The organism is Streptomyces sp. x-80 (genome assembly GCF_046549095.1).
Taxonomy (GTDB): domain Bacteria; phylum Actinomycetota; class Actinomycetes; order Streptomycetales; family Streptomycetaceae; genus Streptomyces; species Streptomyces celluloflavus.
In genome coordinates this window covers 280,510-338,180 of the sequence record NZ_JAJPWM010000009.1, presented here as the reverse complement: position 1 = coordinate 338,180, position 57,671 = coordinate 280,510, and the positions used below count along the sequence as shown (strand labels likewise).

The window sequence follows — 57,671 nt, the reverse complement described above, 5'->3', positions numbered from 1 at the left end:
GTGAAGGTACGACCGCCCCTCAACCAGAGGCGCCCATTCTGCTGCGGATGTCCGCGGGAAGAGGGTACTGCTGTTCCGTGGGAATTAGGCCGTCGGCTCTGTCCCACATGTCTGCTTGGACATGGTCGTGGATGGCATGGACGAGAGGCGTAATGTCGCGGATTTCGGTGATCCACTCATGTACGTAGAGATCGACGGCGTCGCCGGACAGGCCTACCTGAATTGCACGATCGGCCAGAGCTGAGAGGTCGGTAGCGCGCTCGGGGTCCCATTGCACTCGAACAGGGCTGGTCGACTTCAGCGCCCGCCACGCGGACTCCGTTTCGTGGACTCCTGGCTCGAAATGGCTCAGACAGGCATGCCGCAGGGCCCACTCGAAGCCGGTCCGGGTGATGCGGATGGCCAGCACTCGTTCCTGGCCGGGTTTCGTCGCCCAGCCGGAGCGGTACATCATCCACCGGAACGACGGCTTGATCCAGGTCATGCGGTCGCGTTTGAACGGGGCAACGAACGTTCCGGCGGCGACGGCCGGCTCCGCGATCTGCGGAGGGTACGCCTGGTACACGGTGATCGTCTCATCGGTGTACTGAGCGCGCACCAAGCGGCGGGCGACGGTTTCCTCAGGCTGTTCGGCCGATTCCACTCTCACAGCCCTGCGATTTCCAGAACCCACTCCGACGCATCCGCCAGCGATGGACCGGAAACTTTCTCTGCACCGGCCGTGTGGAGCAGCCAGCGCAGTTCGTTACAGGCGAAGAACGACTCCCCCCAACTGTCGGTCCAGACGCGAATTTTCCGGTCGCCCACCTTCGTGATGTCCCACCACGCCCAACCCCTGAATTCATTCTCCGGATCGAACTCGAACAGCCACCACTGCAGATCCCAGGACTTTTCCCCGAATGCCTCGTGATAGCACTCCTTGCCACGGCGAGCAAAGTCCGCAATGTTCGCCCCGTCAGCGCCACTCACGCCCGAGAACCACTGCGGAATTCCCTCGATGGGGAGATCCTCGTCATCGAACGACGCCGTGATGGCGACGTCAAGCGCAGCGGACATGACGTCCCGGACACGGCGAATGTACTCCTGGGGGTCGACCGACAACACGGCATCGAACACAGCAAGAACGGGCGGAACCCCGTCGGCCGACGGTCGGACATCCACCCGCTGCCGCTCTTGGCGCAGGTCGTCAATTTCGTGAAGCATTCAGCACTCCCGCTACATTTTCTTGATCATTCTACCAGAGCCCGGTTTAATGTTGGACTGGAATTCATCGAGCAATTTGGCAGGGATGCCATAAAGATCAGGCCCCTTGGTGGGGTCAGATATCTCCGGTTTATCGCTCTTGTACTTCTTCCAATCCTGCTTGGTTCCTTCCCAATCATCCGGAGCACCTTGGTCAACGGCAGTGGCACGCACTTTCTCAAGATAGGACTTGGGCATATCGAACGCGACAATCTCATCCGGCCTGGACTGTCCGCCTCGATACTCCAAAGTGTGCCGAATATCGTTGCTCATGTTCACGTACAGAGACTGCTTACCGGTGAGGCTCACCTCGCCGTTCGGCCCGATCTTGATCCGCTGGCTCCCTGGGTGATCGGTCTGCTTTCGGTAGACGGTGATGTAGTCCGGCGAGAGGCCGAGAGGGTCTGTCCAGGTATGCGGATTGTGGACGTAGGTGGCGGGGTTGGGCGCCGGCGCGAGGCCGAGGGGGTCCGGCGAGGTGTAGCGCGCCGTCTCCGGGTCGTAGTAGCGGTGCAGGTTGTAGTGCAGTTGAGTCTCTGCATCGAAGTACTGGCCGGGGAAGCGCAACGGGGTGTACGCCGTGTCCTCGTTGCGCCATGTCGTAGCTCCCCAGAGGGTTGACCGAGCGCGCCAGGCGATATCACCGGTCTCCTCGATGAGTTCACGCGGCGCGCCCACCAGATCGGTGACGATGGCGTAGAACCGCCGATCGATTTCGCTTTGGTGTGCGGTGTCCGCCAGGGCCTTCCGCTCGCGCTGCGCCATCGGGCGCTGCCCGTCGTAATCCCAGGTGAGGATGGTGCTCTCAGGCCGACCGGGTGCCTGTCGTGTCTCCTCCACCAGCGTGGAACCGTCCCAGGCGAAATCCGTTCGCTCAAGGACGGTGCAGCCGTCAACGCCCAGCCGTTCCTTGGCGATTCGGCGCCCGAGCGGGTCGTAGTGATAGCGCCATCGAGTCCCGTCAGGAGTGACCACCGCGACGAGCCGGTCCTGGCTGTCCCACTCATATGCCCAGACGTCGGGCTTGCGGGACAGTCGGCTCTTGACGCGGGTGGTGATGCGCCCTTGGGGGTCGTAGGAATAGCGCACGCGCCCGGCTGCGGTCAGCCGGTTGCGGTCGTAGGTTCGTTCGCCCTGCGCTTCTCTGCCCGGGTGCTTGTCCGGCCACTGTGCGTCGGTCTGGTTGCCTGCTTCGTCGTAGGCGTAACGCTCCGACCACACCTGAGCCCGTACGGACACCACTCGACCACCGGCGTCCAGTCCGTATGCCCGGTCTCCGTTCAACTGGTCGGTGACCGCAGTGAGGTGGTCATCAGGCCGGTAGGTGTAGGCACGGCGCTGGAACTGCTGACCACGTCCCGTAAGCGTCTGGGAGGTGAGTCTGCCTCGTGGGTCCCAGACCTGGGCGAGGGTGACCGCGTCCCCGAAGTGCCGCGCGGTCTCTTGACCGGCAGCGTCGAAGTCGAAGGTGAAGGAGTGGCCGGAGGCGGACATCGCGGTGCGGTTGCCACCCGCGTCGTACGCCCAGGAACTGACCGCGCCGGACGGTGTCCTCCGCTGGATCCGGCGGCCCAGGACGTCGTACGCCGACGAAACCGTGCGACCGTCGCAGTCCTCCGACACGACACGGCCCAGCGGGTCGCGCCTGTACGTCACCGTCGAATCCTGGCCTGCCGCACTCAGCAGTCGGCCGGCCGGGTCGTACAGGAACTGGACGGTGTCGTCCTCCGCGTGCTTCTGGGTGATCCTGCCGAGGGCGTCACGCGTGTAGCGCACTGTCTGGCCCAGACCGTTGGTGCGCGAGACCAGCCTTCCCGCGGCGTCATGGGCGTAGCGCAGGGTACGTCCGTCGAAATCGGTCTCCGCTACGGTCCGCCCGGCCGGGTCGTACTCGTACGTCCAGCGCAGTCCGCGCGGGTCGGTGACTTCCGTCAGACGCAGGTGCGCGTCGTGGGTGTATGCGTAGCGTGCTCCGTCGGGAGTGATGCGGGCGGCCAACAGGTCGAAGTGGGTCCACTCGTACCGGGTGGTGTGGCCTGCCTGATCGGTGTAGCTGGTGCAGTTTCCCTCACCGTCATAGGTCCAGGTCTCCTCGGCCGCGTCCGGGTGGACCCGTGCCGCAAGCCTGCCGTCCACCGTCCATGTCATGCGTGTGGTGGCCCCGAGGGGATCGGTCATGGCTATGACGCGACCGAACGGGTCGCGCTGGTAGCTCGTCTGAGCTCCCGTCGGATCGGTGACGTTAAGGACGCGGCCTGCTTCATCACAGGACACCCGGGTGACGTGACCCAACGCATCGGTGACCGAGACGAGGTGGCCGCGGCCGTCATAGGCGTAGTGCGTGATGGCACCGGTGGGGTCGACGACAGCGGTGAGGTTGCCCCACCCGTCGCACTCCTGCCGCCACACCGCACCATCCGGGGCACACACCTCTACAGGGAGGTGGAGATCGGAGTAGGTGACCCTGGTCCGGGTGCCGTCCGGCCGGTGGATGGCCGTCGTGCGGCCATGCTCATCATGGTCAAAAGAGGTCCGGTAGCCGAGGGCGTCGGTGACCGCGACGATCCGGTCGTGCGCGTCGTGCTCGGTGCGGATGGTGTTGCCGAGCGGATCCGTCTCAGCGACGATCTGGAGCCGGTCGTTGACCGCGTAGCTCGTGGTGTTTCCGTCAGCGTCGGTGGCAGTGGTGATGCTCAGCCTGGTGTCGTGGTCGACGGCACCATAGGTGAAGCGGAGGCTGACGTGACCGTCCTCACCGCCTTCGGCGATGCATCGGTCCTGGTCGTCGTACTGGTAGTGGTAGCGGCGCTGGTTGCTGTCCGTCCACGAGGTGACACGCCCCCGGGTGTCGTAGGCGAAGGTCAGCGGCTGTCCGTCCGCATCGGTGACGGCGGTGAGTTGACCATCGGTGTACTGGTAGCGCCGTATCAGCTGGTCGCCGCCGTCGGGGGCTGCCCCGGAGAGATGGAGAGCGGTGATCCGGTCTTCCTCTGTGGTGAGGATGAGGTGATGGCCTGCCCCATGACGTAGGGCGAGGGGAGCTCCGGTCCGATCGTCGTAGTCGAAGGTGATCCGGTTTCCGTTCCGGTCGCTGATCTCGTCGAGCAGCGCAAGCCGGGTGTCGTGGAGGGCCGGAGTGAAGTACCGCGTATGCCCCGTGTCGGGCCTGTGCAGCGCCCAGTCGCCTTGCTCGGTGCGGCTCAGGGGCCACTGCGGCCCTCGGGTGGGCAGCACCGGCTCGCCCGCTTGCGGGTGGGGGTAGGACAGGACAAGCCCGTCCTCGGCGACGAAGACGATTCCCCGCTCGTCGATTTCCAGACGCTGGTCGACCGTCGACGACCAGGACGGGCCGAACCAGCGTCCCGCCTGGTACCCCGACTCGACGCGACGAGTGAAGTCCAGGGGAAGGCCGCCCTCCAGGGCGACATCGCGTTGCGGCAGGAACATTCTGCCGGTCGCCATGTCCACCGGGTCGCTGCCACCGGAGTTGACCGTGTCGGGCGGACGTGTGTGGCTGTTGGGGTGGCTGCTGTCCAGTTGGTCACGCCCACGCCCCTTGCCTCCCTTACCTCCCAGGGAATTCAGAGACGTGCCGGGGCTGCTGTTGGGTGCCTTCGGGTCCTTCTTGTCGCCCTTGCCGATGCCGCCGAAGTGGTCGGATAGCGCACGGTCGTTTTCGTGGTGGTTCTTGGCCATCTGCTTGATGCCGCGGGTCATGTTGTCGTCGAGGTGTTTGGCGGTCTTCTTTACGCCGTCCTCGATGCCGTCGATGACCTTGTCGAGCATGGTGTTGGCGGCATCCGCGATGGCGTCCTTGCCACGGGTACGGCCGTGGTGACTCTTGGCCCGGCCAATCTTGCCGCCGGCCTTGTTGCGGAAGGTGCCGCCCGCGCTCTGCAGACCGGTCACCGCCCGGTCGTGCTCGTCGGGGTCGAAGCTGAACCCCCCGCTGGCACCAGCGCCGCCCCCACCGCCGCCACCGGCGCTAAGGAGTTCCATCGGGCTGCTGGCGGCGGACTTCGCAGCGTCTTTGGCATCCTTGACGCCCTGATTGAAGCCTTCCTTGCCAGCCTTGGCGGCATGGCTCAGGTCGATGCCGTCTTGCACGCCGAGGGCATTGGCGCCGAGCTGGACTACCAGATCTCCCACCATCGCCCCCAACGCCTCCTCGACAGGGGTGAGAGCGATGCTGATGACCTGCTCGGCAACCTGCTGACAGACCTCCTTGAAGATCCGGCGCACCGCGAGGCGGGTGACCTGGGTCCCGGCCAGCGCGCCGATCTCGGACAGCCCGAACGTGAAGGGCGCCGCAGCCTGGGCAGCAATCACCTCAGCGGCCAGGATGCCGAGCTGGACGATGGCCCCTATCTTGGCGCCCTCGATAAGTACGGCGACGCCGTCCATGGCGGTCGCCGCCATGCGGCCACACTCGGCCAGATTCTTCAGGTGAGTGCCGTTGATCTTTCCCCAGTGGGCGTTGAGCGCCTCCACCGCCAGCGAGCCGCCCGCCGACCCCACCAACCCCTGGATGGCCTGATGGGCTTCATTCGCGCCGCCATCGATGTCGTCGGCGAACTCCCGCATGGCGTCGGCCATGTCCCGGTAGTCGTCCTCGTCGACGTTGGGCCATGACACACCGATGATGTCGAGAATCTCGTCCGCCCACCCAGGCAGCACTACACCCACGAGAAAAACCCCCGTTGATCAACACACGTCAGAGGGGATGCTTTCAGCGGGCAAACGGTTCCTCAAGGCACGGATGAGCCGTCTTGATGGCCGACGCCCTCTGAACGGTTCGCCAGCAGTGGCCTACTCGTATGCCCAAGCCTGGCCGGTCTGCCGGTACTGCTCCACCGGGATCGGTTCGATACCGGTCCACATACGGGCGGTGTACAGCAGCCCGTATAGGTGGTCGATCTCGTGGTGGATGAGGCGGGCGAGGCCGCGTTCGTACTCGGTGGTCACGGTCTCGCCGGTCAGGGCCGTGGTTCCGATCGTGATCTTCAAGGGGCGGGGCACGAGGCCACAAACGTCGAAAAAGCTGAGGCAGCCCTCGTACTGATCGTCCGTCTCGTCGAAGCTGGTGGTGATCCGTGGGTTGAGTAGGACGATGGCGGGGGCGTCGCCGGGCGGCTGGACGACGGCGGCGGATCGTGCAATGCCGATCTGCGCAGCCGCGAGTCCCATGCCCTTGGCGAAGGGGTGGACTTGGCCGATCCGCTCCATCGCGGCGAACAACTCGTCTGTGACGCGCTCGGCCACGGCACGCTCGGCGGGCAGATCGAAGGCGCGGGCCGGTTCGGCGAGGATGCCGGCGCCGCGCTGGACGACCCCGAGGTCTCGCATCTGCTGGCTGGGCCGCACATCAATCACCTGAACTCCCCTTGGTCTGTGTCGGGTTCGGGCCGTGCCCGGAACCGCCATTCGAAACGGTACCGAGCGTGCAGGGCGGGTGTGGTCGTGATCCACGTGAATTGCCGTAGGCCACCGTCGTCCCTCCGGTCGGGAGGGGTGCGTAGAGAGGTGGCTTCGGCGGTCATGGAGGTCTCGGTGCCCCAGACCACGGGGTCGAGATCGACGGGGAAGGCGAGCTGGACTTCGAGTTGCTCGGTGGGGAGGCGGACGGCCCGCTGGAACCAGCTGCCCCACTTGTCGTCGCCGACGGTGTAGGCGTACTCGATCCACACGGATTCGCCGGGGTAGAGCGGGAAGCGGCCGTGTTCGTTGTCGAAGAGCAGCCAGACTTCCTTGAAGGCGTCGCGGTCGTGCTTGGCCTGCCAGCGCATCGTCTCGCCCCGGCACATGGCTGTCAGGTCGAGTTCGTCCCAAGTCAGCGGGTGGGCCCGGTAGTGGGCGTTGGACCGCTCGGGGTCGCCGGGGTAGCGGTCGACGGAGATGCGGATCAGGTAGCGGGTCACCGGCTCCTCGCCGGTGTTTCGCAGCAGCCGCCGCATGGTGAGCCGGTAGGAGCAGCCGTCCTAATTAACGACCTGGTGCGTGATTGCAGTGTCGGTGTGACTGCCTGATCGCCCGCCCTCGGTCAGACGGCGGTGGTGCGGTCGGAGACGAGGCCGGCGACGGCGAGATAGGTGGCAGGAAGAGCGTCGCGGCGGTGGGTCCAGCGCGCCAGCCCCTTCCAGCGTTTGTGGTCGGCGAAGGCGTGTTCGACGGGGATGCGCTGGGACGAGTGCTCGTGGCGGGCCTGGTCCCGCGCTTCCTGGACTTCCGGTGCGGCGATCTTGTTCGGTTTCCTGGGTGGCGTGACAGCCTTGCCGGGGTGGTCGCTCCGCAGTCCCAAGTAGCCGTCGTCGAGGAGCACTTGCACTTCGGGAAACTGCCAGAAGAGGTCGCTGATGCCCTCACCCCGTATCGCGGTGGTGTCGTGCATTCGTCCCGGGCGGAGGTTGCCAGCCCACAGAGTGCGGCCCCTCGCATCGGCCACGACGGTGGCTTTCATCGTGTTCTGCTTCTTCTTACCGGACACGAAGGCCCGCCGTCCGCCCCGGTGGGAGGCTGGGCGGCGGACCTGGACCTCGGTGGCGTCCAGTCTCAGCACGACGCCCTCGGCCTGGGCGTAGGCGAAGACGTCCGCCTAGTCCGCAACCGGATCCCGGGACGGTCGGGAACTGCGAAGCCGCGGGCGGCGAGGAGGTCCCTGACCTCGGCAATCGCTCGGCTGACGGTCGACCGGTCAACTCCGAAGAGCAGGGCCAGGACAGCATGCGGCAGGTCGTGTCGCAGGTGGATGAGGGTGGCGGCCACCCGGTCGACGAACACGAGGCGGTGCCTGGCTCCTGCTCCGGCCGCCAGTTGCCGCGCTCCACCGCGGGCAGCGTCACGCCGGCCCTCGACCACGGCCTGCCACGGAGCGGTCAGCTCGACGACCAGATCCGCCAGATGCCGCCGCGAGATACCGGTCAGCATCCGATGGCTGAGGACCGCACGGTTCACCTTGATCGCCACACCGTCAGATCATCCCGTCCACAACACTGCTGGTCACATCGACACTGCAATCACGCACCAGGTCGTACGACCGCAAGGTCGACGCCGAGGCGGCTGCCGCAGCCGTCAACAACGACCTACGCCAGGGCAAGTACGTCGACCCGACGGCGGCGAAGAAGACGCTCAAGACGTACGCCCGCGAGTGGCTCGACGACGCGACGGCCGGCATCGGCACGGTGGACGCGTACGAGGACATCGTCCGCAATCACATCGAGCCGCACCTGGGTCACTTGGAGATACGAGCCCTCAACCGCCCTTCCCTCACCCAGGGTTGGGTGAAGAAACTCCAGGGGGCGAGCCTTGAGGCGTCCACCATCAGCTTGGTCAACTCCGTGCTCTCCGCCATTCTGGACGCCGCCGTCGAGGACGGGCTGCTGCCCAAGAACCCGTGCAAGTCCAGCTCGGTCAAGCTACCCAGCAAGCCGAAGCGGAAGATCATCCCGTGGAGCCTGGCGCGCGTGCACGCGGTCACCTCCGCGCTGCCCCACCGCGTCCAGTGCGGCGGCAAGCTGGCGTTCGGCTGCGGACTGCGCCAGGGCGAGGTTTTCGGCTTCAGCGAGGACCAACTCGACTTCGAGCGCGGCGTGGTCCACATCAACCAGCAGATCAAGCTGGTCCGTTCAACCATGGTGTTCGCCCCGCCCAAGGGCAACCGGCTCCGCACTGTGCCGATGGCCGACCAGCTCGCTGCTGCGTTCAAGGCCCATATGAAGGAGTACCCACCGGTCCTCGTGACGCTGCCCTGGATCGAACCCGACGGTGAGCCGCGCACCTACCGGCTGCTCTTCACCGACGAGCAGGGGCGCGCGTACCACCGCAGCGTCTTCAACCAATACGTCTGGAAGGGCGCCCTCGCAGACGCCGGAGTCATCCCGCCCCGCGAGAAGGGCTCGCCGCGCTACGCGGCCGCCCCCGACGACGGCATGCACGCTTACCGCCACGCCTATGCGTCTGTCCTCCTCGACGCCGGAGAGAGCATCAAGGCGCTGTCCGAGTACCTCGGCCACTCGGACGCCGGCTTCACGCTGCGCACTTACACGCACCTGATGCCCAACAGCGAGTCCCGTACGCGGCGGGCGATGGATGCGGCGTTCGCCCAAGCGGGCGCAGGCGCCCCGACCGCAGCGCCCACGAACTCCGAGGGCACGTCAGCGGAGGCTGTCCCTTCCGGCATGTGCCCTGTGTGTGCCCTGGCTGCCTGAGCGCAGGTGTCGGGAGACGCCGCTGGTGCCCCGAAAATCTCGCCGGGCGGGTCATTTCAGCAGGTCAGGGCCCATGCCTTGGCTTGCTCCCCTTACGAGGCCATGGGGAGGGCGGCACCTTCCCGCCACTTGAGGATCTTGTCGAAGCTGACCACCGCGCCGCGGCGGCCCGTGCGGTTGCGGTAGTGGACGTGGTCGGTGAGGGCCTCGATAAGGAAGAGGCCCCGGCCGTCCTCTGCGTAGGCGGGGGCCTGTGTGGGGGTGGGTACGGGGGCGGGGGTGCGGTCCACCGGGGAGCGGCGTGGGGCGGGGCCGGGGCGGAAGCCGGGGCCCGAGTCGGTCACTTCGATGCGGCAGGTGTCGCCGTCGATGAAGGCCGTGACGCGGTAGTCCTCGGTGGTGGCGTCGCCGCCGTGCTCGACGGCGTTCGCGCATGCCTCGGAGAGGGCGACCGAGAGGTCGTAGCAGATGTCGGGGTCGACGCCCGCCGTCTCCATCGTGCCCAGCAGGAGCCGGCGGGCGAGTGGCACGCTCGCGGGCTCGCGGCGCAGATGGAGGGACCACCAGATGCTCATCGCTCCAGCCTCCTGGCCACGGCTCGACATACCGATACCTATTGCCGCCGTGCAAGGTCCGTAAGCATGTCCGGGACGTGACTCCGCTCATTCGGCGGATGCGGGGACCGCGCGCACCGGTGTAGGCGGAACGACCCGCATGCGCCCCCACGCGCCGTCCCGGACCCCGGTGCGGCCCCGGAACGCGGCACTGAGCGGCGCCCTGCCGTAGGCAGTGGTGGAGGGCAGTGGGATGATGGCGCGGCCATGAATGCCCCGCCCGCCCCCACCGTGCGCGCCGCAGCAGATCTGCGGCTGCTGAGGGCCGCGGTTTTCACCGCGGTCTGTGTCGCGCTGTCCGCGGCCGGGCACATGGCGGCCTCGTTCGCCACCGTTCCGCTGTGGACGCTGGGCGTCGCCTGCGCCGCGGTCTTCGCGGTCGCGGCCCCGCTCGCCGGGCGGGAACGCTCGCTCCCGGGGATCGCGGCGGGGCTGGCCGTGGGCCAGCTCGCCCTGCACTCGCTCTTCGCCATCGGCCAGCAGCCGATGCCCGCCGGGGTGTCGGCAACGGCACCGTCCGGGGGCGTCGGCGGCCTCTCCGACCAGGTGGCGATCGCCATCGCGCGGCACCTCACCTGCGGGCTCGGGGCCGGCGGTCTGGACGGTGCCGAGGCGCGCCGGATCCTCGGCTCGGGCGGGTTCGACCCGTCCCTGGCGTCCGGCGCGGCCGGCCGCCCGGCGGTCGTCGGCGCCGCCGACCCGGTGATGGCGCACGGTCTGGTGCCGTCGCTGCCCATGCTGCTGGGCCATCTGCTCGCGGCGCTCGCCGCCGGATGGCTGCTGCGGCGTGGCGAGGCGGCGCTGTGGCGGCTGGTACGGCTGTCCGCTCCGGCGGCACGGGAGGCCGCGGCGCAGGCCCTCGTCGGCGCGCTGCGCCGGGCGCTCGCGCTGGTCCGCGCCCTGCTCGCGGGGCTCGTCCCGGCGTACGAGGACGGACCGCGCGCCGCCGTTCCGGCCGGGGACGGCGTTCCCGGTCCACAGGAGTCGTCGCTCCAGCACAGTGTCGTCAGGCGCGGTCCGCCCGCCCTCGCCCTCGCGGCCTGACAGCGAAGCACGCCCCGCGGGACGGGTGCGGGCTCTCGCGCCGTCGCCGCACGCGCGCCAGACCCTCACTCACTTCTCTCCTGCCTTGGAGTGCTTTCGCCATGACGAAGGTGACGGATATGACAGCTATGACGAATACGCCGGATATGACGGATGCGCCGGGTGGTGCCGGCTGGGGCCGGTGGCTCGCCCGTCGGCTGCCGGTCGTCGGCGGACTCGCCGCGGGCGGTGTGCTGCTGCTCGGCGTCCCCGCGTTCGCGCACGTCAGCGTGCAGCCGGGGACGGCGCCGAAGGGCGGTTACGCGACCGTCAACTTCAAGGTCCCCAACGAGCGGGACAACGCCTCGACCGTGAAGCTCGAAGTGTCCCTGCCGACCGACCACCCGCTGGCGTCCGTGATGCCGCAGCCGGTGCCCGGCTGGCAGATCGAGGTCACCAAGGCCAAGCTCGCCAAGCCCGTCGAGATGCACGGCGAGAAGATCAACGAGGCGCCCTCGAAGATCACTTGGACCGCCGACGGCAAGGGTGTCGAGCCCGGCCAGTTCCAGCAGTTCCCGGTCTCCGTCGGCCAGCTTCCGGACAACGCCGACCAGCTCGTCTTCAAGGCCCTCCAGACGTACGACAACAAGGAGGTCGTGCGCTGGATCGAGCCGGCGAAGCCGGGCGGCCCGGAGCCGGAGAACCCGGCGCCGGTGCTCACCCTCACCGCGGCGGACGGTGCCGGTGCGCCCGCCAAGAGCGGTACCCAGGATGCCCAGGACACCAAGGACGCCAAGGACACCGCCGCGGACGCCGGTGCGGTGTCCGGCAGTGACACCACGGCGCGTGTCCTGGCCGTCATCGGCATCGCCGTCGGCATCGCCGGAGTCGCCTTCGGCGTGCTCGCCGGCCGGCGCCGCAGCGCCTGATCACCGACCGGGCCGCGCCCGTCCGGCGACGGCCCGGCACCCCGATTTCCTGGACCCACGGGACATATCTGCAATGCGTAGAAGGACCATGTTCGCGGCCGCCCTCGCGGCGACCGCGGCCCTCACCCTGACCGCCTGCGGCAGCGACGGCGACAAACCCGCCGCCGAGGTCTCCGGCACCACCTCCAAGCCGATCGTCACGCTCGACAGTCCGATGGAGAAGCCGGACCTCGTGCTGACCGACTCCGACGGCAAGAAGTACGACCTGCTGGAGAAGACCAAGGGCCATCCGACCCTGATCTACTTCGGCTACACCCACTGCCCGGACGTCTGCCCGCTGACGATGGCCAACATCGCGGTCGCCGTGAAGCAGCTGCCGAAGGCCGAACAGGACGACCTGCGCGTGCTGTTCGTCACCTCCGACCCGGAGCGGGACACCGCACCCGTGCTCAAGAAGTGGCTCGGCGGCATCAACAAGGAGTTCACCGGCCTGACCGGCGACTTCAACACCATCCAGGCCGGTGCCCGCAGCGTGAACATCGGCATCGAGAAGCCCGTCAAGAAGGAGAACGGCGACGTCGTCTCGACGCACGGCGCCCAGGTCCTGCTGACGTCCGCCAAGGACGACCGCGTCCACTGGATCGGTATGCAGGACGCGACCTCCGACAACTACACCTCCGCACTTCCGAAGATCATCAAGGGACAGAACCCGTGAACCGCCGCACCGCCATCGCCGCCGCCCTCGCCCTGACCTCCGCGCTCGCCCTCGCCGGCTGCGGCGGGGACAGCGCCCCCAAGCTCTCGGTCGCCGACCCGTACATGCCGCAGCCGGTCACCCAGGACATGGCCGGGGCGTTCCTCGTCATCAAGAACAGCGGCTCCACCGCGGACCAGCTCACCTCGGTCACCAGCGACCTGACCAAGGACGTCTCGATCCACAAGACGGTCGGCAACAAGATGGAGGAGGTCCCCTCGCTGGACGTACCGGCCAACGGCGAGCTCACGCTCGCCCGCGGCGGCAACCACCTGATGTTCATGGGGCTGAAGAAGAAGCCGGCCGAGGGTGACAAGGTCGCCATCGAGCTGCACTTCAAGACCGCCGGCACGGTCAAGGTGGACGTCCCGGTCAAGTCCGCCAGCTTCGCCCCGAAGAAGTAGTCCGCACCGGAGAAGTGAGGGGAATCCCGCCATGGCCACCACCGTCCCCGGCCGTCGACGGTCCGCCGCGCTGCGCCTGCTGGCCGTCGCGGCGGCGCTGTTCGGCGCGCTGCTCGGCGGCGCCGTCCCGGCCGCCGCGCACGCCGCGCTGACCGGCAGCACCCCCGCGCAGGGGTCGGTGGTGGACCGGGCCCCCGAGCAGGTGTCCCTCACCTTCTCCGAGGGCGTCGCCATGGGGGACGACTCCATCCGCGTCCTCGATCCGAAGGGCCGGCGGGTGGACCGCGGCAAGCTGCGCGACCTGTGCAGCGGCGACACCGTCAAATACGCCGCGGGGCTGCCCCCCGGGCTCGCCGACGGCACCTACACCGTCGCCTGGCAGGCCGTCTCCGCCGACAGCCACCCCGTCTCCGGCGCCTTCACCTTCTCCGTCGGCGCGCCCTCCGAGACCACCGCCGCGGTACCCCGGCAGGAGGCCGGCGGCGGGCTGGTCGGCGCCCTCTACGGCATCGCCCGCTATCTCGCCTACGCCGGTTTCGTGCTGCTGGCCGGCGGCGCCGTCTTCGTCCTGGTCTGCCGGCCGGCCGCCGCCGGCGTGCGGTCCGTCCAGCGGCTGATCGTCCAGGGCTGGGCGGTGCTGACGGGCAGCACCGTCGCGATGCTGCTGCTGCGCACCCCGTACACCGGGTCGGGCGAGCTCGCCGACGTCTTCGATCTCGGCGGCCTCCGGCAGGTCCTGGAGACCAAACCGGGCGTGGCGCTGGTGTCCCGGCTGCTGCTGCTCGCCGCCGCGGCGCTGTTCGTGGCGGTACTCTTCGGGGCGTATGCGCGGGCGCAGGCGGCGGGGCCCGGCGCGCCGGACGGTCCGCCCTCCGGCGGTGCCACGGACGCCGGCTCCACCGCCGCCGAGGACGGCAGGCGGCGCGCGGACCTCACCCTCGGGCTGGCCATCGGCGGGGTGATCGTCGCCGTCGGCCTCGCCGCGACCTGGGCGATGGCCGAGCACGCCTCGACCGGTCTGCAACCCAGTATCGCGATGCCCGTCGACGTGCTGCATCTGCTCGCGGTCGCCGTCTGGCTCGGCGGGCTGGCGGCGCTGGTGGTCTCCCTGTACTGGGGGCCGGCCGTGGAGCGGACCGCCGTACGCCGCTTCTCGCGGCTCGCGTTCTGCTCCGTGCTGGTGCTGGTCGCCACCGGGATCTACCAGTCCTGGCGGCAGGTCGGCACCTGGCGGGCGCTGACCGACACCACCTACGGGCAGCTGCTGCTGCTCAAGACGGGCCTGGTCGTCCTGCTCGTCGGCATCGCCTGGACCTCGCGGCGGTGGACGGCCCGGCTCACCGAGCTCCGGACCCCGGGCGGGACGGCGGAGGCGCCGTCGTCCGGGACCACGGCGGCGGAGGCACCGGTCCCCGCGACCGCGCCGGCGGAGGCACCGGCACCCGAGGCCACCGCAGCGGACGACGGCGGGGGCGGCGCCGACCGGGCCGCTCAGCTCGCCCGGCAGCGGGCCGCGCTGAGCACCGCCCGTACCAAGCGCATCCGGGACGCCGACCCCGAGCGGCTGGGGCTGCGCCGGTCCGTGCTGGCCGAGGCGGCGGTCGCCGTCGTGCTGCTCGTGGTGGCCACCGTGCTGACCGCCACCGAACCGGCTCGTACGGAAGAGGCGGTCAAGAGCACGGCCGGGCAGTCCGCCGCCGCCAACCAGCCGCAGGTGCTGACCATCCCGTTCGACACCGGCGGCCCGCGCGGCAAGGGCACCGCCCGGCTCGACCTCGACCCCGGACGCAGCGGCAGCGCCAACGAGCTGCATCTGCGGATCTCCGACCCGTCGGGCAGGACCATGGACGTCACCGAGGTGAAGGTCTCCTTCACCCAGCGGGCCCAGCGGCTCGGACCGCTGCCGGTCGTCCCCGGCCACGTCAGCGAGGGCCACTGGAGCGCGGCCGGTGTCCAGCTGCCGGTCCCCGGGCAGTGGCAGCTGTCGCTGCTCGTACGGACCTCCGATATCGACCAGGTGACCGAGACCAGGAACGTGAAGATCGGCTGATGAGCAACCAGACCTCCGACAGGAAAGCCCCCGAATCCCGTACGGCGGGCACCGGTCCGGGCGGCGCGGCAGGCGCCGCGGCCCCCGCCGCCGCGGACGCCCCGGCCCTGACGCTCTCCCGGCGCCGGCTGCTCGGCACCGTCGGCGCGGCGGGTGCGGCCGGACTCGTCGTCGGCGGGGCCGGCGGCGCGATAGCCGACGCCGCCGTACGGGGGGACGCCCCGACCGCCCTGACCAGCGTCGGCGCGACCGAGATCCCGTTCCGTGCGGAGCGCGTCAAGCACCAGGCGGGCATCACCACCCCGTTGCAGGCCAGCGGCCATATCGTCGCCTTCGACCTGGCCCCGGACGCGGACCGCAAGGCCGCCGCCGCCCTGCTGCGCCGCTGGTCGCGGACGGCCGAGGAGCTGATGGCCGGGCGGACCCCGGACGCCGACACCGCGGTCGCGCTCGACGCGGGGCCGTCCTCGCTCTCCGTCACCTTCGGCCTCGGCCACAGCTTCTTCGACCGTACGGGCCTCCAGAAGCGGCGCCCCGTACAGCTCGATCCGCTGCCCGACTTCTCCGCCGACGCACTGGACCTCCAGCGCAGCAACGGCGATCTGTGGATCCAGATCGGGGCCGACGACGCGCTGGTCGCCTTCCACGCGCTGCGCGCGCTCCAGAAGGACGCGGCGGGCGGCGCGCGGCTGCGCTGGCAGATGAGCGGCTTCAACCGCACCCCGGGCGCCACCGCGCGCCCGATGACCGCCCGCAACCTGATGGGCCAGATCGACGGGACCAACAACCCCCGGCCCGCGGACAAGGACTTCGACGAGCGGATCTTCGTGGGGCGGGACGCCGACCAGGAGTGGATGCGCGGCGGGTCGTACGCCGTGGTGCGCCGGATCCGGATGCTGCTGGACGACTGGGAGAAGCGCCCGGTGCACCAGCAGGAGAAGATCATCGGCCGCCGCAAGGACAACGGGGCGCCACTGACCGGCGGTTCGGAGACCACCCCGATGGATCTGGACAGGAACGCCCCCGACGGGCTGCCGGTCATCCCCGCCGACGCGCACGCCAGGATCGCGGCGCCGGAGTCCAACCAGGGCGCCGCGCTGCTGCGCCGCCCGTTCTCCTACCACGACGGGTTCGGCGACGACGGCGCCCCGGACGCGGGCCTGCTCTTCATCTGCTGGCAGGCCGATCCGCTGCGTGCCTTCACCCAGCTCCAGCGGAAGCTGGACCGCGGCGACGCGCTGTCGCCGTTCCTGCGGCACGAGGCGAGCGGGCTGTTCGCGGTGCCGCCCGCGGCGACGTCCGGCGGCTATGTCGGCCAGCCGCTGCTGGAGGGCTGAACCGGGCGGGCCCGGCCCGCGGAGGCCGCGCCCGGTGCGCCGCCCGCGGCCGGGTCCGGTCCGCCGGTGAGCGGCCCGGTCCGCCGCCGCGCGGGGCCTGGGTATCGTGACCGGACAGGGAGATCGGCGGGGCGCCCCCGCAGAAACGCGAGGGAGTCACCCGCATGTCGGCCAGCAGTTACACCTATCTCGGGCCCGCGGGCACCTTCACGGAGGCCGCACTGCGCACGCTGCCCGAATCGGCCACCCGCGAGCTGGTGCCGATGGTGTCCGTGCCGGCCGCGCTGGACGCGGTGCGCTGCGGTGACGCCGCGGCCGCGCTGGTGCCGATCGAGAACTCCGTCGAGGGCGGTGTGACGACCACCCTGGACGAACTGGCCTCCGGCGAACCGCTGATGATCTACCGCGAGGTGCTGCTGCCGATCGCCTTCGCGCTGCTCGTACGGCCCGGTACGAAGCTGTCCGAGGTGCGGACGGTGACCGGGCATCCGGTCGCCCAGCCACAGGTGCGCAAGTGGCTCGCCGCCCAACTCCCGGACGCCGTATGGGAGTCGTCGGCCTCCAACGCGGACGGTGCGCGACTGGTCCAGGAGGGCCGCTACGACGGCGCGTTCGCGGGCGAGTTCGCGGCGGCGACCTACGGCCTGGAGCCGCTGGTCACCGAGATCCACGACGCGCAGAACGCGACCACCCGCTTCGTCCTGGTGGGCCGCCCGGCCCGGCCCGCGGCGCCCACCGGCGCGGACAAGACCTCGGTCGTGCTGTGGCTGAGCGCGGATCACCCCGGCGCCCTCCAGGAGCTGCTCCAGGAGTACGCGGTCCGTGGCGTCAACATGATGCGCATCGAGTCCCGGCCGACCGGTGAGGGCATCGGCCGCTACTGCTTCTCGGTCGACGCCGAGGGGCACATCACCGACCGCCGGGTCGGCGAGGTGCTGATGGGGCTCAAGCGGGTCTGCCGCGAGGTGCGGTTCCTCGGCTCGTACCCGCGGGCGGACCGGGTGACCGCGACGGTGCGGCCGGAGACGACGGACGCGGCCTTCACCGAGGCGTCGGACTGGCTGGCGCGCTGCCTGGACGGGCGGGCCTGAAACCGGGCCCGGCCGGCCGCGGCCTGCGGCTTCGCGGGGCCCCGAGTTGTCCCCGGGAGTTGTCCACAAAGTTATCCACAGGCTGGGATCTCGACCTGTGGGTAAGTCGACATGGAGGACGGACAGAGTCGACAAATCCCCCTACCGACCTCGCGCCGCCCTCTCGCACTCCACACCGCTCCACACCCCGCCGCCTCGGGTCGCGTCAGCGCAATCCGGGCGGCCCATCCTTTAGGGAGCCGCAATCCCACACGAAAGAGCGGGTACGCCGGGTTTGGCGAGAGAATCCACGGCCCGGCTTTCCTGGGTCGGAATGGTTGATTCCGACTTCCACAGATTTCACACACAGCCTGTGGATAAGAAGTGCCGAACCCCCCAGCCCTGTGGACAACCCGGGGGACAACTCAAGGCTCGGGCCTGGAGATCCACTCCCTCACACCATCTCCCCAACTCCCTCCCCCCACGCCGCGAATCGGTCAGCACGGACGACGCGAATGCCCCATACCGGGGAATGCGCATGAATTCCCTTGACGGTTTTCCGCGGCTCCCGAGCGGCCTTCCCGGGCATTACCGACTTCGGAATAATTGACCCCATAACGGACAAATCGACACGCACGGGAATATCACGTCGAGGGCCGGGGCGGCGCCCGGTAGCCTGGTGGGGTGATTGACCTTCGCCTGCTTCGTGAGGACCCCGACCGTGTGCGCGCGTCCCAGCGCGCCCGTGGAGAGGACGTCGAGCTCGTCGACGCGCTGCTCTCCGCCGACGAGCGGAGCAGGTCGTCCAGCATCCGCTTCGACGAGCTGCGCGCCGAACAGAAGGCGCTCGGCAAGCTCATCCCCAAGGCCGCGGGCGACGAGAAGGCCGTGCTGCTGACGCGGGCCGGTGAGCTGTCCGCCGCCGTCAAGGCCGCAGACACCGAGCAGGACGCGGCCCGCGCCGAGGCCCAGGCGCTGCTGCTCAAGCTCGGCAACATCGTCCATCCGGACGTACCGGTCGGCGGCGAGGAGGACTTCACCGTCCTCGAAACCCTCGGCACCCCGCGCGACTTCGCGGCCGAGGGCTTCGCGCCCAGGGACCACCTGGAGATCGGCGAGCTGCTCGGCGCGATCGACGTCGAGCGCGGCGCCAAGGTCTCCGGCTCGCGCTTCTACTACCTCACCGGCATCGGCGCACTGCTGGAGCTCGCGCTGGTCAACGCCGCCATCGCGCAGGCCACCGCGGCCGGTCTCACGCCGATGCTGACCCCGGCGCTGGTCCGCCCGCGCGCCATGGAGGGCACCGGCTTCCTCGGCCAGGCGGCCGAGAACGTCTACCACCTGGAGAAGGACGACTACTACCTGGTCGGCACCTCCGAGGTCCCGCTCGCCGCGTACCACATGGACGAGATCCTCGACGCGTCCCGGCTGCCGCTGCGCTACGCCGGTTTCTCGCCGTGCTTCCGCCGCGAGGCCGGTACGTACGGCAAGGACACCCGCGGCATCTTCCGGGTGCACCAGTTCGACAAGGTGGAGATGTTCTCCTACGTCGCACCGGCGGACGCCGAGGCCGAGCACCAGCGCCTGCTGGACTGGGAGAAGCAGTGGCTGACCAGCCTTGAGCTGCCCTTCCAGGTGATCGACGTCGCCACCGGCGACCTCGGCTCCTCGGCCTCGCGCAAGTTCGACTGCGAGGCGTGGATCCCCACCCAGGGCAAGTACCGCGAGCTGACCTCGGCCTCGAACTGCGACACGTTCCAGGCCCGCCGGCTCTCGGTCCGGATGCGGGACGGCAAGAAGGTCACGCCGCTGGCGACGCTGAACGGCACGCTCTGCGCCGTACCGCGCACCATCGTGGCGCTCTTCGAGAACCACCAGCAGGCGGACGGCTCGGTGCGCGTCCCCGAGGTGCTCCGCCCCTACCTGGGCGGCCGTGAGGTCCTGGAGCCGGCCGCCAAGTGACCGCCTCCGGTTCAGCACTGCCGCTGCCCTACAAGCTCATCGCGACGGATCTCGACGGGACGCTGCTGCGGCGCGACGAGACCATCTCCGAGCGCACCCGTGCGGCGCTCGCCGCGGCCACCGCGGCGGGCGCGGCGCACCTCGTCGTCACCGGCCGGTCGGTGCCCTGGACCCGGCACATACTCGACTCCCTGGACTACCAGGGCCTCGCGGTGTGCGGACAGGGCGCGCAGGTCTACCACGCCGGGGAGCACCGCCTGCTGACCTCGGTGACGCTGGACCGGCAGCTGGCGGGACTGGCGCTGGCCAAGATCGAGGCGGAGACCGGCCCGCTGTTCCTGGCGGCGAGCCGGGACGGCCTGGCGGGCGAGGTGCTGGTCACCCCCGGCTACCGCATCCAGGAGGGCCCGCTGCCGCACATCGAGGTCGACGACCCCGCCGAGCTGTGGGCGGCCCCGCTCAACAAGGTCTACCTCCAGCACCCGGACCTCGGCGACGACGCGCTGGCGCGGGCCGCGCGCGGGGTGGCCGGGGATCTGGTGGGGGTGACGATGGCCGGCGAGGGCATCGTCGAGCTGCTGCCGCTGGGCCTGTCGAAGGCCACCGGCCTGTCACTGGCCGCCCGCCGGCTGGGCGTCACGGCCAGGGAGACCGTCGCCTTCGGCGATATGCCCAACGACATCCCGATGTTCGCCTGGGCCGCGCACGGCGTGGCGATGGCCAACGCCCACGCCGAGCTGAAGGCCGTCGCCGACGAGGTCACCGCCTCCCACGAGGACGACGGCATAGCGCGCGTCCTGGAGCGCCTCTACGCGTCCTGAGCGGCGTCCCCCCGCTCCCGGGGCCCGTCCCCCGCACCATCCGGATGCCCCGGTTCGTCCGGTGGCCCGTTCCGGGCCTCCGGGGTCAGCGGCCACGCGGCGAAGCCGAGGGCCAGCGCGATGGCGTGCCCGAAGTCGGTGAAGGTCGCGCCGGTCAGCAGCGGAACGCCGAAGAAGAGCAGTACGCCGACGCCGTAGACGTAGGACCAGGGCCTCCGCAGCCGGTACGTCAGCACCCCGGCGGCGGCCGCCAGCCCGTACGAGACGCCGATGTCCACGACATGAGCCATCGAGCGCGGCATCCGGTGGCCCTCGATGGCGAGCAGGACCAGCTCCTGGCTGATGAGGGTGGCGGCGATATGGGCGCAGCCGACGGTGAGCAGCCAGCGCCAGGTCCCCAGCCAGCGTTCGACGTTGGCGTGCACCAGCTCGAACATCACCACGTAGAGCAGGAAGGACTGGGGCTGCTCGATCCAGAAGCCGCTGATCAGCAGCGACGGGAGGGGATGCTCGTTCAGCTCGTGGATGTTGCTGCTGTTGCGGTGGAGGAGGAAGTGCTCGAACCCCGCGGAGGCGGAGGCGACGACGAGACTGGTGATGCCGATGATCAGCAGCCAGATGTGGGTGCCGGGCGTGGACCGGACCCAGGCGGACACCCGGTGCAGGGGATGGCGCGGCGGTAACGGCGTGACCGGCGGCACCGGTTTCATCAGCGTCATCGCCCGGACCACCTTGATGATCTTCATGGTCTGCACCGCCTTCACCGGCTTCCGTACCTTGACCACCTTGACCGCCTGGACGCCCTGACCGCCTCCGCCGGTTTCGTTCCCCCGGCCGGCCTCATCGGCGGCGCCCCGTGGTGGCCGGTGCGGTGGCGACGAGCGGGCCCGCGCCCTTGATGTGGCGGATCCGCGGCGCGGTCTCCATCGCCCGCACGCCCGGCAGCGCCGCGATCTTGGTGGTCAGGTAGGTGTAGAGCGCCCGGACGTCCTCGCACACGACGGACGCGAAGAGGTTGTTCGGCCCGGTGGTGGCGCAGGCGAAGGCGACCTCCGGGTGGGCGGCCAGTGCCTCGCCGGTGGCAGCGAGTTCGGCGGGCGCGACGGACAGCCAGAGGGCGACCATCACCCCGTGGCCGAAGAGCCGCAGATCGTAGTTGACGTCGTAATAGAGGACGCCGTCCGTGCGCAGTTCGGCGAGCCGGCGGCGGACGGTGGTGGGCGACCAGCCGGTGACGGTGGCCAGTTCGGCCAGCGGGGTGCGGCCGTCGCGGGCGAGGGTGTCGAGCAGCCGGCGGTCGCCGTCGGTGAGGGTGACCGGGGCGGTGGCCGGATCCGGCGGCGGCGGCCGCAGCCGGGCGGCCTCCTCGTCGCTCAGCGCGCCGGACTTGTTGACCAGTCCCTGCGGGCCGCCGAAGAACATGTGCAGCCGGCAGTGCGCGGTGACACCGACCACGCTCGGGGTGCGCGGCAGTTTCTGGAGCAGCAGCGCATCGGTGTGCTCGCTGCCCGACGCCCGGCAGACCGCGGTGATCTCGGTGCCGCCGGACATCAGGCCCACCCAGGCGGTGTCCGGGCGGCGGGCCAGCGCCTCGGCGACGGGGAGCGCGGCGTCCGGCGCGCACTGGACCCGTACCAGCCATTCCGTCTCGCCCAGGGCCGAGGGGGCGGTCAGCCCCAGCACCTTGACCGCGCCGGTCGTCCGGTGCCGGGTGTAGCGCCGGGCGACGGTCTGGTCGGAGACGCCGAGTACCGCCGCGATCCGGCTGAAGGGCGCCCGGCCGTCGAGCTGGAGGGCATGGATGAGCCGCCGGTCGAGGGCGTCGAAGCCTGCGGCTTTCCCGTCGGTTTTCACCATTCGAGGCTAACCGGTGTCGGATTGCGCCGCCGTATGCGGCGTGGCTGGGAGATCGGGGGCCGTGGAACGGACGGTGGGGCCGCACGACAGCGGCGCCGGTACCGGCCTGCACGACCTGTGAGACAACGGAGGATTTTCATGCGCAGCGGACCGGAGAGGGGGACCGCGGTGGGCGGCGCGCCGGGCGCCCGCGGCAAGTGGTGGCCCCTGGTCGCCATCACCCTCGGCAACTTCATGCTGCTGGTCGATGTGACGATCGTGAACACCGCGCTGCCGCGGATATCCGACGGCCTCGGCGCCTCCTTCACCTCTCTCCAGTGGGTGATGGACATCTACGCGCTGGCGCTGGCCGCGCTGCTGATGGTGGCCGGTTCGGCGGCGGACCTCTTCGGACGCCGCCGGATCTACGTGGCCGGTCTCGCGCTCTTCGCGCTCTCCTCGCTGGCCTGCGGGCTGGCCCCCGACGCGGGCACCCTGATCGCGGCCCGCGCCGTGCAGGGCGTGGGCGCGGCGGCGATGTTCGCCACCAACACCCCGCTGCTGATGGCGGCCTACCGCGGCCGGGACCGCGGCGTGGCGTTCGGCATCTGGGGCGGGACCAGCGGCGCGGCGGCCGCGGTGGGACCGGTGCTGGGCGGTCTGCTCACCGAGTACGTCGACTGGCGGGCGATCTTCCTGGTCAATCTGCCGCTGACCGCCTTCGCGGTGTGGATCACGCTGGCCCGGGTCCAGGAGTCGCACGGCGACCGCACCGCCCGGATCGACTGGCCGGGTGCCGCGTCCTTCACGGTGTGCGCGGGCGCGCTGACGTACGGGCTGATGCGCGGCGGCGAGCAGGGCTGGACGGAGGCCGGGACGCTCGGCTCGCTGGCGGTCGCGGTGCTGGCGCTGATCGCGTTCATCGCGGTGGAGCGGCGGGTGCGCCGGCCGCTGCTGGATCTGCGGCTGCTGCGCCGGCCGTCGTTCGCGACGCTGATGGCGGCGGCGCTGCTGTTGCAGGTGGCGGCCTTCCCGTACCTGACCTTCGTGGGGCTGTGGACGCAGAACGTGCTCGGGCTCAGCCCGGTGCAGGCGGGTCTCGCGGTGACGCCGATGGCGCTGATGTCCCTGCTGGTCGGCGCGGTGGGCGGCCGGCATCTGCAACGCCTCGCACCGCAGCTCCCGATCGGGATCGGCCTGCTGCTGACCGGTGCGGGCGGGCTGCTGCACGCCCTGCTGCTCGGCGACGGCGCCGGCTGGGCCGTCCTGGTCCCCGGGCTCGCGGTCAGCGGGGTCGGCATCGGCATGGCGATGCCGGTACTGGTGTCGGCGGCGCTCGGCGCGGCGCCCCCGCAGCGGGCGGGCATGGCGAGCGGCGCGGTGAACACCTTCCGCCAGCTGGGCTTCGCGTTCGGCATCGCGGTGCTGGGCACGGTCTTCGCCACCGCGCTGCGCGACGCGGCCCCCGGCGCCGGGCACACCGCCCTCGGCGCCGCGTACATCACCGGGCTGACCCGCGTCACGCTGATCTCCGGTCTGGTGGCGCTGGCGGCCGGGCTGCTGGTCCTGGCGGTCGTACGGCGTTCGGAACACGGCGAGGAGCCGGGGGCCGGGGGCGCCGACGCACCCGGGGCCGACGCACCGGGGGCCGAGGCGGCGCCGGACGGCGAGCGGACGGCCGGGGCGGGCGGGCCCGCCGGGGGTGCCGGTCCGGTGCGGACGGGCGCGCCGGCCGGGAAGTAGCGGCGCGGGCGGACGGGGCCGGGGCGGCGGGCGTGAGCGTCCGCCGCCCCGGCCCCCGCCGTTCCGCCGGCCCGCCGCCTCAGGCGGGGATCACCGGCTCCTGGATCTCGGTGATCCACTCCGCCCGGTCCGCCGGGCACTCCAGATACAGCTCGCGGGCGTACCCGGCGGAGCGGTAGCCGTTGTCGTCGATCCAGCGCGCGAGCTGCTGCACGGTGGGCAGGATCCGGCTCATCGGGCCGCGGTGCACGACGGTCGCGGCACGGTCGAGGGCGGGCACGGTCACGACGTCGAAGCCGAGGGCGGCGCGCTCCCCCTGGCCCGTACCGGCACCGGCCTTGGCCAGCGCCTCCGGTGTGATCACGACGGCCGCGTGCACGATCACGGGATCGCCCTGGCCGGTCCCCGTGCCTGCCGGGGCTGCCGGGGCTGCCGGGGCTGCCGGGGTTTCCGCGCGCGCCGGGTCTGCCGGGACTGCCGCGCGCTCCGTGCCCTGTTCGTCCGGGGCGTCCTCGTAGTAGGCCAGTCCCGGTCCCGTCGGGGTCAGGCCCGCGGCCCGCAGCCGGCGCCACAGCTCGTCGTAGAGCGGCTGGATGACCGGGCCGATGTCCTCGGGCTCGTAACTGGCGGCGACCCCGCTCAACTCCGCGACCAGTACCGTTTCGGTGCGCTTGAGCACCACGTCGTCGGCAGGCATATGTCCCTCACTCTCGATGGTCCGGAGCCTCGTCTCGACCTGGGCCGGCCGCGCGCCGGCCGCGGCCAGTGCCGCCGCCAGCTCGGCCTGCCGCAGCCGCAGCATCCCGCGCAGCTCCGCCACGCTCACCTGCTCGTCCAGGATCGCCGCCACCTGCTGGAGGCTGAATCCCAGCTCCTTGAGGGCGATGATGCGGTTGAGCCGGGTGAGCTGGCCGCCCGCGTAGTAGCGGTAGCCGCTGGCCGGGTCGGTGCGGGCCGGGCGCAGCAGCCCGATCGCGTCGTAATGGCGCAGCATGCGGGCCGACACACGTCCGTACCGGGCGAAGTCTCCGATGGTGAACATGACGCCTTCCAGTGGAGGGCTTGTCACGGTGTCAAGGTCAAGCCCGGTCGAGGTGCGGCTACCGCCAAGGTCAAAAGCGCTGGTCGGCGAGGTGGCACGGCAGCATCGCGTCAAGTACCGGCCACAAGCCGTCAATGATGCGTCAGGACGGCGGGGGGCTGCCCCCGCGAGCGGGCATAGCGTCAGTGCCGAGCCCCGGCGCACGCATCTTCGACCGGTCCGGGGCCGCCGTCCTCTGCGAGGAGCAACGCCGTGTCCCACACCCTCTACGCGGAAGATCCTGAGCCTGCCGAACGTGTCCCGGCCGGGCCCCTCTTCGTCCCCGTCCGGCCGGGGCCCGCGGGCTGTACGGCCCGCCTGTTCCGCACTCCGTTCGGCGGCCGTACCGCTGTCGGCTTCACCTCGCCGCAACGCCTCGCCGCGGCGCTCGGCGGCGGCCAGCCCTGGATCAGGCTCTCGGAGCACGCGCTGCGCGCACTGGCCGAGCCGGTCGGGGCGACCGGCCTCACCGTCGATCCACGGCTCACGCCCGCCGTCCCGCGGATGAACCGCCGGGACGCCCCGCCGGACCGCCGCGACGCTCCGCGTACGCACCATCTGCTGGCTGTCTGAGGAGGGGCACCACCATGACGCACAGCACCCTGCCCGACGCCCCCGCGGCCACCGCCCCGCATACGGTCCCGGTCCCGGCCGCCGCGGCGCCGCCGGACGGAACCGGCCCGCTCGCCATCTGGCCCCGTTCCACGACGCCGCTGGCCCACGACGACCTCGCCGTCGGCGGCGTCCCGCTCACCGAACTGGCCGACCGCTTCGGCACCCCCGCGTACGTCCTGGACGAGGGCGAGGTGCGCCACCGCTGCCGTACCTATCTGCGGGCCTTCCCCGAGGCCGATGTCCTCTACGCGGCCAAGGCGTTCCTCTGCCGCGCGATGGTGCACTGGGTCCAGGAGGAGGGTCTCGGCCTGGACGTCTGCTCCGCGGGTGAGCTGGAGCTGGCCGTCACCACCGGCTTCGCGCCGGAGCGGATCGTGCTGCACGGCAACGCCAAGAGCCCGGACGACCTGCGGACCGCGCTGCGGCTGGGCGTCGGCCGGATCGTCATCGACAGCACCTCCGAGATCGCCCGGCTGGCCGCCGCGGTCCCGGCGGGCGCCCGGCAGAAGGTGCTGATCCGGGTCGTCCCGGGGATCGCCGCCGGCGGCCATGCCAAGATCCGTACCGGCACCGACGACCAGAAGTTCGGGCTGTCGATCGCGGACGGTTCCGCGCTGCACGCCATCACCCGGGTGCTGGGCCAGCCACGGCTCGAACTGGTCGGCCTGCACTGCCACCTGGGCTCGCAGATCACCACCGTCAAGCCGTATCTGTCGGCCGTCCGGCGGCTGGTCGGACTGCTGGCCCGGATCCATGAGCAGCACGGCGTCACGCTGCCGGAACTCGATCTCGGGGGCGGCCACGGCGTCGGCTACCGCCCCGGTGAACCCGCCCTGGACATCGCCGGCCTGGGCACCAGGATCCGCGCCGAACTGGCCGGCAGCTGCGCGGCGGCCGGTCTGCCGGTGCCCCGGCTCGCCGTCGAACCCGGCCGGGCCATCGCGGGCCCGGCCGGTGTCGCCCTCTACCGGGTGCTGTCCGTCAAGCAGACCGGCTCGCACACGTTCGTGGCGGTGGACGGCGGTATGAGCGACAACCCGCGGCCCGCGCTGTACGGGGTGCGCTACGCGCCCCGGCTGATCGGCCGCCGCTCGGCCGCCGCGCCGGAACCGGTCACCGTCGTCGGGCGGCACTGCGAGGCGGGCGATGTGCTGGCCGCCGACGTCCAGCTCCCGGGCGACATCCGCCCCGGCGACCTGATCGGCGTCCCGGTGGCCGGGGCCTATCACCTCTCGATGGCCTCCGGCTACAACCTCGTCGGCCGTCCCCCGGTCGTCGCGGTCACCGACGGCCAGGCCCGCCTCCTGGTCCGCCGCGAATCCCTGGCCGACATCCAGGAACGGGACATCGGGCTGTAGGACCTCCGTACGTCGACGGTTCCGTCGACGCAGGCGTGGCCGGCGGCGGGGTGTGCGGGCGTTCGTCCCGTCTCCCGCCTCCGGCCCGACCGTGCGCCCCCGTCCCACGCGGTCCGTCCGCCGGTCCCCCCGGCATATCCCTGTACGATGCAGGCATCGGCCAGTTGTAGGATGACTGGGCAACCGGGCAGCGGACGACGACACATCGGCAGACGGACGGACGGGCGGACAGGACATGGCGTTGCAGGCAGCGGGGCGGCAGTCCCTGGTGGACACCGTCGTCGAGGCCCTGCGGTCCCAGCTGGCCGCCGGGGAGTGGCAGATCGGGACCCGTATCCCCACCGAGCACGCGCTCGCCGAACAGCTCCAGGTCGGCCGCAACACCGTCCGCGAGGCGGTCCGGGTCCTCGTCCACGCCGGGATGCTGCGCTCGCGACAGGGCGAGGGCACCTTCGTGGTGTCCACCGCCGACCCGGGCGACATCATGCGCGGCGTCCAGCGGGCCGGTATCCGCGACGTCCTGGAACTGCGGATCGCACTGGAGGCGGAGGCCGCCCGACTGGCCGCGGAGCGGCACCGGCCCGCCGACCTGGAGCGGATGCGGGCGGCGCTGGACGCCCAGGCCGCGCTGGAGGACGCGGCGGGCCAACCCGCCTCCGGCAGCCTGGAGCTGTACGCCAATCACGACATCGCCTTCCACAAGGCCGTCGTCGAGGCCGCGTACAACACCGCGCTGACGGCGACATACGGCTGGTTCAGCAACTCGGTGCGCGAGGCGCTGGTCACCGCGCTCGACGACCACGCGATGCCGAAGATCGTGCACGGCGATCACCGCGCCGTCCTGGACGCCATCGCCGCGGGCGATCCGGAAGCCGCCGAGCGGGCCATCCGCGATCTCCTGGAGAAACCGAAGCGCGCCGTGGAGGCGCTGCTGGCGTCCCGCTGACCCGTTCTCTCCGGCGCGTCCGTTTCCCCTTTTCTCTCTTCCTCCCCTCTCCTCCCCTCCCCTCTCCTCCTTCCGCCGCTTTTCACCGGCCCGTGCCCTCATGGCCCGCGCCTTCGTGGCCCGCACAGCCATCTCCCCGTAACAGCACACGATTGACGAGGTACGCCGCCATGCCAGGGACCAGGTCCGAAGCACCCTTGATCGATGCCGAGGAGGATCTGGCCGCGGCACCGCCGGTCGCCGCGGCCCGCCGTCGGCTGCGGGCGCATCCGGCGCTCCTCCTGACCGGGATCGTCCTCGCCTCGCTCAACATGCGGGCGGCGCTGGCCGGGGTCTCGCCGCTGCTCGGCGAGATCGGCGGGCACTTCCATCTGGCCGCCACCGCCAGCAGCCTGGTGACGACCATTCCGCTGATCTTCATGGGCCTCGGCTCGATCGTCGCGCCGAAGCTGGCCCGCCGATGGGGGACCGAGGCGGTGCTGTGCGGCGCGCTGCTGCTGCTCTGCGGCGGCATCGTGCTGCGGATCGCGCCGCCGGTGGTCGCGCTGTTCGCCGGGTGTGCGGTGGTCGGCACCTCCATCGCCCTGCTGAACGTGCTGATGCCCGGCCTGATCAAGCGGGACTTCCCCGAGAAGGCCGCCGGTATGACGGCGCTGTACTCCACGGCGATGATCATGGGTGCCACCGTCTCGGCCGCCACCGCCGTCCCGCTGGAGAACGCGCTCGGCAGCTGGCAGGGCTCGCTGGTCTCCTGGGCGCTGCTGGCCGCCGTCGCCGCCGCCGTCTGGATCCCGCAGGCGGTGATCGCGCGGCGCGGTACGCACCACGGTGCGGCCGCCGCGACGGTCGTGCACACCGTCGAGACCGGCCCGAAGCTGAGCCGCTCCCCGCTGGCCTGGCAGGTCACGCTCTTCATGGGGTCGCAGTCGCTGGTCGCGTACGTGGCCATCGCCTGGATGCCGACGATCTTCACCGACCACGGCATGGGCAAGGGCGAGGCGGGGCTGGTCTTCGCCTTCAGCACGCTGGTGCAGATGGCCGGTTCGTTCGTGGTGCCGGTGCTCGCCGGACGGATGCGCAGTCAGCGGCTGCTGGGCGTGGGCGTCGCCGCGCTGATGGCCTGCGGTGTCGCCGGGCTGCTGGTGGCGCCGGTGGCCGGTGCCTGGCTGTGGGCCGTACTCCTCGGCATCGGGCAGGGCGGTGCGCTGGGTCTGGCCCTGACGATGATGGTGCTGCGCTCCGGCGACGCCCACACCGCGGCCCGCCTCTCCGGTATGTCCCAGACCGGCGGCTACCTCCTGGCCGCGGTCGGCCCGCTGGCCCTCGGCGCGGTCCACCAGCTGACCGACGGCTGGACCGTCCCGATCGTCCTCCTGCTCGCCGTCTGCGCCGGTCTGGCCCTGCTGGGACTGGGCGCGGGCCGCGACCGACGGATCGGGGACGCGGTGTAGGACGCGGGGGCGGATGACACGGGGGTGTAGGGGCACGGGGGTGCGGGGGCATGGGCGTACGGGGCGTACGGATGTGGCGGTGGGGGGCGGAGGTAAGGGGGCCGGGACGCCATCGGCGGTGTCCCGGGCGAGGTCACCCCGCGGCCGCGGGGACTGGCCTACCGTGCCCTCATGAGCGATGTTCGGCGCACCGTTCGCCGGCCGGGGCCGCGGCTCACCCGCACCGGCCGGCTCATCCTCGTCGTCTGCCTCTGTGTCCTGGTCTTCCTCGCCGTACTGATCGTGCCGCGGCTCTTCCGCGGCGGGCCGGAGCGCGCGGCGAAGCTCACCATCCCGGAGGGCCGGCGCGCCACCCAGGTCTACGCCGCCACCGACAAGGCCCTGCGCCTCGCGGACGGCACCACCGCGAAGGCCGCCAGGACCACCCGGCTCAGCCTGCCGGACGAGGCGAAGGGCAACCCGGAGGGGTACCTCTTCCCCGCGACGTATCCGATCGACCGGGACACCACCCCGGCGTCCCTGCTCACCACCATGGTCGAGACCGCCAACCTGCGGCTCGCCGACTACGGCATCGCCTCCTACCGGACCGTCGTGATCGCCAGCATCGCGCAGGCCGAGGCGGACCGGCCGGGGGACATGGGCAAGGTCGCCCGGGTCATCGACAACCGGCTGGCCAAGGGCATGCCGCTGCAAATGGACTCGACGCTCAACTACGCGCTGGACCGCAGCACTCTGCACACCAGCCACGCCGACACCAAGACCGACAGCCCGTACAACACCTACGAGCACCGGGGCCTGCCGCCCACCCCGATCGACAACCCCGGGGCGGACGCGCTGAACGCGGCCGCCGCACCTCCTCCGGGCGACTGGCTGTACTTCGTCACCGTCGGACCGGGCGACACCCGCTTCACCGCCGACTACCAGGTGCATCTGAAGAACGTCCGGGAGTTCAACGCCGGGCAGCAGAGCCCGACCGCGCGGCGAAGCCCCGTCACGTAGCGGAGCCCGGGGGCGCGGCGGTGGGGCCGGGGCGGCGGCCGTCGCCGCCCCGGCCCCTCCCGCTACTCCTCGCCCGCCAGGGTCAGCGACTTCAGACGGTGTCCGGCATACCAGGTCGCGACGACCGTGACGGCCACCAACAGCCCTATCGCCAGGGGCAGTTGGACACTGGAGGAGAGTGCGCCCTCCGCGCCGACCCGCTGCCCGACCGCGAGCGCCCACTGCTGGATGCTGAGGGTGCGTGCCCCGGGGACCAGGCTTCCGACGAACGATTCCCAGACCAGGGCGTAGACCAGGCCGAAGACGACGGCGTGCCGGGAGATGGTGCCGAAGAAGAGGAAGAGCGCGCTGTAGGCGAGGGAGGCGACGGCCGCCGCGACGGCGTACGCCACCGCGATCTGCTGGCTGTTGCCGTTCAGGACGAACCCGGCTATCAGGACCGGGACGGCCGAGAAGACCACCGTCACGCCGATCGCGACGAGCAGCTTGGTGAAGATGATCGTCTGTCGCGATACGGGCTTGGACAGCAGATAGACCACCGAGCCGTCGTCTATCTCCGGGCCTATCGCGCCCGTACCGGCGATGACGCCGATCAGCGGCACCATCGTGGCCAGTGCGAAGCCGCCCAGGATGCCACTGGCGGTGGCGTCGTCGGCGCCGGACAGGGCCCGGACGGCGGCGGCGATGATCACCAGGAGGGCGGGCAGCGCGAAGAGGATCAGGGCGCGGCGCCGGCCGAGCAGGGCGCGGTAGGTGAGCCGGGCGACCGTCGGGTGGAAGAACGTGGCTCTCGGCGGGGTCGTGGCCGCCGGCGGGGCCGTCGGAGTGGTCGTGGACATGCGTCAGGGCTCCTTTCCGGCCTCAGGCCGCTACGAGGTAGGAGAAGACGGATTCCAGCGACTCGTCGGAGGGCGAGACCGTCAGCAGGCGGATGCCGTGGTCGCGGGCGATCCGCGGCAGGAGTGCGGTGAAGCGGCCGAAGTCGACGGCCTGGACGCGCAGCGCGCCCTCGGCGAGGTCCACCTCGATACCGGCCGTCGAGGGGTCGGCGATCAGCGCCCCGGCCAGCGCCCGGTCGTTGTCGGACCGGACGAGATAGCGGTGCGGGCGGTCGGTCATCAGCCGGCGGATCTTGCGGAAGTCGCCGGACGCGGCGTGCCGGCCGGCCACCACCACCTCGATGTGCGAGGCCAGTTGCTCGACCTCTTCGAGGATGTGCGAGGAGAACAGCACCGTGCGGCCCTGGTCGCCCATCCGCCGCAGCAGCTCCATCAGCTGCATCCGCTGGCGCGGGTCCATGCCGTTGAACGGCTCGTCGAGCAGCAGCACCGACGGGTCGTGGACCAGCGCGGACGCCATCTTCACGCGCTGCCGCATGCCCTTGCTGTACGTCGAGATCTTGCGGTCCTGGGCGTACTCCATCTCGACGGTGGCCAGCGCCCTGGCCGCCTCGGTCCGGCCGAGTCCGTGCAATTCGGCGTTGGCGAGGACGAATTCGCGGCCGGTGAGGAAGTCGTACATCGCCTCGCGCTCCGGGACGATGCCGATGTGGCGGTAGATGCTCTCGTTGCGCCAGATCGTGGCGCCGTCGAGGGTGACGGTGCCGTTGGAGGGGGCGAGGAAGCCGCCCATCATGTTGATGAGGGTGGACTTTCCGGCGCCGTTGGGGCCGAGCAGGCCGGTGACACCGGGGGCGATGGTCATCGTGATGTCGTTGACGGCGACGACATTGCCGAACCAGCGCGAGACGTGGTCGATGGTCAGTGTGGTCATGGGCGCGGCCCATTCCTTCGGAGAGTGGTGGCGGGCCGGGGGCACCGCGCGGCGGAAGCCGGGATCGGGCGGGCGGTCACAGCCCGGCCTTCCGGTAGCGGAGCGACAGCAGGGCATAGCAGCCGGCGATGACGCCCAGGGTGACGAGGAGGTAGACGAATCCGGCGGCGGTCGACGGCGCCAGGCCGTTGGGGAAGGAGCTGGTGCCGCCGAGGAACGCCGACTGCACGCCGTCGATGAGCGTGACGGGGGAGAACAGGCCGAGCCAGCCGACGGCCGCCTCCTTGCCCTGGACGAAGGCGATGCCCTGGATGGCGCTCACGGCGCCGTAGGGGACGGTCAGTACGGCGATCACGGCGGCGACGCCGAAGCCGCGGCGCGGGGTGAGCGCCGAGACCACCAGGCCGATCCCGCCGAACAGCAGCGAGAGCAGCGCCACGCAGACGAGCCCCTGGGCCAGGCCCTTGGTCTGGTCGAGGAAGTCCAGCTTCGCCAGCAGCGCCCCGGCGTAGAGGATCAGCAGGGGCACCGAGGTGAGGATGAACAGGGCGCCCGCCATCGCCGCGAACTTCGCCGCGACGTAGTCGCCCCGCTCGATGGGGCGGGAGAAGTAGAGCGGCACGGTCTTGAAGCGCAGATCGCGGGAGACGGACTGCGGCGCCTGGGCGGCGAGGTAGAGGGCGATGACGGCCTGGAGGTAGATCGCGAACCGGGTGTACTCGACCGGGAGGCTCTTGGCCTGGGTGAACATCGTCACCGCGACCAGGATGCCGGCGGTCAGGCACATCACCCCGAAGAGCAGCATCGGCAGCACCTTGGACTTGGCGGAACGGCCGAGTCCGTAGGAGCCGCGCACGCTCTGCGAGAAGAGCGACCGGCGGGCGTAGGCACGGCCCAGGCGGGGGCCGTCGTAGTGGCGGTAGCCGATGTTGTGAATGACGTTCGGCGCCGCGGCGGATGAGGTCGTGGTCTCAGGCGGCATCGTGGGCGCCTCCGTCCTGGGTGGCGTAGGGGGCGCCCGGGGCGCCTGCGGTGGCGGTCGCGGGGGTGCCGGCCGCCGCGTCCGCCGTGCTGAACACCTCGGCTATGCGGTGCCGGCGCTGTTCCATCCGGATCAGGCCGAGACCGAGGCCGGCGACGGTGTCCCGCACCAGGTCGTAGGTCTCCTCGCCGGGGGCCTCGACGTAGAGAAGGTGACCGGAGGAGACGACGCTCGCCGCGCCGGCGGCGTCGGTGCTCACCGCGGCGCCGGCCGAGACCAGCGCCGCGCGCAGCGCCTCGGTGCCGTCCGGGTGCGTGTCGGTGTCGGTGACCTCGACCGCCAGCGAGGTGGTGACCTGCGTGAACTCGTCCGTGGCGGAGGAGCGCAGCAGCTTGCCGCCGTCGATGACGACGACATGGTCGCAGGTGCGCTCCAGCTCGCCGAGGAGGTGGGAGGTCACCAGGACGGAGATCCCGAAGTCGGTGTGGACGCGCCGGATCAGGCCGAGCATCTCGTCCCGGCCGACCGGGTCCAGGCCGTTGGTCGGCTCGTCCAGGAAGACCAACTGCGGGTCGTGGACGAGCGCTTGGGCCAGCTTCACGCGCTGCTTCATGCCCGTCGAGTAGCCGCCGATGGGTCGGTAGCGCTCCTCGTACAGGCCGACGTGGCGCAGCGTGTCCGCGGTGCGCTCGCGGGCGGCGGTCGGCGGCAGGCCGGACATCCGGGCCATGTGCACGACGAACTCGGTGGCGGAGACGTCCGGCGGCAGGCAGTCGTGCTCGGGCATATAGCCGACCCGCTCACGGATGGCGCTGCCGTCCTTGGTCACGTCCAGCCCGAGGACGTGCGCGGTCCCCTCGGTGGCCGGGGCCAGCCCGAGAAGGATCTTGATCAGGGTGGACTTGCCGGCGCCGTTGGCACCCACCAGGCCGGTAACGCCGGGGGCGATGTCAACGGAGAGCCGGTCCAGAGCGGTCACCCGCGGGTACCGCTTGCTCAGGCTTTCGGTCACGATCACAGTCACGGCAACGACGGTATCGGCGCTCCGCGCACCGGTCGTCAGCCCAGGCGGCTGGATGTCCCTACCTCTCCGGGAGTAGAAGCCCGTAGGGGACCGCCCCCTCCCGGCGCACCGGGACTCGGGGTCGCACCCCCCTTGACGCAGCCGTCAGTCATTGTCACATTCATCAGTGTCAAGTTACGGGCACGTACCGCGATGGACCGCTTACGGACGGACGGTTGACGATGGCCTCAGTCACCTCAGCGACCTCAGCAGGAACCAGAGACCTCGCCGCAGGGCTACGGGGGTTCAAGGAGGTCCAGCGGCTCGCCTACGCCTGCGCGGAGGCGGTGGCCGGGCAGCTCCGGCCCGGGATCACCGAGCGCGCGGCGGCCCGGATGCAGCGTGAGTGGCTGCGCGAGCGCGGGGTGCGGGACTGGTTCCATCTCCCGTTCGCCTGGTTCGGCGACCGCACCGCCTTCGTCAACTTCCGTGTCCCGTTGCAGTTCTTCCCCACCAACCGCGCGCTGGAGCCGGGGATGCCCTTCATCCTCGACATGGCGCCGGTCCACAAGGGCTACACGGCCGATATCGGTTACTCCGGCTGCCTCGGGCTCAACCCGGTGCACGACCGGCTGCTCGCCGATCTCGAAGCGCATCGTGAGCTGATCCTGCGCGAGGTCCGCGAACGGCGCTCACTGCGGGAGATCTACGAAGACGTCGAGCGCCTCATGGTGCGTCAGGGGTATGCCAACCGCCACCGCGCCTACCCCTTCGGCGTCATCGCGCACAAGATCGACCGGGTCAGGGAGCGCCGCTGGTCCCCCACCCTCTTCGGATTCGGCACCCAGTCGCTCAAGGGCCTGGCCTCCGACGCGCTGCACGGCCACCGCGACGGCTGGTCCCCGCTGTGGAGCCCGTACACCTTCTCCGACCACCCGCCGCAGCCGGGGCTGTGGGCGGTCGAACCGCACCTCGGGTTCCGGGGCACGGGCGCGAAGTTCGAGGAGATTCTGGTGGTCACGGACTCCAAGGACCCGCAGGAGAGCGCCTTTTGGCTGGACGACGATCTGCCGCATGTGCGGCGCTGGCAGGAGGAGAAGGCCGCGTGAACACGGGACGTGAACAGGGACCTCGGCGGGGACGCGGAGGGGGACGCTTCCGGGCAGCCGGACGGGGCAAGGGCCGGGGGCCGGGGCCGTTCCCGGGGGCCGGGCCGGGTGCGCGGTCGGTCCCGGGGGCAGGCTCGGGGGCAGGGAGCGGGCCGGAAACGGGGAGCGGGCCGGGGCTCGCGGGTGCGCGTGAACGCCGGGTGCGGACCGGCGGGGTCGAGCTGTGCGTCGCCGAGCTGGGCGACCCAGCGCTGCCGACGGTGATGCTGGTGCACGGCTATCCGGACAGCAAGGAGGTGTGGTCCGAGGTCGCCCGTGGGCTGGCCGCCCGGTTCCATGTGGTGCTCTACGACGTCCGGGGCTGCGGCCGGTCCACCGCCCCACGGCCGCTGCGCGGCGGGTTCACCCTGGAGAAGCTGACGGACGACTTCCTGGCCGTCGCGGACGCCGTCAGCCCGGACCGCCCGGTCCACCTCGTGGGCCACGACTGGGGCTCGGTGCAGTCCTGGGAGTTCGCCACCGTCCGGCGCACGGAGGGCCGGATCGCCTCCTTCACCTCCATGTCGGGACCGTCCCTGGACCACTTCGGCCACTGGATCAAGAAGCGGATGACGCGCCCCACTCCCCGGCGCACCGCCCAGCTCCTCAGCCAGGGCGCCAAGTCCTGGTACGTCTACCTGCTGCACACCCCCGTGCTCCCCGAACTGGCGTGGCGGGGCCCGCTCGGCAAAAGCTGGCCGGGAATCCTGCGGCGGATGGAGAAGGTATCCGACGGCGGCTATCCGACCGCGTCACTGCCGGGCGACGCCGCCCACGGCGCCTGGCTCTACCGCGACAACATCCGTGCCCGGCTGCGCCGCCCGCGCGCCGACGCCTACGCGCACTGCCCGGTCCAGCTCATCACCCCGACCGGCGACGCGTTCCTCTCCCAGCGGCTCTACGACGACCTGGAGCAGTGGGCGCCCCAGCTGGTGCGCCGCACCCTCCCGGCCAAACACTGGGTGCCGCGTACCCGCCCGGATCAACTGGTCTCCTGGATCACCGAGTTCGTCAACGCCAAGGAGGAGGGCGACCCGGCGAAGCAGGTCATGGCCGCCGGCCCCCATGCCGACCGTTTCGGCGGGCAGCTGGTGCTGGTGACCGGCGCGGCCAGCGGCATCGGCCGGGCGACCGCGTTCGCCTTCGCGGAGGCCGGCGCCCGGATCATCGCGGTCGACCGGGATGCCGAGGGGGCGGCGCGGACCGCCGATATGGCACGGCTGATCGGCGCGCCACAGGCATGGGGCGAGGTCGTCGACGTCGCGGACGAGGCGGCGATGGAGAAGCTCGCCGACAAGGTGGACGCCGCCTACGGCACCGTCGACGTACTGGTGAACAACGCCGGTATCGGCCTGTCCGGGTCGTTCATGCAGACCAGCTCCGAGGACTGGCAGAAGGTCCTGGACGTCAATCTGTGGGGCGTCATCCACGGCTGCCGGATCTTCGGCAGGCGGATGGCGGAGCGCGGGCAGGGCGGCCATATCGTCAACACCGCCTCGGCCGCCGCCTTCCAGCCGTCCAGGGTGCTGCCCGCGTACAGCACGTCCAAGGCGGCCGTGCTGATGCTCAGCGAGTGCCTGCGCGCCGAGCTGGCGGGCCAGGGCATCGGCGTCTCGGCCATCTGTCCGGGGCTGGTCAACACCAACATCACCGCCACCTCACGCTTCACCGGCGTCCCGGCGGACGAGGAGAAGCGCCGCCAGGCCAAGGCCGCCCGGATGTACGGCATGCGCAACTACCCACCGGAGAAGGTCGCCGACGCCGTCCTGCGCGCGGTGGTCCGCAATCAGGCGGTGGTCCCCGTCACCCCCGAGGCCCGCGGCGCCCGCCTGATGTCCCGGTTCGCCCCGCGCGCCCTGCGCGCCCTCGCGCGCATCGAACCGCCGCTGTAGACCGCCCGCAGACCCTGCGCGCGGCGCTCCCCCGGGCCGGCGAAACGTCCGGCCGGGGAGCGCACCCGGGTAACCCCCGTCATCGCCTCCGGAGAACTGCGCACATCAGGAGCCGCGCATGAGTACGCCACGCCCTCAGGAGCACCCCCCGATCGCACCTCGCCGCGTCTCGTTCGACTGGCGTGAGACGCCGCTGCACTGGATACCGGACGAGCCCACCGCCACCCACGTCATCAACGTGCTGCATCTGCTGCTGCCGGCCGGTGAGCGGTGGTTCGTCAAGGTCTTCAAGGAGGCCCTGCCCCTGGTCCGGGACGAGGAACTCCTCAAGGACGTCAAGGGCTTCATGGGCCAGGAGGCCACCCACAGCGTCCAGCACGCCTATGTACTGGACCACTTGGCGCACCAGGGCCTGGACACCGGCCCCTACACCCGGCATGTCGACTTCCTCTTCGAGTACCTCCTCGGCGAGCGGCCACCGCTCGGCGTCCCGGTCCCGGAGCGGGAGTGGCTGCGCTTCCGGCTCTCCCTCATCGCCGCCATCGAACAGTTCACCGCGGTGCTCGGCGACTGGGTGCTGGACGCCGAGGCCCTGGACCACGCCGACCCCGACCCGGTCATGCTCGACCTGCTGCGCTGGCACGGCGCGGAGGAGGTCGAGCACCGCGCGGTCGCCTTCGACATGTACGAGCACACCGGAGGCGCGGAGCTCTCCCGCTACCTCCGCCGCATCCTGGGCATGTCCGTGACGGCCCCCGTCCTCTGGTACCTCTGGGGCTGGGGCGCCGCCTATCTCCTCCGGCACGATCCGCAGCTGGCCACCCGCTCCCGCTATTCGCTGCGCGAGCACAACCGCGCCGTCCGCAAGGGGCTGCTGCCCACCTGGCGTGCGCTGGGGGCGGCGATACCGCGGTACCTACGGCGGTCGTACCATCCCTCGCAGGAAGGGTCGCTGCACACGGCCGTCGCCTACCTGGCGTCCTCCCCGGCCGCACGGGCCGCGGCGGGCGCGGTGGGCCGCGCGGCCCTCTCGTAGCGCGCGGCCATCTCTTGAGGAGCACCACAGTGACCGAGCAGCCGCCGGCGGCCGAATACCGCATCGAGGACCTGGCCCACCACAGCGGCACCACGGTCCGCACGATCCGCGGCTACCAGGACCGCGGGCTGCTCCCCCGCCCGGAGCGCCGCGGCCGGGCCAATGTGTACGGAGCCGCTCATCTGGCCCGGCTGGGCCAGATCGCCGGTCTGCTCGACCGCGGCTACACCCTCGCCAGCATCAAGGAACTGCTGGAGGCGTGGGACGCCGGGCGTGATCTCGGCGGCGTCCTCGGGCTGGTCGCCGAGATCGACGGGCCGTGGACCGACGAGGAGGCGTCCCGGATCAGCCGCGCCGACCTGGACGCCGCCTTCGGCGGCCTCTCCGACGACGCGGCGGTGGCCGAGGCCGTCGAGCTGGGCGTCCTGGAGCGTGTCCCGGGCCGGGACGACGAGTTCCGCGTACCCAGCCCGCAGGAGCTCGCCGTCGCCGCCGAACTGCACTCCGCGGGCGTGCCGCTGCCGGCCATCTCCCGGCATCTTCGTGAGGTGCGCGGCCAGGTGGAGCACATCGCCTCCCGTTTCCTGGACTTCACCGCCGAGCATGTCTTTCACTCCTTTCTGGACCATCCGCCCAGCGAAGCCGATGCCGTGGAAGCCGCCGGTCTGGTGCGTCGGCTGCGCCCGCTCGCCCAGCAGACCGTGGACGCCGAACTGGCCCGTGCCATGCGCACCCTGGCCACCCGGTTCCTCCGCCACCACCTGACCGAAGCCCTCCCGGCCGGTGCGCGGGCGACAACCGCGTCCGGCGGGACGGCGGAGGAGCGCGGGACGGACAGCGGGGAGGACGGGGTGGGGCCGGGGAGCGCGGAGGGGCGAGCCGCGGCGGAGCCGGCGGGTGAGGCGACGGCCACCACCCCAGCCGTGACCGCCGTCCCCGTCCCCGGGCGTCCCTCCGCGCCCGAGCCCGTCGCAGCCCTCCGTCCCGCGACCGGTTCGGAGCCGGTGCCGCTCCCCGCCGAAACCGTGCTGGCCGTGCGGACCCTGGTGGGCCCGGAGAACACGGCCGCCTTCATCGCCGCCGCCGCACACCGCGAGGTCCAGGCACGCACGATGGACGCCCTGGTCGTCCCGGCGGCCCGCGTCGCTCCGACCGACCGCTGTACCCCGGCCGATGACGTCGCCCCGGCCGACGGTGCCACCCCGGCCCGCGGTGCGGCTTCGCCCGGCGCCGAGGCGCGGCACGGCGCGCACCCCTCCCCCCGTCGCTGACCCGGCCGCCCCGCCAGAAACCCGGCACGGCAGCACCGCCCGGTGCTCTCGCGTGCCGCCCCCCGCCGGCCTGCTCCCTCATACAGCGGCCTTGCGCGGCGCCTCGCACTCTCTTCAGTTGTCAAGGATCAGGTTGCGCACTGCTCACTCGGGCACGTCCGACCTTCACTCGGGCATGCCCGGCCTGAGGTCAACTGACCGGGTCCGGAATCCAGTTGCCGTGGAAGCCGTAGGGCACGCGCTGCGGAAGCGGGACCGTGGCCACGGGGCCGGCGGATATGTCCTCCGCGTCCAGCACGACGAGATCGCTGGTGTCGGTGGTCGCGTCGTAGACGTAGGTGATCAGCCAGCCGGGTCCACCCGGGCGGTCGTCCGCCGGTGCGAAGGCCGCCTCTCCCGGGGTACGCCCAGGGCCGAAGTCGTGTCGGGCGACCGCCCCGGTGTGCAGGTCGTAACGGAGCAGGGCGCCGGGGATCCCGTCCGCACCGAGGGACAGGCCACGGGCGGCATAACCGAAGCGGGCGTCCTGGCCGGCCAGCCGGTCGTCCACCCGGGGGAACTCGGCGAACTGGTCGTCGAGTTGGTCCTCGGTCACCGTGCCCGAGGCGAGATCGAGCGTCCAGCGCCAGAGGAAGGCGGGCGTGTTGTCGCCGAATTCGGCGTAGCGGGAGACGTAGAGGACGATCCGCTGGTCGCCCTCGTCGTGGGCGTTGAGGGCGTGGAAGACATAGCAGGGATCGATGGGCAGCCAGCGGACCTCGCCGTACGGATCGTCGCGGCGCAGCACGCCGAGCCGGGCACCGTACTCCGGCTCCCAGCCGTACGGCATACCGGGGCGGTCGCGGTCGAAGACCACCGGGAGGTCCATGAAGACGACATGGCGGGCGGTCAGATGGAAGTCGTGCATCATCGTGTGCCCGGGGACGTCGATGGGGCGGCTGATCACCAACTCCCCTGCCGCGTCAGCCCGGTGATAGGTGAGATAGGGCGGGGTGACGCCGCCGTACCCGAAGAAGTGCAGTTCACCGGTGGTCGGGCAGGTCTTCGGGTGGGCGGTCATGGCGGTGGTGAGCCGGCCCCCGAAGTCGTGGACACCGAGGGTCTCCAGCTCATGGCCGGGGCGGCAGTCGATTTCGTACGGAAACGACGACTCGACCAGCGCCAGGGTGCGGCCGGCGTGCCGGACGACGTGGGTGTTGGCGGCGCCCGCCGTCAGATCGCGCTGCCCGTCCTCGCCCCGGACGCGCACGCCGTCGGTGAAGGTGGAGGTGCGGACCCAGCGGTTGCGATAGGAGACGGCACGGCCACCCTCCAGTCGCACGCCGTGGACCATACCGTCGCCGAAGAACCAGTGCGGCGAGTCGGCGTCCTTCGGGTTGGGGCCGTTGCGCAGATACCAGCCGCTGAGCTCGGGCGGGATCGCGCCGGTGACCGGAAGGTCGTAGGCGGTCAGCTCGTCCGTCACCGGGGCGAAATTGCCCGCCAGGTGCGGCACCGGGCCGCCCCGGCCCCCGGACACCCGACCGGCTGCCGTGGACGCAGGCACGGTGGATTCGGACGCGGTGGAGCCGGGTGTGGTGGGTTCGAGCGGGCTGGTTTCGACGGCGGTTGGTTCGGGCGTGGATGCCGCGGTCATGAGATCAGGGCTCCCTGGCTCTCGGGCCGCACACCGGACTCTCGGAAAAGGCGGGCACGGGCCCGCTCCGGATAGGCGGCGGTGAAACGGACGGGAAGGATGAAGCTGGCGGCCTGGACGAGGATCGAGAAGATCACTCTCAGGTCATGGGCGGAGACGATCGCCTGAGCGATCGCGGTGAGTGTGAAGGACAGCGCCCAGACCGCCGTGAGCACGGTGTTGATCCGCCGGAACAACGGGGTCTCCCAGACCTCCGGCGGTGCCATCCGGCGGGCGATGGCCATCGTGAAGGGGCGCCGGACGGCCACCGACAGCCAGGCGATGAGTGCCAGCCAGCCCATCGAGAGCGCGCTGCCGTACGCCTGGAGGCCGCTGTCGGGACGGACGAACGCAAACGCCATGAGGGCCGCGAAGAACACGATCGTGCCGTACTCCAGCACGCGGGCCTCCAGCGCGAGGCCGGCGGCGCGGTCCGCGGCGAGCAGCGCCACGGCGAGCACCAGACCGGCGAGCGCGCCCCACTGCCAGCCGACCGATGACACCCCCGCATAGACAAGCCATGGGATGAAGCTCCGCAGGTAGTTCATGATCCCCCTCGCCCCCGGCAAGCACATTCCAACTTCGACATGTCGAAGATAGAGAGTGCGGCTTTGACATGTCAAGACTGGAAGGTAATGTTGGGTCATGAGTCTGAAACACGCCGTGCTGGGCCTGCTGGCGGAAGCTCCCGCGAGCGGCTACGACCTGATGAAGCTGTTCGACGCCTCGCTCACGAACGTCTGGCCCGCCACCCAGAGCCAGGTCTACGGCGAGCTGGGCAAGCTCACGACCGCGGGGCTGGCCGAGGTCGCCGCCCACGGCCCCCGCGGCCGCAAGGAATACGCGATCACCAACGACGGCCTCGCCGAGCTGCGCCACTGGCTCACCGAGGTCGAGCCCAGCAGCCGCACGCGCGACGACGCCCTGCTGCGGGTCTTCTTTCTCGGCGTCCTCACCCCGCTCGAAGCAGGTACCTATCTGTTGCAGCTGGGGGAGGCCGCGGGCCGCGACCGTGCCGAGTACGCGCTCATCGACAAGACCACCGAGTGGGACGACGAGATGATCTCGGTCTATGGGCGGATCGCGCTGGAATACGGCCTGCGGATGTCCGCGATGGAGCAGGAATGGGCCCGGTGGGCCGCCGAAGAGATCTCCAGCGCGCGGGCCAGGAAGGCGAACGCTCTCGTCAAGGAGCACCGGCCACGGGCTGAGTGAGGCAGGAATTCAGGTGCCGCCGGGCGCATCCGGCGGCCCCGGGAACGGTGGTGCGGTCGCGCGCTGCCAGGTCAGAGCCCCGGCGCGCCCCATACCGGGAACCACCGGTTCAGTTCCTTCTCGACCGTCAGATCGTCGCCGAGCATCGCCCGCACCTGGAGTTCGAGCGGGCTGTCACGCTTCTCGCCGCCGTCCACCCGCGGTGCGAAGGGGTAGAAGGTGCCGCGCTTGTAGAGATAGACCAGCGCGAGCGGCCGGTCCTGCGCATCGCGGAAACCGATCAGCGAGCACAGCAGCTGCGGGCCGAAACCCGCTTCCTCCAAGGACGTGTTGACCGCGTGCAGGTCGTTGACCAGGCCCGCCGTGTCCTCCGGCGCATGGCGGGCGAGCAGCCAGGTATAGCCGTACTCGTCCTGGCTGAAGTCCACCGGGCCGCCCAGCAGGGCCCGTACGTCCGACTGGATCCGTGAGAACGCCCCGCCCTCGACGCTCGCGAAGCACACCGAGCCCAGTCCGGTGGGCACGAACCCGGCCGCGGCCTGCAAGGTGATGGCGGCCGAGGGCAGTGCAAAGAGCTGGTCGAGATCGGGCCGGACCGGCTTGCTGCGGCCGAGGATGGCGTCCAGAAATCCCATGCGCGACGTACTCCTTGATCGCTTGACCGCTTGCTTTGACCAGTTGCTTTGACCAGTTGCCTTGATCAGTTGCCTTGATCTATCGCTTCGGTCGTTGCCTTGAATCGGTTGCTTTGGTTCTCCGAGACAGCGGCGCCGGTGGCACCGGCCGTCACGGCCGTCCCAGCTGCGCCGAGATCCGGCCCAGCTGGTCCAGCCGCTGTTCCAGTGTCGGGTGCGAGGACAGCAGCTGGTTGAAGGTCTCCTTGTTGAACGCCGGGGCGAAGAAGAAGGCGTTGAACGGCTGGGACTTGCGCAGATCGTCGGTCGGGATCTGCGCGATCTGCCCGGTGACCTTCGTCAGCGCGGAGGCCAGCGCCGACGGACGGCCGGTGAGTATCGCGGCGGCGCGGTCGGCGGACAGCTCCCGGTAGCGCGACAGCAGCCGCGTCAGCAGGAAACTGATGGCGTAGACGACCGCGCTGACGGCGGTGACGATCAGTACGGCGATGGCGGCGTTCTGGTCCCGGTTGTTGCGCCCGACACCGCTCCACAGCGCGGCCCTGGTGATGATCCCGGCCAGTACGCCGAGGAAGGACGCGATGGTCATCACCGCGACATCGCGGTGCGCGACATGCGAGAGCTCATGGGCCAGCACGCCCTCCAGTTCCTCCGGCTCCAGCCGTCGCAGCAGGCCCGTCGTGGCGCACACCATCGAGTTCTTCTGATTACGGCCGGTGGCGAACGCGTTCGGCACGTCCGAGTCGGCGATCGCGACCCGCGGCTTGGGCATATCGGCCAGCGCGCACAGCCGGTCGACGGCGCCGTGCAGTTCGGGTGCCTGCTCCGGAGTGACCTCGCGCGCGCCCATGCTGAACGCCGCGATCCGGTCACTGAACCAGAACTGCGCGATGAACAGAGCCCCCGCGATGACCAGTACCACCGCCCAGGCGCCCTTGAGCAGCACCACCAGCGCGCCGACGACCACGACGTACAGCAGTCCGATGAAGAACATCGTCACGACCATGCGCGAGGTCAGTCCGCGGTCGGGGGCGAATCGGGTCTGTGCCATGGCTCCTCCACAACGCGCGCGCTTCACTTCGCGCAGAGCGCCGGACCCGCGGGTGGTGCGTTCGTTTCGGCACCACGCCGGGTCCTGCACACTGCGCCGCTGTCTTGATTCTCCCTCTTGCGCGCTACATACGGGGTAAAGCCCAGACCAGCGATCCGCTCGGCCGGGGCACGGGCCCGCTCTGCCGGTCCCGTGCCCGTATCTGCCGGCTACCTGGTGCCGGCCAGCTGCGCCAACCCCTCCGTCGCGATCCGCTCGAAGACCGCGGCATCGGCGGCGAAGACCGAATCGGCGATCGGCCAGTGGATGACGATCTCGTCGACGCCCAGTTCGGCATGGGCCCCCGCGAAGTCCACGAAGGCGTCCAGCGAGTCCAGCGGCCGGTCCGGCGTGAAGCCGGTCAGCACGATCTTGCGCAGCTCCCCGCAGTCCCGGCCGACGTCGGCGCACGCCTTCTCCAGCCGCTCGACCTGCCCGCGGACCACCTCCCGCGACTCGACCGGCGTGCCCGTCGCGTCCTTGAGATCGCCCGTCGTCACCCATGCCTGGCCGTAGCGGGCCGCCAGCTTCAGCCCGCGCGGCCCGGTGGCCGCCACCGCGAACGGCAGCCGGGGCCGCTGCACGCAGCCGGGAATGTTGCGGACCTCGTGCGCGGCGTAGCGCTCGCCCTGGTGGGAGACGACGTCCTGGGTCAGCAGCTTGTCCAGCAGCGGCAGGAACTCGCCGAAGTGGTCGGCCCGCTCCCGCGGCGACCACGGCTCCCGGCCGAGCGCGGTGGCGTCGAAGCCGCTGCCCCCGGCGCCGATGCCCAGGGTGACGCGGCCGTCACTGATGTCGTCGAGCGAGATCAGCTCCTTGGCGAGGGTCACCGGATGCCGGAAGTTCGGCGAGGTGACCAGGGTGCCGAGCCGCATCCGGGAGGTCGCGGTGGCGGCCGCCGTCAGCGTCGGGATCGCGCCGAACCATGCCTGGTCGCGAAAGCTTCGCCAGGAGAGGTGGTCGTAGGTGTACGCGGTGTGGAAGCCCAGTTCCTCGGCGCGCTGCCACACCTCCTTGCCACCCTCGGACCAGCGGCGGACGGGAAGTATCACGGTGCTCAGTCGCATGCCCCCGAGCCTACGGCGGCCCGCGCGAACCGAAGGCTCCGGCCGCGCACCACGGTGGGCGGCCGGCCCCGCCTCCCCGCCCGGCTCATACGCGCGACCCACCGCACCCCTGTGCGCGGCGGTACGCGAAGATGGTCACCGTGACCGATGCCCCCGCCACGCCGTCCCCGGCGTCCGAGTCGGCCGTAGCGCCCCGGCTGATCGCCACCGACCTCGACGGCACCTTGCTGCACGACGACAAAACGGTCTCCGACCGGACGATCGCCGCACTCGCCGCCGCGGAGCGGGCCGGTATCGAGGTCTTCTTCGTCACCGGCCGCCCGGCCCGCTGGATGGACGTGGTCAGCGACCATGTGCACGGCCACGGCCTGGCGATCTGCGCGAACGGCGCGGCCGTCGTCGATCTGCACCGCGGCCGCCGGATCGTCGAGGTCAGCCCCCTGGACCGCACGGTCGCACTGGACGTCGTGAACGTGCTGCGCGGTGTCGCGCCCGGCACCACGTTCGCGGTCGAGCGCACCGGCGGCAGCCACTACGAGCCGCAGTACCCGCCCTTCCACCGCGACCAGGCCGCGGTCGTCGCCCCGGTGGAGAAGCTCCTCGCCGAGGACTTCGGGCCGCTACCGGGCCCCGATACGGACCCGGGCATGGCTGCCGACACCGTCACCGTGGCTCCCCGGGGCGCGCCCGGCGCCTTCGACGCCACCGGCCCCGGCCAGCCCGTACTCAAGCTGCTCGCGCACCACGCCGAGCTGGACCCGGACGACTTCCTCGCGCTGGCCCGTACGGCGGCGGGCGCCCTCGCATCCGTCACCCGGTCCAGCCCGACCGCCCTCCTGGAGATCAGCGGCCTCGGCGTCAGCAAGGCGGACACCCTCGCCCGCTGCTGCGCGGAGCGCGGGATCACGCCCCAGGAGGTCGTCGCCTTCGGGGACATGCCCAACGACATAGAGATGCTCACCTGGGCCGGCACCTCGTACGCCATGGCCAACGCCCACCCGGACGTCCTGGCCGTCACCACGGGCCGCACGGACTCCAACAACGACGACGGCGTCGCGGCCGTGATCGAGCGGATGCTCCGGCCGGGTCCGGCGGGCGGCTGACGCCGTCCCGGCGGGCGCCTCCGCCGGGGCCCGCCCTCACAGCGGCGCCTCCCACGTCACCATCGTGCCCGTACCGTCCTCGCCCAGCCCCGGGCCGTAGGTGCTCGACCCGCCCAGCGACTCCGCGCGCTTGCTGAGGTTCTTCAGGCCGCTGCGCCGGCCGCCCTCGGGGATGCCGACGCCGTCGTCCGCGACGGTCAGCCGTACACCGTCGGTGCCGTCCGGCAAGGTGATGGTCGCGTCGACGACGACCTCGATCCGGGAGGCACGGGCGTGCCGGAAGGCGTTCGACAGCGCCTCGCGCAGCGCGGCGATCAGGTTCTTGCCGGTCAGCTCGCCGACCCGGGAGTCCACCGCGCCGATGAAGTTCGCGGACGGCTGGAAGCCGAGCGGTACGGCGGCGGTGCCGATCTCGCGCAGCACCCGGGTGCGCAGCCCGGACGGTGCCTCGGCCGGCCCCTGCTGGAGCGCGAAGATCGCGGTGCGGATCTCCTGGATGGTGACGTCCAGTTCGTCCACGGCCTTGCCGACGCCCCGGATCACCTCCGGCGCCTCGGACCTGCGGTGCGCGCTCTCCAGCATCATCCCGGTCGCGAACAGCCGCTGGATGACCAGGTCGTGCAGGTCACGGGCGATCCGGTCGCGGTCCTCGAAGACGGCCAGCCGCTCGCGGTCGCGCTGTGCGTCGGCCAGCACCAGCGCCAGCGCGGCCTGCGCCGCGAACTGCGTGGCCAGGGTGCGTTCGGCCTGCGTGAACGGGCGGGCGCCCCGGGCCCGCGGTGTCGCGAGGGTGCCGAGCACCCGGCCACCGCTCTTGAGCGGCAGCATCATGCTGGGCCCGAAGCGCTGCGATATATGGGTGACCATCCGCGGATCGGTGGCCGAATCGTCCACGAACACCGGTTCCCCGGCCAGGAGTTGCGCGGCCACCGGGCTGTTGGGGGGCACCTGGGTCCCCATGATCCCGGCGGGCTCGTCGGCGGACACCGCGACGATCTCCATGCCGCCGCGCTCGTCGGGCAGCAGCACGATGCCGGCCGCCGAGTCCGCCAGCTTCCTGGCCTGCTCGGCGACGACCGCGAGCGCATCGTCCACATCGCTGCCCGCGAGCAGTTCGGTGGTCACCGCCACCGAGCCGTCGATCCACCGCTCGCGCTGCCGGGTCGCCGCGTACAGCCGGGCGTTGCCGATCGCGATACCGGCCTCGGTGGCGAGCACCCGCACCATGTGCAGGTCCTCCTCGCTGAACTCCGCGCCACCGCGCTTCTCCGTCAGATAGAGGTTGCCGAAGATCTCGCCCTGGACCCGGATCGGCACCCCCAGGAACGTCCGCATCGGCGGGTGGCCCGGCGGGAATCCGGCCGAGCGGGGGTCCTTCGTGAGGTCGGCGAGGCGCAGCGCCTTCGGGTCGTGGATGAGCGCGCCGAGCAGGCCCTTGTGTCCGTCGGGCAGCGCGCCGATCCGCTCGTGCTCCTGCGCGGTCACGCCGTACGTGACGAAGTCCGACAGCCCCTCGCGGGCGTCGTCGATGATCCCTATGGCCGCGTAGCGGGCGTCGGCCAGCTCGGCGGCGGTCTCCACGATCCGGTCGAGGGTGATGTGCAGGTCCAGCCCCGCGCCCACGGTGCGCATCGCCTCCAGCAGCTGGGGCACCCGCGCGGTCAGCTCGGAGGACAGTCCTTGCAGACTGCGGGTGGCCTCGGTGGCGGCGTCCATGGGATCGGGCACCGGACCGGCCCGCCCGGTGTCCATGGGATCTGAGGGTCCTGCCGTGACTGCCATGCCATGAGCCTAATAAGGGCCCTTTTCCGACGAAAGTCCAGATATACGGAAAAGCTCGCGCGCGGCCCGCCGGCTACCCGCGGAACGCCGGTGTACGGCCCGGTGCGCGGCGCGGTGCGGAGATCGCCACCGGCCGGTCCCCGTACGCCGCGTCCACCGCCCGCTCGCGCTCCAGCATCCGCCGGAACGGGCCGTCGGCCGCGGCCAGCTCCGCGTATCCGCCGCGCTGCACGGCCCGGCCACGGTCCAGCACCAGCACCTCGTCCACCGCGTCGAGACCGGTGAGCCGGTGGGTGATCAGCACCGTCGTACGGCCCTCGGTCGCGGCCAGCAGATCGGCGGTCAGCGCATCGGCGGTCGCCAGGTCGAGGTGCTCGGCGGGCTCGTCCAGGACGAGGACCGGGAAGTCCGCGAGCAGCGCACGGGCCAGTGCCAGGCGCTGACGCTGACCGCCGGACAGCCGGGCGCCGTGCTCGCCGACCATGGTGTCCAGCCCGTCGGGCAGCCCGCGCACCCAGTCCGCCAGCCGCGCCCGGCCGAGCGCGTCCCACAGGTCCTGGTCGGCGGCGTCCGCGGCGGCGTCCGGCGCGGCCGCGTCATCGGGGAGGCCACGGCGGGCCAGTCTGAGGTTCTCCCGCAGTGAGCTGTCGAAGAGGTGCGCGTCCTGTGCGCACAGCCCCACCAGCCGCCGGACGTCGTCGCCGTCCACCGTCTGGGCATCCGTCCCGCCCAGCGTGTACGTCCCCGCCTCCCGGTCCAGGAAGCGCAGCAGCACCTGCGCGAGCGTGGTCTTGCCGGAGCCGGACGGGCCGACGACGGCGAGCCGCCGCCCGGCCGTGAGGGTGAACCCGAGGCCGTCCAGCGCCGGCTCGTGCTGCCCCGGGTGGCGTGCGGTGAGGCCCTGCACGGCCAGCGGGAACGGCGTGTCCGGAGCGGCGGCGGGCGTGGCCGGTTCGCGCACCGGCGCCGGAGCGTCCAGCACCTCGAAGACCCGCTCGGCGGCGCGCCGGGTGCGCTGGCGGTACTGCACGGCGAGCGGCAGCCCCGTCACCGCCTCGAACGCGGCGAGCGGGGTGAGCACGACGACGGCCAGCGCCACCCCGTCCAGCCGCCCCGCGTGCACCGCCTGGACACCGGCCACCGCCGCCGCGGCGACGGTCAGCCCGCACACCAGCGCCGAGAGTCCGGCGCCCACCCCGGCCGCGGCCGCCGAGCGGGAGGCCAGGCGGGTCAGCTCCCGGTCCGCGCGCCGTGCCGCGTCCGTACGGGCCCCGATGGCGCCGGCGACCGTCAACTCGGCCGTACCGGTGAGCAGATCGACGACGCGGGTGGCGAGCACCCCGCGGGCCGGGGCCAGCTGACGCTCGGCCCGCCGGGCCAGCGCGCCCGAGAGCACCGGCACGCCCGCGCCCGCGAGCAGCAGTCCGACGGCGAGGATCGCGCCCGCCTCCGGCAGCAGCCAGCCGGTGAAGCCGACGGTGGCGGCGCCGACCAGCACCGCGGCGCCCGCCGGCAGCAGCCAGCGCAGGAAGTAGTCCTGTACCGCGTCGACATCGGCCACCAGCCGCGAGAGGAGGTCGCCGCGGCGGCGCTCCTTGAGCCCGGCCGGCGCGAGCCGCTCCAGCCGCCGGAAGACGGCCACGCGTACGTCGGCGAGCATCCGGAACACCGCGTCGTGCGCGACGAGCCGCTCGGCGTAGCGGAAGGCGGCCCGCCCGATGCCGAAGGCGCGGGTGGCGGTGACCGCCACCATCAAATAGAGCACCGGTGGATGCTGCGCCGCGCGCGAGATCAGCCAGCCGGACGTCGCCATCAGGCCCACCGCGCAGCCCAGCGCGAGGCTGCCGAGCAGCAGCGCGAGCGCGAACCGCGCCCGCCGGGCACGCGCGATCCGCCGCAGCCGGGTCAGCGCCGAACCACGCGCGGGAGCGGTGTACGGGTCCGGGCCCGGGTTCCGGTCCTGCTGCCGGGGCCCGTCGGCCGAAGTGGTCCCGGCGGTATCAGCGGGCGCGGCGTCCCGGCCCGTACCCTCCGGCCCACCGCGGGAGGTACCGGCCGCCGCGGCGGTCCGGTCGGCCGGGTCAGCCGGAGCGGGCAGCCGCACCGTGCGGTCGGCCACCGCCAGCAGGGCCGGCCGGTGCACGATCAGCAGGACGGTACGGCCGACCGCGAGCCGGCCGACGGCCGCCACGATCGCCTCCTCGCTCTCGCCGTCCAGGTTCGCGGTCGGCTCGTCCAGCAGCAGGATCGGCCGGTCGGCGAGGAAGGCACGGGCGAGCGCGATGCGCTGCCGCTGGCCCGCGGAGAGCCCGGCACCGGATTCACCGAGCCGGGTCGCCAGGCCGTCGGGGAGCGCGTCGACGAAGTCCAGCGCCCCGGCATCGTCCAGAGCGGTACGCACCGCCGCGTCCTCGGCGTCCGGGCGTGCCAGCCGTACGTTCTCGGCGATGGTGCCCGCGAAGAGGTGCGGGTGCTGCGGCACCCAGGCGATCCGCTGCCGCCAGCTCTCGGGTGAGAGGGCGGCGATGTCCTGGCCGTCGACGAGGACGCGGCCCTCGGACGGTTCGGTGAAGCCGAGCACCACGCTGAGCAAGGTGGACTTGCCGGCGCCGGAGGGGCCGACCAGCGCGACGGTCTCGCCGGGCCGGACCTCGAACGACGTCGCGGGGAGCGAGTCGGCGGTCCGCCCCGGGTGGCGGACGACGAGCCCCTCGACCGCCAGCGCGGTGCCCGCGGGCGCGGGCGCGGTGCCGGCCGTCCGCAGCGGGGTCTCCAGCACCGCGAAGATCTCCTCCGCGGCCGAGAGCCCCTCGGCGGCGGCGTGGTACTGCGCACCCACCTGTCGCAGCGGCAGATACGCCTCGGGCGCCAGGACCAGCACCATCAGCCCGGTGTAGAGATCGAGTTCGCCGTTCACCAGGCGCATGCCGATGCCGACCGCGACCAGGGCGACCGAGATGGTGGCGAGGAGTTCGAGCGCGAAGGAGGAGAGAAAGGCGATCCGCAGCGTGCGCAGGGTCGCCCGGCGGTACTCGCTGGTGATCGCGCGGATGGAAGCCGCCTGGGCCTTGGCCCGTCCGAAGACCTTGAGGGTGGGCAGCCCCTCGACGACATCCAGGAAATGCCCGGACAGCCGCGAGAGCAGCCGCCACTGGCGGTCCATCCGCGACTGGGTGGCCCAGCCGATGAGGATCATGAAGAGCGGGATCAGCGGGAGGGTGATGACGATCGTCAGGGCCGAGATCCAGTCACCGGTAACGATCCGGGCCAGCACCGCGACGGGGACCACGACCGCCAGCCCCAGCTGTGGCAGATAGCGGGAGAAGTAGTCGTCCAGAGCGTCGATACCGCGCGTGGCGAGGGTGGTGAGTTCGCCGGTCCGCATCTCCAGCGTGCCTGCGTCGGCCGCAGACCGGCCGTCGTCCGGGCCGGTGGCCTTCGGGTCGCTGTCCGGCCGGCGGATCGCCGTGCCCGGACCGAGCCGCGCCGCCCGCTCGACCAATCGCATCCGAAGCTCGGACTTGACCGCCGCACTGGCGCGGTGTGCGGCCAGTTCGGTGAGCCAGGAGACCAGCCCGCGGCCGACGGAGACCGCGGCGAGCAGCATCACCGGTGTGGTCAGGCCGCCGAGATCGAGGTCGTGCTGGAAGGCACCGACCACGATCTCGGCGATGAGCATGGCCTGGCCGACGACCAGGCCCGCCCCGGCAAGCCCGAGCACCACCACCGCGATGAGGAAGACGCGGGTGGCGCGGGCGTATCGGAGCAGACGCGGGTCGACCGGTTTCACGTGAAACTTTCCGTCCTGATGAGGCCGCCCCCGAAGGGGCGGGACTCAGCTAGTGGGCGTCGGCGATGTGCTGGGTGCCGATTCGCTTACGGAACACCCAGTACGTCCACCCTTGATAGAGAATCACAACCGGGGTGGCGATACCGGCGCACCAGGTCATGATCTTCAGGGTGTAGGGGCTGGACGAGGCGTTGGTGACCGTGAGGTTCCAGCTCTCGTTCAGCGAGGACGGCATGACGTTCGGGAAGAGCGTCAGGAAGAGCATCGCGACCGCGGCCGCGACGGTGATCCCGGAGAACGCGAACGCCCATCCCTCACGCCCGATCTGATTGGCGCCGAGCGCCGCGACCAGCGCGACCACCGCCACGATCATGGCGACCAGGCTCGTGCCGTTGCCGCGGTCGATCTGGGTCCAGATCAGGAAGCCGAGCGCGAGCACGGCGGTGATCAGTCCGACGACGGTCGCCAGCTTGCGGGCCCGCTCCCGGATGTCGCCGAGCGTCTTGAGCGCGGCGAACACCGCGCCGTGGAAGGTGAACAGTGTCAGCGTCACCAGCCCGCCGAGGATCGCGTACGGGTTCAGCAGGTCGAAGAAGTTCCCGACGTACTCCTTGTGCGCGTCGATCTTCACGCCGCGCACGATGTTGCCGAACGCCACACCCCACAGGAGTGCGGGGATCAGCGAGGTCCAGAAGATCGCGTGTTCCCAGTTCCGCTGCCAGTGCTCCTCGGCCCGCTTCGCGCGGTACTCGAAGGCGACCCCGCGCACGATCAGACAGATGAGGATGACCAGCAGCGGCAGGTAGAAACCGGAGAAGAGCGTGGCGTACCACTCGGGGAAGGCCGCGAAGGTCGCGCCGCCCGCACTGAGCAGCCAGACTTCGTTGCCGTCCCAGACCGGGCCGATGGTGTTGATCAGTACACGCTTCTCGCGCCGGTCCCGGGCGAGCAGCTTGGTGAGGATGCCGATTCCGAAGTCGAAGCCTTCGAGGAAGAAGTACCCGGTCCAGAGGACGGCGATGAGGACGAACCAGACGTCGTGGAGTTGCACAGCCGCCTCCTAGTACGAGAAGGCCATCGGCCGGTCGGCGTCTTGGGAATCGCCGCCGATCTTGGTGGGCGGGTTGAGGTCGGAGTCGGTCAGCTCCGGAGGTCCGGCCTTGACGTACTTCACCAGCAGCCTGACCTCGATCACGGCGAGCACCGCGTAGAGCGTGGTGAAGACGATCATCGAGGTCAGCACCTCGCCCTGGGAGACACCCGGCGACACCGCGTCGGAGGTGCGCAGGACGCCGTAGACGACCCAAGGCTGGCGGCCCATCTCGGTGAAGATCCAGCCCCAGGAGTTGGCGATCAGCGGGAAGCCGAGGGTGACGAAGGCCAGTGACCAGTACCACTTGGTGAAGCGGGCACCGAGCGCCTTGTTCTTGGTGACCGCGAGATGTGGAGGTTCCTCGTCGCCCGTCCGCAGCGACGGCGCGAGCCAGAACTTCCTGCGGGTGAGCCAGAGCCCGGCCAGTCCGATCGCGAAGGACGCCATGCCGAAGCCGATCATCCACCGGAAGCCCCAGTAGGCGACCGGGATATTGGGCCGGTAGTCACCGGGCCCGAACTTCTGCTGCTCGGACTTGTTGACGTCGTTGATACCGGGCACCGGCGAGCTGAAGTCGTTGTGGGCGAGGAAGGAGAGCAGACCGGGGATCTCGATGGCGACCTTGTTGTGGCCCTTGTCGACATCGCCGTAGGCGAAGACCGAGAACGGCGCCGGTTCCTCCTTGTCCCACAGCGCCTCGGCCGCCGCCATCTTCATCGGCTGCTGCTCGAACATGACCTTGCCCAGCGTGTCACCGCTGATGGCGGTCATGATGCCGGCGATCACCAGGGTGACCAGGCCCACCCGCAGCGACGTCCGCATCACCTTGACGTGCTTCTTGCGCATCAGGTGGTACGCGGAGATGCCGACCATGAACGCGGCGCCGGTCAGGAAGGCGGCGGTCAGCGTGTGGAAGACGACGACGAGGGTGGTGTCCTGGGTCAGTACCTTCCAGAAGTCGGTCAGCTCGGCGCGCCCGTTGGCGGCGTTGTACTTGTAGCCGACCGGGTGCTGCATCCAGGAGTTGGCCGCGAGGATGAAGTAGGCCGACAGGATCGTGCCGATCGCGACCATCCACATGCACAGGCAGTGGATCTTCTTGGGCAGCTTGTCCCAGCCGAAGATCCACAGGCCGATGAAGGTGGACTCGAAGAAGAAGGCGATGAGCGCCTCGAACGCGAGCGGGGCACCGAAGATGTCACCGACGAACCGCGAGTAGTCGGACCAGTTCATACCGAACTGGAACTCCTGGACGATGCCGGTGACGACGCCCATCGCGATGTTGATCAGGAACAGCTTGCCCCAGAACTTGGTGGCCTGGAGGTACTTCTGGTTTCCCGTTCGTACCCAGGCGGTCTCAAGTCCTGCCACCAGAGCGGCGAGGGAGATCGTGAGGGGGACGAAGAGGAAGTGGTAGACGGTCGTGATGCCGAATTGCCATCGCGCCAGGGTCTCTGGCGCCAACGCCAGTTCCACGTCGGGCTCTCCTTACGTCGCCGTTGCTACGGCAGTTTGCCCCTTGCGTCACAGAGGAAGCGGGACATAAAGGGACACGCTTGTGAACGCGTTCACATTCACAAGCCATTATCTCCTACCCTTTTCGGCCATCCTGATGGGGGGTGCGTGACCGCGGTCACGCACCACATGCCAGAGGCCGCAGGTCGGTGACCTGCGGCCTCAGCCTCGCCCGAAGGCGTTCACACCGGTATTCACATGGTGTGAACGCGTCAGCGTGTCTTGCGGAATTCCTCCGCGGCCTCCAGGAAGAGATCCATCGCCGCGCTCTCGCCGATCGTCACCCGTACCCCCTCCCCGGCGAACGGCCGCACGACCACCCCGGCCCGCTCGCACGCCGCCGCGAAGTCCGCCGCACGGTCCCCCAGCCGCAGCCACACGAAGTTGGCGTGCGACTCCGGCAGCGTCCAGCCCTGCCCGGCCAGCGCGTCCAGCACTCGGGCGCGCTCGACGACCAGCGCGTCCACCCGCTCCATCAGCGCCGCTTCGCTGCGCAGCGAAGCCACCGCCGCCTCCTGGGCGAGCTGGCTCACGCCGAAGGGCACCGCCGTCTTGCGCAGCGCGGCCGCCACCGGCTCGTGCGCCACCGCGAAGCCGATCCGCAGCCCCGCGAGGCCGTACGCCTTGGAGAACGTCCGCAGCACACACACATTGGGGCGGTCCCGGTAGAGATCGATGCCGTCCGGCACCTCGGTGTCGCGGTTGAACTCGCGGTACGCCTCGTCCAGCACCACCAGCACGTCGCTCGGCACCCGGTCCAGGAAGGACTCCAGCTCGGCACGGCGTACGACGGTGCCGGTGGGGTTGTTGGGGTTGCAGACGAAGATCAACCGGGTCCGGTCGGTGATCGCGGCGAGCATCGCGTCCAGATCATGCACATCGTCCGAGTTCAGCGGGACCTGCACGGAGGTGGCGCCGGAGACCTGGGTGATGATCGGGTACGCCTCGAACGACCGCCAGGCGTACATCACTTCATCGCCGGGACCGGCGGTCGCCTGGATCAGCTGCTGAGCCACCCCCACCGACCCGGTGCCGGTCGCCAGATGCTCCACCGGCACCGAGAAGTGCTCGGCCAGCTCCGCCATCAGCCCCGTACAGGCCATATCCGGGTAACGGTTGAAGGCCCCGGCCGCCGCCACCGCGCTCTCCAGGACGCCCGGCAGCGGCGGATAGGGGTTCTCGTTGGAGGACAGCTTGTACGACACGGGGCCGTCGGCAGCCGCCGGCCGGCCCGGCTTGTAGGTGGGAATGCCGTCCAGCGCAGCACGCAGCTTCGGGGTTTTCTCGCTCACCGCAGGTCCTCCTCGACCGTCCCTCGACTCCAATACTGCACACCTTATGAGGATTGCCCCGTCCGGCGGCAGCCCCTGATTCACCGGCGCCCGGCAGCGGCGACGGACGCGGACCGCGCACGACCGCCCCGTACAGAAGCTTTGGGGAGCGCTCCGCTGTCTGTTACGCGCTGGTGGCCCGCGCCGTGGCGCGCATCCCCCGTGGAGGTGACTTGAGACCTCTTCGAGACCTGAACTCATCGGCAGGCAAGGACACCCGCTCTCCCCTCCAACGATTGCGGTAGGAGCCAACTGCCTCAATTTCCATGGCAATTGAGGGGATGCAACCTTGCAGAAACGTGCCTTCCCACGAGCTCCGGACGACCCCCTCGAACGGGTTGCCCGAGCCCTACTATCGGCTCGCCATGACAGCAGCAGGGAAGCACCAGGTGAGCCGGTCGACCGGTCGCCGACTGGAACGGGCGGGCATCCGGGACGTGGCCGCCGCAGCCGGTGTATCGATCACGACCGTCTCCGACGCGCTCAACGGCAAGGGCCGGCTTCCGGATGCCACCCGTAGCCATGTCCGCGAGGTGGCCGACCGGCTGGGCTACCGCCCGTCCGCAGCCGCCCGCACCCTCCGTACCGGCAAGTCAGGACTCATCGGCCTGACCGTGACCACGTACGGGGATGAACCTTTCACCTTCACCGAATTCGCGTACTTCGCCGAGATGGCCAGAGCCGCCACCTCGGCGGCGCTGGCCCGCGGCTACGCGCTGGTCATCCTCCCCGCGACCTCCCGCCACGACGTGTGGTCCAACGTCGCCCTGGACGGCACCGTCGTCATCGACCCCGCCGACGGCGACTCCGTCGTCGCGGAACTGGTCCGGCACGGCATCCCCGTCGTCTCCGACGGCCGTCCCGGCGGCGCCCTCCCCGTCACCGGCTGGGTCGACAACGATCACGAAGCGGCCGTACTCGGCCTGCTCGACCACCTCGCCGACGCCGGGGCCCGCCGCATCGGCCTGCTCACCGGCACCACCACCGACACCTACACCCGGCTGTCCACCACCGCCTATCTGCGGTGGTGCGAGCGGGTCGGCCAGGACCCGGTGTACGAGTCCTACCCGGCGCACGACCCCTGCGCGGGCGCCGTCGCCGCCGACCGGCTGCTGGCCCGTCCGGACCGCCCGGACGCCGTCTACGGACTCTTCGACCCCAACGGCACCGATCTGCTCGCCGCCGCCCGCCGCTACGGTCTGCGCGTCCCCGAGGATCTGCTGCTGGTCTGCTGTAGCGAGTCCACCGGCTATGCCAGCACCGAGCCGCCCATCACCACTCTCTCCCTCAAGCCCCGCCGCATCGGCACCGCCGTCGTCCAGATCCTCATCGACGCCATCGAAGGGCTCGGCGACGGCCGGCCGGTCGAGCAGGTGATACCGACGGATCTGATCGTCCGGACCTCCTCCCAGCGGCGGTCCCCGCGGACGACCGTCAGCCCGCCGCGGGGTCCGGCCGGCAACTGAGCGTGCTTCCGTGGGCGGCGGACCGGGCCCGCCGGAGGCGGCCTGGCGTCTCCTCCGGCCAGGAAAAAACAGGGCGATCACGGGAGAAATCAGCCGCGATCGGCAGGCTCCGGCCGATTGACCACCCCCGGGTGCGTCACAACCCGCGAGCGGCATTCCTATGATGGGCGCACGACACCGCGGACCCGCCGCCGACCAGGCAGAGGTCCCAGAGGTGCACGGCGCGCGATGGTGGAGGGGTCGATGACTCAGGGGGCCGGTCAAGGACCCATGGTGTGGACCATGTCGGGAGAAACTCCGGCGTCCCCTCCGCCGCCCGGACCGCCCGCGGGACCACCGCCCCTGGCCCCCGTCGGCCCGCCGCG

The 57,671-nt window shown here is 71.0% G+C and carries 47 protein-coding genes and 1 pseudogene (1 of these 48 running past the window's edge); 24 read left to right on the top strand and 24 right to left on the bottom strand.

Annotation, left to right across the window (positions count from 1 at the left end; genetic code table 11):
- Nucleotides 1–19: 19 nt before the first annotated feature.
- The 6 genes and pseudogenes from ACLJWH_RS20935 to ACLJWH_RS20910 form a co-directional block, all read right to left on the bottom strand.
- Nucleotides 20–643 (bottom strand): DUF4291 domain-containing protein, encoded by a 624-nt coding sequence (locus ACLJWH_RS20935; RefSeq protein ID WP_411143239.1) that lies wholly within the window; start codon nt 641–643, stop codon nt 20–22.
- A gap of 2 nt (nt 644–645) precedes the next feature.
- Nucleotides 646–1,203 (bottom strand): hypothetical protein, encoded by a 558-nt coding sequence (locus tag ACLJWH_RS20930; protein WP_411143238.1) that lies wholly within the window; start codon nt 1,201–1,203, stop codon nt 646–648.
- A 12-nt stretch (nt 1,204–1,215) separates the two neighbouring features.
- On the bottom strand, nt 1,216–5,928 hold the full coding sequence (locus ACLJWH_RS20925) for an RHS repeat-associated core domain-containing protein (RefSeq protein ID WP_411143237.1): 4,713 nt from the start codon (nt 5,926–5,928) through the stop codon (nt 1,216–1,218).
- A gap of 123 nt (nt 5,929–6,051) precedes the next feature.
- Entirely contained in the window at nt 6,052–6,615 is a 564-nt protein-coding gene (locus ACLJWH_RS20920; protein WP_411143236.1) for a peptide deformylase, read from the bottom strand.
- Nucleotides 6,612–7,196, bottom strand: coding sequence for a hypothetical protein (locus ACLJWH_RS20915; protein ID WP_411143235.1), 585 nt, complete (start codon nt 7,194–7,196; stop codon nt 6,612–6,614). The genes ACLJWH_RS20920 and ACLJWH_RS20915 overlap by 4 nt, the downstream gene beginning before the upstream one ends.
- A gap of 86 nt (nt 7,197–7,282) precedes the next feature.
- Nucleotides 7,283–8,166, bottom strand: a pseudogene (locus ACLJWH_RS20910) (transposase family protein).
- 47 nt (nt 8,167–8,213) lie between these two features.
- Between ACLJWH_RS20910 and ACLJWH_RS20905 the strand changes: the two are divergent.
- Complete coding sequence (locus ACLJWH_RS20905) at nt 8,214–9,446, top strand: tyrosine-type recombinase/integrase (RefSeq protein ID WP_411143280.1); 1,233 nt, start codon at nt 8,214–8,216, stop codon at nt 9,444–9,446.
- A 92-nt stretch (nt 9,447–9,538) separates the two neighbouring features.
- Here the strand turns inward: ACLJWH_RS20905 and ACLJWH_RS20900 are convergent, their stop codons facing one another.
- On the bottom strand, nt 9,539–10,021 hold the full coding sequence (locus ACLJWH_RS20900) for an ATP-binding protein (RefSeq protein WP_411143234.1): 483 nt from the start codon (nt 10,019–10,021) through the stop codon (nt 9,539–9,541).
- 246 nt (nt 10,022–10,267) lie between these two features.
- Between ACLJWH_RS20900 and ACLJWH_RS20895 the strand changes: the two genes are divergently transcribed.
- From ACLJWH_RS20895 to ACLJWH_RS20855, 9 genes are all read left to right on the top strand, one after another.
- Nucleotides 10,268–11,104, top strand: coding sequence for a hypothetical protein (locus ACLJWH_RS20895; RefSeq protein WP_411143233.1), 837 nt, complete (start codon nt 10,268–10,270; stop codon nt 11,102–11,104).
- 128 nt (nt 11,105–11,232) lie between these two features.
- Nucleotides 11,233–12,012: a YcnI family protein gene (locus ACLJWH_RS20890; protein WP_411143279.1), complete on the top strand. Its 780-nt coding sequence runs from the start codon at nt 11,233–11,235 to the stop codon at nt 12,010–12,012.
- Between the two features lie 73 nt (nt 12,013–12,085).
- On the top strand, nt 12,086–12,727 hold the full coding sequence (locus ACLJWH_RS20885; protein WP_411143232.1) for an SCO family protein: 642 nt from the start codon (nt 12,086–12,088) through the stop codon (nt 12,725–12,727).
- Nucleotides 12,724–13,170, top strand: coding sequence for a copper chaperone PCu(A)C (locus ACLJWH_RS20880; protein ID WP_411143231.1), 447 nt, complete (start codon nt 12,724–12,726; stop codon nt 13,168–13,170). The genes ACLJWH_RS20885 and ACLJWH_RS20880 overlap by 4 nt, the downstream gene beginning before the upstream one ends.
- A 31-nt stretch (nt 13,171–13,201) precedes the next feature.
- On the top strand, nt 13,202–15,220 hold the full coding sequence (locus tag ACLJWH_RS20875) for a copper resistance CopC/CopD family protein (RefSeq protein ID WP_411143230.1): 2,019 nt from the start codon (nt 13,202–13,204) through the stop codon (nt 15,218–15,220).
- Nucleotides 15,220–16,557: an iron uptake transporter deferrochelatase/peroxidase subunit gene (gene efeB / locus ACLJWH_RS20870; protein WP_411143229.1), complete on the top strand. Its 1,338-nt coding sequence runs from the start codon at nt 15,220–15,222 to the stop codon at nt 16,555–16,557. Before ACLJWH_RS20875 ends, efeB begins: the two co-directional genes overlap by 1 nt.
- 164 nt (nt 16,558–16,721) lie before the next feature.
- Nucleotides 16,722–17,648: a prephenate dehydratase gene (gene pheA / locus ACLJWH_RS20865; protein ID WP_411143228.1), complete on the top strand. Its 927-nt coding sequence runs from the start codon at nt 16,722–16,724 to the stop codon at nt 17,646–17,648.
- Between the two features lie 663 nt (nt 17,649–18,311).
- Nucleotides 18,312–19,589 carry a serine--tRNA ligase gene (serS, locus tag ACLJWH_RS20860; protein WP_411143227.1) on the top strand — a complete coding sequence of 426 codons (1,278 nt, stop codon included), beginning with the start codon at nt 18,312–18,314 and terminating at the stop codon, nt 19,587–19,589.
- Nucleotides 19,590–19,606: 17 nt separating this feature from the next.
- Nucleotides 19,607–20,410 (top strand): HAD family hydrolase, encoded by an 804-nt coding sequence (locus ACLJWH_RS20855; RefSeq protein WP_411143278.1) that lies wholly within the window; start codon nt 19,607–19,609, stop codon nt 20,408–20,410.
- On the opposite strand, the gene ACLJWH_RS20850 is transcribed toward ACLJWH_RS20855, so the two are convergent.
- Nucleotides 20,398–21,120, bottom strand: coding sequence for a rhomboid-like protein (locus ACLJWH_RS20850; protein WP_411143277.1), 723 nt, complete (start codon nt 21,118–21,120; stop codon nt 20,398–20,400). The genes ACLJWH_RS20855 and ACLJWH_RS20850 overlap by 13 nt on opposite strands.
- Before the next feature lie 130 nt (nt 21,121–21,250).
- The gene (locus tag ACLJWH_RS20845; protein WP_411143226.1) at nt 21,251–22,267 is read right to left on the bottom strand and encodes an Lrp/AsnC family transcriptional regulator; all 1,017 of its coding nucleotides are present in this window, start codon (nt 22,265–22,267) and stop codon (nt 21,251–21,253) included.
- A gap of 138 nt (nt 22,268–22,405) precedes the next feature.
- Here ACLJWH_RS20845 and ACLJWH_RS20840 point away from each other — a divergent pair, with 138 nt between their 5' ends.
- Nucleotides 22,406–23,989: an MFS transporter gene (locus tag ACLJWH_RS20840; protein ID WP_411143225.1), complete on the top strand. Its 1,584-nt coding sequence runs from the start codon at nt 22,406–22,408 to the stop codon at nt 23,987–23,989.
- Between the two features lie 79 nt (nt 23,990–24,068).
- Here ACLJWH_RS20840 and ACLJWH_RS20835 read toward each other — a convergent pair whose 3' ends face one another.
- The gene (locus tag ACLJWH_RS20835; RefSeq protein ID WP_411143276.1) at nt 24,069–25,031 is read right to left on the bottom strand and encodes a MerR family transcriptional regulator; all 963 of its coding nucleotides are present in this window, start codon (nt 25,029–25,031) and stop codon (nt 24,069–24,071) included.
- A gap of 252 nt (nt 25,032–25,283) precedes the next feature.
- Here ACLJWH_RS20835 and ACLJWH_RS20830 point away from each other — a divergent pair, with 252 nt between their 5' ends.
- The 5 genes from ACLJWH_RS20830 to mltG all read left to right on the top strand — a co-directional run bounded on the left by ACLJWH_RS20830 (nt 25,284) and on the right by mltG (nt 30,439).
- The gene (locus tag ACLJWH_RS20830; RefSeq protein WP_411143224.1) at nt 25,284–25,643 is read left to right on the top strand and encodes an SAV_915 family protein; all 360 of its coding nucleotides are present in this window, start codon (nt 25,284–25,286) and stop codon (nt 25,641–25,643) included.
- A 14-nt stretch (nt 25,644–25,657) separates the two neighbouring features.
- Complete coding sequence (lysA, locus tag ACLJWH_RS20825; RefSeq protein ID WP_411143223.1) at nt 25,658–27,043, top strand: diaminopimelate decarboxylase; 1,386 nt, start codon at nt 25,658–25,660, stop codon at nt 27,041–27,043.
- 235 nt (nt 27,044–27,278) lie between these two features.
- Nucleotides 27,279–27,989 (top strand): FadR/GntR family transcriptional regulator, encoded by a 711-nt coding sequence (locus ACLJWH_RS20820; RefSeq protein ID WP_411143222.1) that lies wholly within the window; start codon nt 27,279–27,281, stop codon nt 27,987–27,989.
- 170 nt (nt 27,990–28,159) lie between these two features.
- The gene (locus ACLJWH_RS20815; protein ID WP_411143220.1) at nt 28,160–29,440 is read left to right on the top strand and encodes a CynX/NimT family MFS transporter; all 1,281 of its coding nucleotides are present in this window, start codon (nt 28,160–28,162) and stop codon (nt 29,438–29,440) included.
- Nucleotides 29,441–29,611: 171 nt separating this feature from the next.
- Nucleotides 29,612–30,439: an endolytic transglycosylase MltG gene (gene mltG / locus ACLJWH_RS20810; protein WP_411143219.1), complete on the top strand. Its 828-nt coding sequence runs from the start codon at nt 29,612–29,614 to the stop codon at nt 30,437–30,439.
- A 62-nt stretch (nt 30,440–30,501) separates the two neighbouring features.
- On the opposite strand, the gene ACLJWH_RS20805 is transcribed toward mltG, so the two are convergent.
- The 4 genes from ACLJWH_RS20805 to ACLJWH_RS20790 all read right to left on the bottom strand — a co-directional run bounded on the left by ACLJWH_RS20805 (nt 30,502) and on the right by ACLJWH_RS20790 (nt 34,218).
- Nucleotides 30,502–31,278, bottom strand: coding sequence for an ABC transporter permease subunit (locus ACLJWH_RS20805; protein WP_411143218.1), 777 nt, complete (start codon nt 31,276–31,278; stop codon nt 30,502–30,504).
- Between the two features lie 22 nt (nt 31,279–31,300).
- Nucleotides 31,301–32,212 carry an ABC transporter ATP-binding protein gene (locus ACLJWH_RS20800; RefSeq protein ID WP_052860802.1) on the bottom strand — a complete coding sequence of 304 codons (912 nt, stop codon included), beginning with the start codon at nt 32,210–32,212 and terminating at the stop codon, nt 31,301–31,303.
- A 76-nt stretch (nt 32,213–32,288) separates the two neighbouring features.
- Nucleotides 32,289–33,194, bottom strand: coding sequence for an ABC transporter permease subunit (locus ACLJWH_RS20795; protein WP_411143217.1), 906 nt, complete (start codon nt 33,192–33,194; stop codon nt 32,289–32,291).
- Entirely contained in the window at nt 33,184–34,218 is a 1,035-nt protein-coding gene (locus ACLJWH_RS20790) for an ABC transporter ATP-binding protein (RefSeq protein ID WP_411143216.1), read from the bottom strand. The genes ACLJWH_RS20795 and ACLJWH_RS20790 overlap by 11 nt, the downstream gene beginning before the upstream one ends.
- A gap of 221 nt (nt 34,219–34,439) precedes the next feature.
- On the opposite strand from ACLJWH_RS20790, the gene ACLJWH_RS20785 reads away from it, so the two are divergent.
- The 4 genes from ACLJWH_RS20785 (at nt 34,440) to ACLJWH_RS20770 (ending at nt 39,544) form a co-directional block, all read left to right on the top strand.
- Nucleotides 34,440–35,306 carry a M24 family metallopeptidase gene (locus ACLJWH_RS20785; protein WP_411143215.1) on the top strand — a complete coding sequence of 289 codons (867 nt, stop codon included), beginning with the start codon at nt 34,440–34,442 and terminating at the stop codon, nt 35,304–35,306.
- Between the two features lie 200 nt (nt 35,307–35,506).
- Nucleotides 35,507–37,237, top strand: a complete 1,731-nt coding sequence (locus ACLJWH_RS20780) for an SDR family oxidoreductase (protein WP_411143214.1) — start codon at nt 35,507–35,509, stop codon at nt 37,235–37,237.
- Nucleotides 37,238–37,355: 118 nt separating this feature from the next.
- Nucleotides 37,356–38,273 carry a metal-dependent hydrolase gene (locus ACLJWH_RS20775; protein WP_411143213.1) on the top strand — a complete coding sequence of 306 codons (918 nt, stop codon included), beginning with the start codon at nt 37,356–37,358 and terminating at the stop codon, nt 38,271–38,273.
- A gap of 29 nt (nt 38,274–38,302) precedes the next feature.
- Complete coding sequence (locus ACLJWH_RS20770) at nt 38,303–39,544, top strand: MerR family transcriptional regulator (protein ID WP_411143212.1); 1,242 nt, start codon at nt 38,303–38,305, stop codon at nt 39,542–39,544.
- A 190-nt stretch (nt 39,545–39,734) separates the two neighbouring features.
- On the opposite strand, the gene ACLJWH_RS20765 is transcribed toward ACLJWH_RS20770, so the two are convergent.
- Complete coding sequence (locus tag ACLJWH_RS20765; protein ID WP_411143211.1) at nt 39,735–41,180, bottom strand: carotenoid oxygenase family protein; 1,446 nt, start codon at nt 41,178–41,180, stop codon at nt 39,735–39,737.
- Nucleotides 41,177–41,767 carry a hypothetical protein gene (locus tag ACLJWH_RS20760; protein WP_411143210.1) on the bottom strand — a complete coding sequence of 197 codons (591 nt, stop codon included), beginning with the start codon at nt 41,765–41,767 and terminating at the stop codon, nt 41,177–41,179. Before ACLJWH_RS20760 ends, ACLJWH_RS20765 begins: the two co-directional genes overlap by 4 nt.
- A 97-nt stretch (nt 41,768–41,864) precedes the next feature.
- On the opposite strand from ACLJWH_RS20760, the gene ACLJWH_RS20755 reads away from it, so the two are divergent.
- Complete coding sequence (locus tag ACLJWH_RS20755; RefSeq protein WP_411143209.1) at nt 41,865–42,434, top strand: PadR family transcriptional regulator; 570 nt, start codon at nt 41,865–41,867, stop codon at nt 42,432–42,434.
- 71 nt (nt 42,435–42,505) lie between these two features.
- On the opposite strand, the gene pspAB is transcribed toward ACLJWH_RS20755, so the two are convergent.
- From pspAB to ACLJWH_RS20740, 3 genes are all read right to left on the bottom strand, one after another.
- Complete coding sequence (gene pspAB / locus ACLJWH_RS20750) at nt 42,506–43,069, bottom strand: PspA-associated protein PspAB (protein ID WP_411143208.1); 564 nt, start codon at nt 43,067–43,069, stop codon at nt 42,506–42,508.
- A gap of 151 nt (nt 43,070–43,220) precedes the next feature.
- Nucleotides 43,221–44,120: a zinc metalloprotease HtpX gene (htpX, locus tag ACLJWH_RS20745; RefSeq protein WP_411143207.1), complete on the bottom strand. Its 900-nt coding sequence runs from the start codon at nt 44,118–44,120 to the stop codon at nt 43,221–43,223.
- Between the two features lie 209 nt (nt 44,121–44,329).
- Entirely contained in the window at nt 44,330–45,226 is an 897-nt protein-coding gene (locus ACLJWH_RS20740; RefSeq protein WP_411143206.1) for an LLM class flavin-dependent oxidoreductase, read from the bottom strand.
- Between the two features lie 131 nt (nt 45,227–45,357).
- On the opposite strand from ACLJWH_RS20740, the gene ACLJWH_RS20735 reads away from it, so the two are divergent.
- Nucleotides 45,358–46,329 (top strand): HAD hydrolase family protein, encoded by a 972-nt coding sequence (locus ACLJWH_RS20735; RefSeq protein ID WP_411143205.1) that lies wholly within the window; start codon nt 45,358–45,360, stop codon nt 46,327–46,329.
- A 36-nt stretch (nt 46,330–46,365) separates the two neighbouring features.
- Here the strand turns inward: ACLJWH_RS20735 and ACLJWH_RS20730 are convergent, their stop codons facing one another.
- The 5 genes from ACLJWH_RS20730 to hisC form a co-directional block, all read right to left on the bottom strand.
- Nucleotides 46,366–48,045, bottom strand: coding sequence for a GAF domain-containing sensor histidine kinase (locus ACLJWH_RS20730; RefSeq protein ID WP_411143275.1), 1,680 nt, complete (start codon nt 48,043–48,045; stop codon nt 46,366–46,368).
- A 139-nt stretch (nt 48,046–48,184) separates the two neighbouring features.
- Entirely contained in the window at nt 48,185–51,901 is a 3,717-nt protein-coding gene (gene cydD / locus ACLJWH_RS20725) for a thiol reductant ABC exporter subunit CydD (RefSeq protein ID WP_411143204.1), read from the bottom strand.
- 49 nt (nt 51,902–51,950) lie between these two features.
- Nucleotides 51,951–52,952 (bottom strand): cytochrome d ubiquinol oxidase subunit II, encoded by a 1,002-nt coding sequence (gene cydB / locus ACLJWH_RS20720; protein ID WP_411143203.1) that lies wholly within the window; start codon nt 52,950–52,952, stop codon nt 51,951–51,953.
- Between the two features lie 9 nt (nt 52,953–52,961).
- The gene (locus ACLJWH_RS20715; RefSeq protein ID WP_411143202.1) at nt 52,962–54,470 is read right to left on the bottom strand and encodes a cytochrome ubiquinol oxidase subunit I; all 1,509 of its coding nucleotides are present in this window, start codon (nt 54,468–54,470) and stop codon (nt 52,962–52,964) included.
- A gap of 251 nt (nt 54,471–54,721) precedes the next feature.
- Nucleotides 54,722–55,801, bottom strand: a complete 1,080-nt coding sequence (hisC, locus tag ACLJWH_RS20710; protein WP_411143201.1) for a histidinol-phosphate transaminase — start codon at nt 55,799–55,801, stop codon at nt 54,722–54,724.
- Nucleotides 55,802–56,205: 404 nt separating this feature from the next.
- On the opposite strand from hisC, the gene ACLJWH_RS20705 reads away from it, so the two are divergent.
- Both ACLJWH_RS20705 and ACLJWH_RS20700 read left to right on the top strand, forming a co-directional pair.
- Entirely contained in the window at nt 56,206–57,306 is a 1,101-nt protein-coding gene (locus tag ACLJWH_RS20705) for a LacI family DNA-binding transcriptional regulator (protein WP_411143200.1), read from the top strand.
- A gap of 228 nt (nt 57,307–57,534) precedes the next feature.
- A protein-coding gene (locus ACLJWH_RS20700; RefSeq protein WP_411143199.1) for a metallophosphoesterase crosses the window boundary here: on the top strand, nt 57,535–57,671 show its start. Its footprint extends 1,012 nt past the window's final position; 137 of the gene's 1,149 nt are visible here — the first part of the coding sequence; it begins with the start codon at nt 57,535–57,537; its stop codon lies beyond the right edge, outside the window.

What these genes read in the sequence shown, in the direction of transcription:
- ACLJWH_RS20735 (WP_411143205.1), top strand. Translation starts at nt 45,358, where the DNA reads ATGGTCACCGTGACCGATGCCCCCGCCACGCCGTCCCCGGCGTCCGAG.
- ACLJWH_RS20820 (WP_411143222.1), top strand. Translation starts at nt 27,279, where the DNA reads ATGGCGTTGCAGGCAGCGGGGCGGCAGTCCCTGGTGGACACCGTCGTC.
- ACLJWH_RS20930 (WP_411143238.1), bottom strand. Translation starts at nt 1,203, where the DNA reads ATGCTTCACGAAATTGACGACCTGCGCCAAGAGCGGCAGCGGGTGGAT.
- ACLJWH_RS20785 (WP_411143215.1), top strand. Translation starts at nt 34,440, where the DNA reads ATGGCCTCAGTCACCTCAGCGACCTCAGCAGGAACCAGAGACCTCGCC.
- pspAB (WP_411143208.1), bottom strand. Translation starts at nt 43,069, where the DNA reads ATGGGATTTCTGGACGCCATCCTCGGCCGCAGCAAGCCGGTCCGGCCC.
- ACLJWH_RS20835 (WP_411143276.1), bottom strand. Translation starts at nt 25,031, where the DNA reads ATGTTCACCATCGGAGACTTCGCCCGGTACGGACGTGTGTCGGCCCGC.
- ACLJWH_RS20760 (WP_411143210.1), bottom strand. Translation starts at nt 41,767, where the DNA reads ATGAACTACCTGCGGAGCTTCATCCCATGGCTTGTCTATGCGGGGGTG.
- ACLJWH_RS20765 (WP_411143211.1), bottom strand. Translation starts at nt 41,180, where the DNA reads ATGACCGCGGCATCCACGCCCGAACCAACCGCCGTCGAAACCAGCCCG.
- ACLJWH_RS20915 (WP_411143235.1), bottom strand. Translation starts at nt 7,196, where the DNA reads ATGCGGCGGCTGCTGCGAAACACCGGCGAGGAGCCGGTGACCCGCTAC.
- htpX (WP_411143207.1), bottom strand. Translation starts at nt 44,120, where the DNA reads ATGGCACAGACCCGATTCGCCCCCGACCGCGGACTGACCTCGCGCATG.
- ACLJWH_RS20850 (WP_411143277.1), bottom strand. Translation starts at nt 21,120, where the DNA reads ATGAAACCGGTGCCGCCGGTCACGCCGTTACCGCCGCGCCATCCCCTG.
- ACLJWH_RS20875 (WP_411143230.1), top strand. Translation starts at nt 13,202, where the DNA reads ATGGCCACCACCGTCCCCGGCCGTCGACGGTCCGCCGCGCTGCGCCTG.
- ACLJWH_RS20885 (WP_411143232.1), top strand. Translation starts at nt 12,086, where the DNA reads ATGCGTAGAAGGACCATGTTCGCGGCCGCCCTCGCGGCGACCGCGGCC.
- ACLJWH_RS20805 (WP_411143218.1), bottom strand. Translation starts at nt 31,278, where the DNA reads ATGTCCACGACCACTCCGACGGCCCCGCCGGCGGCCACGACCCCGCCG.
- ACLJWH_RS20815 (WP_411143220.1), top strand. Translation starts at nt 28,160, where the DNA reads ATGCCAGGGACCAGGTCCGAAGCACCCTTGATCGATGCCGAGGAGGAT.
- mltG (WP_411143219.1), top strand. Translation starts at nt 29,612, where the DNA reads ATGAGCGATGTTCGGCGCACCGTTCGCCGGCCGGGGCCGCGGCTCACC.
- ACLJWH_RS20795 (WP_411143217.1), bottom strand. Translation starts at nt 33,194, where the DNA reads ATGCCGCCTGAGACCACGACCTCATCCGCCGCGGCGCCGAACGTCATT.
- ACLJWH_RS20730 (WP_411143275.1), bottom strand. Translation starts at nt 48,045, where the DNA reads ATGGACGCCGCCACCGAGGCCACCCGCAGTCTGCAAGGACTGTCCTCC.
- ACLJWH_RS20840 (WP_411143225.1), top strand. Translation starts at nt 22,406, where the DNA reads ATGCGCAGCGGACCGGAGAGGGGGACCGCGGTGGGCGGCGCGCCGGGC.
- lysA (WP_411143223.1), top strand. Translation starts at nt 25,658, where the DNA reads ATGACGCACAGCACCCTGCCCGACGCCCCCGCGGCCACCGCCCCGCAT.
- ACLJWH_RS20705 (WP_411143200.1), top strand. Translation starts at nt 56,206, where the DNA reads ATGACAGCAGCAGGGAAGCACCAGGTGAGCCGGTCGACCGGTCGCCGA.
- ACLJWH_RS20740 (WP_411143206.1), bottom strand. Translation starts at nt 45,226, where the DNA reads ATGCGACTGAGCACCGTGATACTTCCCGTCCGCCGCTGGTCCGAGGGT.
- ACLJWH_RS20775 (WP_411143213.1), top strand. Translation starts at nt 37,356, where the DNA reads ATGAGTACGCCACGCCCTCAGGAGCACCCCCCGATCGCACCTCGCCGC.
- ACLJWH_RS20900 (WP_411143234.1), bottom strand. Translation starts at nt 10,021, where the DNA reads ATGAGCATCTGGTGGTCCCTCCATCTGCGCCGCGAGCCCGCGAGCGTG.
- ACLJWH_RS20755 (WP_411143209.1), top strand. Translation starts at nt 41,865, where the DNA reads ATGAGTCTGAAACACGCCGTGCTGGGCCTGCTGGCGGAAGCTCCCGCG.
- ACLJWH_RS20895 (WP_411143233.1), top strand. Translation starts at nt 10,268, where the DNA reads ATGAATGCCCCGCCCGCCCCCACCGTGCGCGCCGCAGCAGATCTGCGG.
- ACLJWH_RS20845 (WP_411143226.1), bottom strand. Translation starts at nt 22,267, where the DNA reads ATGGTGAAAACCGACGGGAAAGCCGCAGGCTTCGACGCCCTCGACCGG.
- ACLJWH_RS20800 (WP_052860802.1), bottom strand. Translation starts at nt 32,212, where the DNA reads ATGACCACACTGACCATCGACCACGTCTCGCGCTGGTTCGGCAATGTC.
- pheA (WP_411143228.1), top strand. Translation starts at nt 16,722, where the DNA reads ATGTCGGCCAGCAGTTACACCTATCTCGGGCCCGCGGGCACCTTCACG.
- ACLJWH_RS20890 (WP_411143279.1), top strand. Translation starts at nt 11,233, where the DNA reads ATGACGAATACGCCGGATATGACGGATGCGCCGGGTGGTGCCGGCTGG.
- efeB (WP_411143229.1), top strand. Translation starts at nt 15,220, where the DNA reads ATGAGCAACCAGACCTCCGACAGGAAAGCCCCCGAATCCCGTACGGCG.